Raw genomic sequence first — 57671 nt, 5'->3', positions numbered from 1 at the left:
TTATTTTTCGTTTTTTAGCAGAGCCTACTGATGTGAATTTTGGTGGTAAAGTTCATGGTGGGGCCGTCATGAAGTGGATTGACCAAGCAGGTTATGCGTGCGCTGCAGGTTGGAGTGGTCATTACTGCGTAACTGTTTCGGTTGCGGGTGTTAAATTTAGACGCCCTATTTTAGTGGGTCAAATAGTCGAAGTAGAAGCTAAAATTGCCCATACGGGTAGAAGTAGCATGCAAATATTTATTCAAGTTAGGTGTGGCGATCCAAAAACGCAAAATATGGTTGAAACAAACCATTGTGTTATCAGCTTTATTGCAATGGATGAAACGGGCTACCCAATAGAAGTGCCTTCGTTTAAAGCAGTGACCGATGAAGACATTAAATTAGAAAATTACGCTATAAAAATGAAAGAAATAGCAATTGAAACAGAAAACTTACTTCACGAAGTCTAATTAGTAATTTGAATAAAGTAAGGCTATGTAAAAAACTCATTATACTTTGTAAAACATACAACTTATTTTAGAGTACACGATTACACAAAAGTTCACTTTGATTATAAAACACGCTAAACAATGTAAAAACCAATACAAAAGAACTAATTGTGGCGTGTTTTTAATCCATTTTAATATTGGCACGCTCGCTGCAAGTAGATAATTGAAGTTTGATTAATGAAATCAAGCATTTGATTATTTTTTGTAAAGGAGCTATTCAATGATTAAAACACTTTCTCTTTCAGCTATTGCACTAGCAACACTGGGTTTTAACTCTGCAGCACACGCTGACATTTCTGATTTCGATTCTCCACGTATTTATACTGGTATCGGTTACGGTCAATATTCTTTTGAATTTGAAGACAGTGACAACGACACTGACTTTGACGACGATGCACAAATGCTTAAAGGCTATATTGGTACTCAGTTTAACGAATACCTAAGCTTAGAACTTGCTTATCAAAACTTTGATGAAGTAAGTGATATAGACAGTAAAGCTGAAATTGATGGCGTATCGCTTGCCGCACGTTTGGGCTACCCAATAACAGAGAGCTTTTCTGTATATGCAAAAGGCGGTTGGCTTGAGTGGGATGCAGATTACACACAAGATTTACCAGTAGGTGGCGTAACAGCGTCTACAGATGGTGGTGATGCATTTTACGGTGCGGGTATTGAATACGCACTTACAACAAATGTACAGTTTCGTTTAGAGTACGAACGCTACAAACTTGATGACGATATTGATCCAGACATGGATGTAGCGTCTGTATCAGTTCAATACATGTTTTAATTAATCTTTAACATGTATCAGAGGGGTAAGCTTATGAGCTTGCCCTTTTTTGTTTTAGGTCCTTTTTAAATATATTAATACAAAATATAAACCACTCAGTCTAATAAGTGATTTTAAACCGCTTGGTCTATAAGCAATAAACTTACTTACACTAATGCCATAAATACTAAATGCAGGTAGAATAGCGCTCTATTTTATTTGTACCCGAGTACTATGAGCGATTATACCATTTCGGCTATTGGCCACATTGAATCTCCTTATAAACAAAAGTTTGCAATACCTAGGCAGCCTCGTTTAGTGCCACAAGCCAAGGCAAAACTTATTTTTGCACCTGATTTTAATCGCGAAGAGTTTGTACGTGGTTTAGATGAATTTACTCATATTTGGTTGTTATTTCGTTTTCATGAAACGGCCGATAAAGGTTATTCTGCTATGGTTCGCCCACCTCGTTTAGGTGGGAATGAGCGAAAAGGTGTATTTGCTACCCGCGCTACATTTAGACCAAACGCGATTGGTATGAGCGCAGTAAAACTTGAAGGTATTGAATATAAAAACGGACAACTTAGTTTATTACTCGCTGGCATTGATTTACTTGATGGCACCCCCATTATCGATATTAAACCGTACTTACCCTATTCAGATGCAATGCTTGACGCCAGTGCTGGCTTTGCAGATACACGCCCAGAAACACAAATGACGGTTGAATTTAGCCCTCAGGCAATTGAGTTTGTTAATGCGCAAACACAATACCCAGATTTACATGATTTTATAGCTAATGTTTTAAAACAAGATCCCCGCCCTGCCTATAAAAAACAAAAAGACGGCGAGCAAAGCTATGGTATGACTTTGTACAATTATAATATTCGCTGGCAAGTCAATGGCGAGCATAACGTAGTAACAATCATAGAAAAAAACTAAATAACTCACTTAGCGCTTTAGTGTAAAAGCATCCGCTGTTAAACTTAAGCTCTATTAAAAGAACATAATTACTCTATTTCGGAAAAAACATGCGTACAAGCCAATATATACTCGCAACACTTAAAGAAACGCCATCAGATGCTGAAATCGTATCGCATCAGTTAATGCTTAGAGCCGGTATGATCCGTCGCGTCGCTTCGGGTTTATACACTTGGTTACCCTCTGGTTTACGTGTGCTACGTAAAGTAGAAAACATTGTACGTGAAGAGATGGACAAAGCAGGTGCTATTGAAATGCTAATGCCTGTTATTCAACCCGCTGATTTGTGGGAAGAGTCTGGCCGTTGGAATGAATTTGGTCCTGAGCTTATGCGCTTCACAGACCGTCATAACCGTACGTTTGCACTTGGTCCAACACACGAAGAAGTAATAACTGATTTCGTACGTAAAGAAATAAGCAGCTACAAGCAGTTACCTGTTACTTTATATCAAGTACAAACTAAAGTACGCGACGAACGTCGCCCTCGCTTTGGTGTTATGCGAGCTCGTGAATTTACAATGAAAGATGCCTACTCTTTTCACTTAAGTGAAGAGTGTTTAGATGCGACTTATCAAGCGATGCACAAAGCATACTGTAACATTTTTGAGCGTTTAGGCCTTGATTACCGCCCTGTACTTGCTGATACTGGGTCTATTGGTGGTAGCTTATCTCACGAGTTTCATGTACTTGCTGAGTCGGGCGAAGATGCAATTGCATTTAGTGATGGCAGTGATTACGCAGCTAATATTGAAAAAGCAGAAGCACTAGCGCCAAACGATCCACGCCCAGAAGCAAGTAAAGAGTTAAAAGCATTCCCTACTCCTGACGCTAAAACAATTAATGAGCTTAAAAAGCACTACGGTGTAAAACCTCATCGCGGTGTTAAAACCTTAATTGTTTACGGTGCACCTGATGAAAACGATGCACGTGGTTTAGTGGCGCTTGTACTTCGTGGCGATCATGATTTAAATGAATTAAAAGCTGAAAAGCACCCATTAGTAGACTCCCCACTTGAAATGGCAACAGAGGCAGATATTGTTGCTGCTATTGGTGCAAAACCCGGCTCATTAGGCCCTGTGGGCTTATCTATGCCTATAATTGTTGATAGAGCCGCTAATATCCTTGCTGATTTTGTTGCCGGTGCTAATAAAGACGACGAGCACTTTAGCGGTATTAACTGGGATCGTGACGTAACTGATTACGAAGTTGCTGATATTCGTAATATTGTTGAAGGCGATATGAGCCCATGTGGCCAAGGCGTTTTACAAATAAAACGCGGTATTGAAGTAGGTCATATATTCCAACTTGGCACTAAATACTCAGAAGCGATGAAAGCGGGAGTATTAAACGAAGGTGGTAAAAACCAAACCATGACCATGGGTTGTTACGGTATTGGTGTTTCACGTATTGTTGCAGCTGCTATTGAACAAAACAACGATCAATACGGGATCATTTGGCCAAAATCAATCGCGCCATTCGATTTAGCGATTGTTCCAATGAACATGCACAAATCGCATCGTATTCCTGATATTGCAAATAACCTTTACCAAGGTTTAAAAGATGCAGGTCTTGATGTGTTATTTGATGACCGTAAAGAGCGCCCTGGTGTTATGTTTAATGACATGGAGCTAATTGGTGTACCATTTACGCTGGTGATTGGTGAGCGTAACCTTGACGAGAATAAAGTTGAGCTTAAAAACCGCCGCACCGGTGAAAAGCTAATGATTGATATTGACACTGCAATTGATGCAATTAAAGCGGCTGTTAAAGCGGCTGTTAAAGGTTAATAACACGCACGCTCAAAATAGACTAAAAGGCCGCATTTAAAATGCGGCCTTTTTTATGCGTAATAATAGCTGCTCAATGACTCACCTTTCCTAGCTTTGTAGAAATCATTTAATTACTTGCCTTGGTATAAATTGTCATGGAGGCTTCGCTAAAGTGTCTCATAAGTGTCATTAGATTTATCTACAGTGTTTAATTATTACACTATGGATGACAGGCATGACAAACAATCAACTGCGTAAAAAACAACATTATCCAGCCATTTGGATATCTGATGTTCATTTAGGTTACAAAGATTGTAAAGCTGATTACTTACTTGATTTTTTAAACTCGGTAGAATCCGACACACTTTATTTAGTGGGTGATATTATTGACTTATGGTCAATGAAGCGACAGTTTTATTGGCACCCTTCTCATTATGAAGTATTAAACTGCATACAAACAAAAGCAGCTAGCGGTACACGTGTCATTTATATTCCCGGTAATCATGATGAAGCGTTTAGAAACTATATAAATCAAACATTATTTGGTGTTGAAATCCACCAGCAGTTTATTCACACCACTAAAGCTAATAAACGGTTTTTACTTATACACGGCGACGACTTTGATTCAGCAACTCGTTATAACAAACTTGTTAGTATTGCGGGGGATGCAGGATACGACTTTTTATTATTTTTAAATCGATGGACTAATCGTATACGTAAAATATTTGGCGGTAACTATTACTCGCTTGCATCATGGATAAAAGCTCGGGTACACAAAGCACGAGAAGCGATTAGTGCCTTTGAAGATGCTGCAATTCATGAAGCTAAAAAACAAAACGTAGATGGTATTATTTGTGGACACATTCACCATCCCAAAATAAAAGTAGATGACGGTATTATGTACTGTAACGATGGTGACTGGATTGAGAGCTGTACTGCGCTTGTAGAGCAGCAAGATGGAAAGATAGAATTACTACATTGGTCAGATACACAGTTTATACTCGATAGCGCAGACATAGCTATTCTTAACACGCCTTTAAATACGTCAACAAGTACCAAACCAAAAAAATCAGCTGCCTAGCAGCTGATTTTAAAAACGATTAACTTAACCAAGTAATTAGCTTATCTTTTAAAGTTTGTGGTTTAATTGGTTTTGTAATGTAGTCGTTCATTCCAGCAGCTAAACATCGCTCTCTATCACCTTCCATCGCACTCGCTGTCATAGCGATAATCGGTATGTAAGTATAATCTACCCCTGCCTTACTATTTCTAATTTCACTTGTTGTATCGTAGCCATTTAAATTGGGCATTTGGCAATCCATTAATATAACATCAAAAGCTTGCTCTTCGTTTTCTCTCAGTGCTTCTAAGGCTTCTATACCGTCTGACGCACAAGTGATTTTTACTTTAGTACGTTTTAATATTGCCTTAGCTACTTCAATGTTTATCATATTATCGTCAACTAATAATACATGATACGCAGATAGGTCAGGCTCTACTTGTTCCTCTTCCAAGCCTTTTGGTGGCGCTATAATACAGTCACTACTAGCACCAAATAAGCTGGCCAATTTATAGCTGAATTGATCTTGAGTGAGTGGTTTATTTAAAATATGGCTGCCTTCAGGTAATACCGTTTTGATTGGCTTATCTGTCACCATGTCTCGTAAAATTAAAACATACCTTTTATTAAACTGTTTACAGTAATCAATTAACGCATCAATTTGAGGATGCTCATCATCAATTAATAATAAATCAGCTTCAAACTCTTTGTGCTCACTAAAGTAGTCAAGTCGTACAATGTTTTCTGCTTTTACTTTGCAGGTTAATAACAATAAGTCGCACACGTTTTTATAAACGTTATCGCGCGCTATTAATGCAGCTACGTTAATACTTGTAGCAAGCTCTATACCTGTGTTTAATTTTTTCTCTTGTGCAACGTGTAGCTCAACCGTTGCGGTAAAGGTACTACCCGCGCCCTTTTCACTTATAACCGTAATATTACCACCCATTAACTGAGCAAGTTTTTTACATATAGATAAACCTAAGCCTGTACCACCAAAATGGCGGGTCGTGCTTGAATCTTCTTGCGTAAATACTTCAAATAGTTTGTCTATGTTTTCAGGCGCTATACCAATTCCGGTGTCTTTTATTGTAAAGCTCATTAATAACTTTGAGTCAGTAATGTACTTAGAGCCAACAGTTAAACTTACTTCACCTCTATGAGTAAATTTAAACGCATTATTAACTAGGTTAATTAAAATTTGTTTAAGTCGATGGCTGTCGCCAATAACCATTCTGTCTACTACATCTTTAGTATCTAAAAATACTTCAAGACCCTTTCGTTGCCCTTGTAACGCTAAAGAGCTAATCATATCGCTACATACTGTAACAACATCAAATGTATGATTATCAATATCAAGCTTACCAGCTTCTATTTTAGAAAAATCAAGGATATCGTTTATCAAATTCATTAGTGAATTAGCACTGCTATTTGCTAGTTTTAAATAATGGTATTGTTGTTCGGTTAAGCCATCTTCTTTGAGCATTTCAAGCATACCCAAAATGCCATTCATCGGTGTGCGTATTTCGTGAGAGATATTTGCTACAAAGTCACTTTTTGCATGGCTTGCTGCTAATGCTTGGTCAATTGCACGTTCTAGTTCAATGGTCCTTTGTGAAACCTTTAGCTCCAGAGTACTGTTTAACGCTTCGAGCTCTGATTGCGTATTTTTTAATGAGCTAATATTTCTTAAAATAGCCGCTACCTGATAACGGTTATTATATACATCAAAAATACTGCTAAGCGTAATTGAAAAGTATTGTTTGTTGCCATAACCATCTGTGTAGATAGCTTCAAACGGCATTTTTGAACCGTTTGTAATGGTCTCTTGTATACAATTAGTGTCTGCGTCGTTTAAATTAAACAGCGAGACAAAATCAGGATTAGTGCCTGATATTGAACTACCAAAAACCTCTTTAGCGGTATTATTAAAGTGAACAATTTCGCCGTTTTGCTCAATTGTAAAAATAGCATCCAAAGAATTTTCTATTACTTTATTGTTTTGCTCTTTTAGAGAATTAATTAACAACTTACGGTTTATAAAACGTTGGTATAAAAAGGCAATAACTAAAAATACGCTAAAAAATACCACTAACATTGCAATAAAGCTTTGACGCCTTTCGTTCACCTTTGCAAACAACGTTTTAGTATCAACACTTACACCAAGCTCTAAAGGTAGCATGGCTATATCACCCTCAAACGAAATTCGTTTTTTTAAAGTGTAAGCCACTGGATAATTACTTATTGGTAAAGTGCCTTGCTCTGTCATGGTGGTTGCAGTAGAGAATTCTTCAGACCATGTTTTAGTTTTATTAAATTCAAAACGGAATCGAAGTTGAGGGTTTGGATGATATAAAAATTCACCTTCATTATTCATAAGGTAAACCTGCGTCCCTTGTGGAGATTCAACTGTTAAATCTTCAAGTAATTTATCCGCAAAGTAATTAGTAACTAATATTGCAAATATTTTATTATTTTCATCAAAAACAGGCTTAGCAACACGAAAAGTGCTTATATAAGGTTCTTGTATCTGTCCATTTTCACGGTTGTAGTTAATTGGAGAAATATAAACACTTTTCTTATCAAGCATGCTTGCTTTGATTATGTAATCGCGTTGACCTTTTTTTTGTAATTGCAGACCTTGCAGTCGATTAATCTCTCCAAGTTGATTTCGGTCAACTCTAACAATCTCTTGCCCACCATCTTCGAGCATAATATAGCGAGCTTGCAAAATACTGTCATCGGTCTGCATAAAACCAGTAAAAATACTTGCTAAGCGCTCTTGCCAAACATCTATTGGCGTACCAAGAACAGGATCAATTAGTTTATTTTCATTAGCGCGGGTAATGCCTTGTATTGGTGGTGTAGCATCTAAAAAACGAATGGCGGTAACACTGTCTTTAAGATGTTTTTTTAATGAATAGCTCTTTGTTTCAAGTTCACGCTTTAATTCTATTTGAGCTGAATTATAAACATCACTTCTTACTTTTTGATCGAACAAATACAGAGATGGTAAAGCTATAAGAACAAATATTATTGTTGCAACGAGCATTAATTTATTATTTTTTGTTACATTCAACAAAATATTTCTTTTTAGCATTTACCATCACCATAAATTTTTATTGTTATTAGTATAGAGCATTAACGAAAGAATTGGACCCTCTAACTAATCAGTTATCGTTATAATTTTTATAATAAAAAGACTAAATCATTAGTTTTATTTAGAGCACAACCCTTATGTGAATTTTAAATGAATGGGTTAAAAAATATTGGCTTACAAAATTAATAAATGAGCTATTTTAACTATTAATCGCTTCAAAGTATAAAAGGTAGCAATTGCTACCTTTTATATATTCTTAAAACCCTTTATGTACATTATCTAAATAGCACATCTTCTCTGTTAAACCACTTAACACAAAATGCCAATAGTCCAGCAGCAATGATTGCAGTGGCTAAAAATATTAAGCCTACAAATGTGTAATCAACAGTCCCTTTTACTATTTCTTTAATTGCTAATGCTACGTTTGTAACAGGAATGAATGCTGTTTTAGCATTGAGTTCCATATTTGGCATGATTGAAATAATAATCGGGAAAAATACGCCCATACTAAGTGGTGCCATATAATTTTGCGCTTCTTTAAACGTGCGAGCATAGATAGATATAGCCAGAGCTAAGGCCGAAAATATAGCTGCAACAGGTAGTAATAGTACAAATATCATTAGTAAATCGGTAACTGCTAATGTACTAAATGCGGCTTTAATAAAATCAAGATCGGCAAATGCGAGCGCCAGTGCTATCCAACAGCCCATGCTTAAGACAGTTATGGTTGTGGAGGCAATGGATGTAGTTAACAAAGTTATAAATTTACCAAGCACTAGCTCTGTGCGCGTAATAGGTGTAAGTAGGAGTGTTTCTAGCGTGCCGCGTTCTTTTTCGCCAGCGCCTAAATCAATAGCGGGGTAAGTAGCCCCCATTAGTACTAATGGTATAAGTAAGTAAGGTAAAAACCCGCCAATTTTTTCGCCAAGGTTTTCACGTTTATCGGCTGTATCTACTTTAATAACTTCAATTGGATTAAGAATGGATTTTTGAACAGACTCTTCAATACCAAAACTGACTAGCTTTTGAGTTTGCAGTGCGTCACTGTATTCTTTTGCTAGCTCTTTGACGCGTTCAAATAAAAAGTTGATAGATTTTGAATCATTAAAAACAACCTGCCACTGGCTTTGTTCACCTTTATCTAGTGTTTGCTCAGCATGACTTGGTAAATAAATACCCATATCAATATCGCCAGCGATTACACCTGCTTTAAGCTCATCAATATTGTTAAAGGTTTTATCCCCTTTATAAAGCTCAAAACTTTTGTGATAAAACACTTTATCTGTAAACTCTTGTGCGTATTCACCGTTGATTATCGCGTAAGTATTTACTTTTTGCTCAGCGTCCATTGCAGCTTGCGAGCTTATAAATGCCATTACAGCAAACAATAACGGAAATATAGCAACAGGAAGCGCGACAACAAATAATAGCGTTTTTTTATCGCGTAATAACTCTCTTAATTCCTTTTTAAATACCTCAAACATCATGTTTCTCCGTTAATATATTCATAAACGCTTGATTAAGCTCATCACTATTACCTGCTTGTTTAAACTCTTCTACTGTCCCGTCAAAACAGCTAATACCTTCGTTAATTACAGCGACACGGTCACATAAAAGAGCTACTTCATCTAGATGATGGGTTGAGAAAATAACAGGCGTCCCTTGCGCCTTTAAACCTTTGATAAATTTAATAACGGTTTGTGTTGTCATTATATCAAGACCCGTTGTTGGCTCATCAAGTACCACAACTGCTGGGCGATGAACAACTGCACGCGCTATATTTGCTTTTTGCTTCATACCTGTTGAAAGGTTTTCTGCCCGTTTATCTACAAATTTGTGCATGTCTAGCAATGTAAATAGCTCATCACAACGCGATGCAATATCGCTTTTGTTCATGCCATGAAGCTTTGCAAAATACTCTATGTTTTCTTTTACAGTTAAGCGACCATACAACCCCGTAGAGCCTGATAAAAATCCAATAGACTTACGGCCCAGTAGCGGTTTTTTTACAATATCGTTTCCAGCAATCGTTATTGAGCCTTCATCGGGCTTTAACGCGGTTGAAATCATTCTCAGTGTCGTCGTTTTTCCCGCACCATTTGGGCCGAGCAATCCAAGTACCTCACCTTTAGCGCAACTAAAACTAACGTCTCGTACTGAGTGAAAGTAGTCTTTATCTTCACGAGGATCGATGTCGTCTATTTTATTTTTTTTGTGATCTTTAGTTAGCTTAAATTTCTTTTTAAGCCCAGCAACTTCTATCATGTTCGCATCCTTCGTTTCGCTCTAAAATAATCTGTATTGTTGTAAAAAGAGTCATCTTTGTTTTCGTCATGCCAGCCTGGCACACCTAATAAAGGCAGTGGTGAAAGCTTTTTGTTATCGGCTAAGCAGTTATCTGTATTAATCATCTCATAAAGGGCTTGGTCAAGGTACTGGTATTGAGTTACTAAATCTTTACAAAATATTTCATTCGGTACACAAACAAATAACGCTTTACCCGTTAAACCTATATAAGGCTTTGTTAGCATTTCATAATTAGCATGACCAAACATAAAAGGTTTTATTGTTTTACCCCACTCATGTTTGTGTTCAACGAATGCAGTTTTCCATTGGTGATCGCAAAGCCACTGCTGCCATTTACTCTCACTTATAGCTAATACAACACCACACTCATCAAAAAGCGTTAGTGCATTACGATGCTTAGTACGCTGTTGCAGTCCATGCTCAGCTATATCTTGCACATGTCTATGGTTTATTAACGCTTTGGTTTTTGGAAATAAACACCATATAAACCCACCAAATAAGTCATGCCAATTTTCACTTCGTGTAGGTACAACACCCGTTTCAAAAATTACTTGCTCGTAATACCGCTCGCCAAAGTCTACCTTTGCATCATCTTCAAAAGTAATAGGAATATTATTCTCATTAATAGCAGTTAAAAATGGAGAAAACCACTGCGGCGCCGGCCAATCTGTTAGTTCGTTAACTTTAAATAGCTCACGTAAATGCGCAAATGCACCTGTTTCTAAACTACTGATTTGCCACTGCTCGGGGGGAGTAAAACGCTTCATTTAAACCTTTAACAATTTATGCCTATAATTTACGAGAAGTTTACCGCAAAAACTGGTTCTACTTAATAGAAGTTAATATACTAATCACAACTTAAAACAAAAAAAGAGCTGACATGAAACATTATTTCTCTCTCACACTCCTCGCTACTGCTGTTTTAGCAGGTTGCGCAACAACAAGTATTACACCTACTGATGTAACAAATGGTTATAACAGTATTCAAGCTGATGAATTGGCTAAACATGTAAAAGTACTCGCATCGGATGAGTTTGGTGGCCGTGCTCCTTCATCACCTGGCGAAAAGCTAACGCTTGATTATTTAACTGCGCAGTTTAAAGCCCTAGGTTTAGAGCCAGGTAATGGCGACAGCTACTTACAAGAAGTTCCACTTGTGTCGCTTGAGGCTGATGCAAACATGGTATTAAGTATTGGTGGTAAAGACTATCAATACAAAAAAGACATGGTTATGGGTAGCAGCCGCATAAGCGCACAAGAAGGCATAGAAAATTCTGAACTTGTATTTGTGGGCTACGGCGTTAACGCACCTGAATACAATTGGAATGATTACGATGGATTAGACGTTAAAGGTAAAACGGTTGTAATGCTGGTTAACGATCCGGGCTTTGCAACAAAAGACCCTACTTTATTTACTGGCGACGCAATGACTTATTACGGTCGTTGGACATACAAATACGAAGAAGCGAGTCGACAAGGTGCCGCTGGTGCAATTATTATTCATGAAACAGCACCTGCTTCTTACCCGTGGTCGGTTGTTGAAAACTCGTGGAGCGGCGAGCAGTTTGGTTTTCAAAAAGAAAACAACAACATGGACCGCGTAGCCGTTGAAGGCTGGGTTACAACTGACGTAGCAAAAGAGCTTTTTACTAAAGCAGGTTTAGATTTTGATACCGTTAAAACAAATGCTGCTAAAAGTGCTTACCATGTTGATATGGGCGATTTAACTGCTTCTGTTAATGTTAAAAATACGATTAAAAAATCAGTGTCGTATAACTTTATTGCCACTTTACCTGGTAGTGAGAAACCAGATGAGCATGTTATTTACTCGGCTCATTGGGATCACTTAGGTACAGATAAAACACGTAAAGGCGATCAAATTTATAACGGTGCTCACGACAATGCAACGGGTACCGCTGGGCTAATTGAAGTAGCTGAAGCGTTTACTAAATTACCAAAGCACCCTAGCCGCTCAATGACATTTTTAGCAGTTACGGCTGAAGAGCAAGGCTTACTAGGTTCTAAGTACTATGCAGCTAACCCAGTGATTGCAGCTAATAAAACAGTCGCTAACATAAATATGGATAGCTTAAATTTATTAGGCAAAGTAAAAGACATGAATGTGGTCGGTATTGGTAAGTCACAAATGGATGAGTTTTTAGCAACTGCAGCTAAAGAGCAAGGCAGAACAATATCAGGCGATCCTAAACCATCATCTGGTGGTTATTACCGCTCTGATCACTTCGCATTTGCTAATATGGGCATTCCAGCCATGTACGCAGGTGGCGGCACAGTCGCAGCTGACGAAGAGACAGCTAATTACCGTAAACGCATGAGTTTAGTACTTCGCGGTTGTTATCATCAACCGTGTGATCGTTACCGTGACGAATGGGATTTATCGGGTGCTGTTCAAGACTTACAATTGTTTTATAAAGTAGGTTTTGATATTTCGGAGCAAGAGCAATGGCCAACGTGGAATGCAAACTCAGAATTTCAACGTAAGTAGCATTGGTTTAACATCGAAAAACTCAAAGAGAGTAATCGATTTAAATAGATGTAAATGATATTGATTATCATTTAATTAAAATATACAGTGTTACTAAGTTTATTTAATTGGTAACACTGTATGATTTTACTCTCTCAAATAGGATTTATTACGCCCGCTTCTAAACGCTTTGTTAGCCAAAATAAACGTTTATTATTACCACTTTTTTTACTGGTATGCTTAGCTGTGCCATCACTTCGTGAAATTACAATAACAGCACTAAGTGATGCTTTTTTTCAAGTTAGCGTATTTGTTGCTGCTACATTATTAATTTATTACTACGCCATAGAGCATTTACCTCAATTAGAGCTTAGTTATTTAAGTGCTAAATCGCCGGTATTAGAAATATTTTTTGCTGCCGTTTTAGGTGCCCTTCCTGGATGTGGTGGTGCAATAATAGTGGTTACCCAGTTTACAAAAGGCCAAGCAAGTTTTGGGGCTATTGTTGCTGTTTTAACAGCTACAATGGGAGATGCCGCATTTTTACTCCTTGCCACTCGCCCTACTGAAGGTTTAACCATAATGGCCATTGGCTTAGTAGTAGGCACGCTTTGTGGTGTTATAGTAAACGCCCTTCATGCAAAAGACTTTTTACGCCCAACAAAGCAAGAACAAAAACACCAAGTTAAAGTATTGCCAACTCGTATAATTAAAATAAGCAAACCCGTTTGGATGTTCGCTATTATTCCAAGCCTCATTATTGCTTTTTTAATTGCATTTAATGTCGACTTTGATCAATTTGGAAAATACACAGGCACAAGTATTAGTATTTTTGGTGCTGCAATGGCGTTATTTACTGTAACTATATGGGCGTATTCTTCTAAAGGTGAAAGCTATAAAGAAGTAACCTCAGAAGACGATGAATGTAATCCACCTTCTAAAATTATTAAAGTACTTCAAGACACACACTTTGTGACCGCATGGGTAGTGGCATCGTTTATGTTGTTTGAGATTTTAGTAAATATTGCAGGGCTTGATTTAAAAAACTGGTTTGCACATTATGCTTATTTAGCCCCACTTATTGCTGTGGTGATTGGTTTTTTACCAGGTTGTGGTCCGCAAATAATTGTTACTACGTTATATATTCAGGGGATCATTCCATTTAGCGCATTAACTGCTAATGCAATATCTAACGATGGTGATGCGTTATTTCCTGCAATTGCAATGGCACCCAAAGCGGCTGTAATTGCGACTGTGTATACATCTATTCCTGCTTTGGCCGTTGGCTATGGCCTTTACTTTTTAAGTTAAAATTGCCATAAACAAAAAAGCTCAGCTATTGCTGAGCTTTTAGGATGTTAACTTATTTTATTTATACGGCTGCTGGCTCTGCAGCTAGTTCTTTTGGATTTGGGCCATAATCGTTCTCACCTTCATGTGAGTCTTGTGCAAGAAAAACAATTAAAACAATCCAACCAATTACTGGCACTAACCAAAGTAACTGCCACCAGCCTGAACGACCAGTATCATGAAGGCGACGTGCACCAGCACTTAAGCCAGGAATTAATAGCGCTAAGCTATAAATAGAGCCAATGAACATTGTACCTAGTACACCATCAATCGCATTACAAACTACCGAAAAAATGAAGTTAAATAATACAAACATCCAATATGCTTTACGACGATTACGGCCTGAAAAATCCGCGTAGCTGCGAAGCGCGTTCATATAATGTTCCATGAAATTTCCTTAGTGTTATTTTTTTATATTCCCTAACGGGGTTAACTTTATTACTTTTTAGTAACACATGTATCTTAAATAAAAACAGACTCATTTAAAACAAAAAACCAGCAAATTGCTGGTTTTTTTATTAGGGCGTGTTGACCTTTGCGGATTGTAATTTGTTCAATCTAGGGGCGATTTAATCGCGGCGCGAGGTTTGTAACCTAGTGGGCTAAGTAAAAACCGAGCAACAAAGAGTTTATCGCCCCTAGGCAGAACCCGAAGGGCAGCGCATGTTTGGCTTTTATGCTGCGTTATCGCCTACTTATGGGGAGTAACCACACTTCATAGGCTCTGCCTTGCCTAAAAACCAAACATACTGCTGCAAATTCAATCATCAAAGATCAACACGCCCTAGGTTTAAACAATTATATTATTAACTCATTGCCATCATCATTGCCGATGGGTTTTCTAAGTACGATTTCCATAGGTTATTAAAGCGTGCAATAGTGCCGCCATCAATAACGCGATGATCGCCAGACCAACTCACTTGCATAATAGCTTTACTCACAACTTGGCCACTTTCATCAAAACGCGGTAAGTGCTGCAGTTTACCCAATGCAACAATAGCCACTTCTGGTTTATTAATGATGGGGGTTGCGATAGTGCCGCCAATTGCACCAATATTAGAGATGCTAATCGTCCCTCCTTTTAAATCATCCGGTGCAACACGCCCTTCTCGCGCAGAATGAGTTAAGCGGGTTAAATCATTAGCCACATCAACAACACTCTTACTCTGGCACGACTTAATATTAGGCACTAACAAGCCAATTTTTGAATCAACCGCTATACCAATATTATGATCGTTATAATAGGTAAGCTCTGAGCAATCATCATTCACTTTTGAATTCAGTACAGGGTACTCTTTCATTGCTAGCGAGAGTGCTTTTACAAAAAATGGCATCATGGTGAGCTTAACGCCTTGTGCTTTGTACTGCTCTTTTAAGGAGCTTCGCAAAGCTATAAGCTGTGTTAAGTCGATTTCATCACTAAAAGTAAAGTGCGGAATAGTTGAAACCGAAGCCACCATTTGCTTGGCCATGGCCGCTTTAATGCCTTTAATTTGCTCTACTCGTACGCCACCGCTTTGATTCTGTGTTTGGTTTTGTACTGCACTTTGAGAAGCATCGCTATTAAGCGGTGAAGTATCAATAGTATTTGGCACTTCGCCTTTTACAAACTCTTCAATATCTTGCTTGTAAATACGTCCATTTTTTCCACTACCTGGTACGCACGTTAAATCAACATCTAGCTCACGTGCTTTACGACGAACTGCAGGCGACGCCACCGCTTTTTGATTGATAACCTTTGCAGCTTGCTGCGTTTTAACAGAGACAACTTTTTCAGCGACGGCATTAGTTTGAGCCTTTACGACCGCTTGGTTTATATCAACATTTGGCTTTACTGCACTGCCTGCAATTGTCATTTGAAACAACGAGCTATGTACTTTTGCTATTTCACCTTTTTGGTAATATAGTTTTTTTACTGTGCCTGTATATTTTGCCGGAATTTGTACTAATGCTTTGTCGGTCATTACGTCACAAACCGCTTGGTCTTCTTCTATTTCATCGCCTTCTGCGACTAACCAATCAACAATCTCACACTCAACAATACCTTCACCAATATCTGGTAGTATAAAGTCTTCAACTACATCAGATGCATTGTTATTAGTTTGATTTTCAGCTTGAACAGGCTCTTCTACTACTTCATTACTCGTACTATCACCAGTTACATCCATAGCAAATAAAGGAGCATGTACTTTAGCAATTTCACCTTTTTGATAATATAGCTTTGAAATAATGCCATCATGCACTGCTGGAATTTGTACTAATGCTTTGTCTGTCATCACATCACAAATTGGCTGGTCCTCAGATACGGTATCGCCTTCTTGAACTAGCCACTCAACAACTTCGCATTCAACAATGCCTTCACCAATATCGGGTAATATAAAATCTTTCGCCATGGTAACCCCTAAAAATCCATTGATTGTTTAATTGCAGCCAACACTTTTAGTGCGTCCGGTACGTATTCTTTTTCAAGTGCCAACGGGTATGGTGTATCTAGACCACATACACGTAAAATTGGCGACTCTAAATGCAAGAAACACTCTTGTTGTATTGTTGCTGCTATCTCGGCACCAAAGCCATTAGTTATAGGCGCTTCATGGCTCACGATTAAACGGCCGGTTTTAATAACCGATTTAGCAATCGTTTCAACATCCCATGGTAAAATACTACGAAGATCTATTACTTCACAGCTTATACCTTGCTCGCTTGCTTGCTGTGCTGCCTCTTCAATAATCTCCATTTGAGCACCCCACGCTAAAAGCGTAATATCGGTACCCTCTTGTACTACTTCAGCCGTGCCTAATTCAATACTATAATCTTCTTCTGGCACTTCGCCTGTTGATGCACGATATAAACGCTTAGGCTCAAAAAATATGACAGGGTTATCATCTTTAATAGAGGCACGTAATAAACCCTTAGCTTGATAAGGGTTACGCGGTACAACCACTTTTAAGCCCGGTGTATGTGCAAAATAAGCTTCGGGTGATTGCGAGTGATATAAGCCACCAGCAATACCACCGCCATAAGGCGTACGAATAGTTAAGTTACCTACATTAAATTCATTACCACTGCGATAACGAAATTTAGCGGCTTCATTTACTATTTGATCAAACGCTGGGAAAATATAATCAGCAAATTGAATTTCTGCCAATGCAGGCGCACCAAATGCCGCTAAACCATTAGCAAAGCCTAAAATACCTTGTTCGGTTAAAGGCGTATTAAAAACGCGATGCTTACCGTACTTTTCTTGCAAACCTGATGTTGCTCTAAATACACCACCGAAGTAACCAACATCTTCGCCAAAAATACAGGCTTGAGGGTGTTCGTTCATCGTAATATCGAGGGCAGAGTTAATTGCGTGGAGCATGTTCATTTTAGCCATTACTTAATTCTCCCTGCAGTTACTGGGTAAGCATCTGGATGCTGTTTTATATGTTCTTTTAATTGCTCGTACTGACGTTGCAATAATGGAATTGGTGTATCGTAAACGTCAGATACCAATTCTTCTAAAGCGGGCTTGTCAACAACTTCAGCACGCTTAAGCGCTGCTAAAATTTCTTCACGAATCGACTCTTTTGCTTTTATATCGTCTTCTTCGTTTAACCAATCTTGCTTGACCAACCATTTTCTAAATTTATCAATAGGACAGATTTGATTATTTGCCTCTTCATCTTTAGAGCGATAACCACTGGGATCGTCTGATGTAGAATGCGCGCCTAATCGATAAGCAATCGATTCAATAAGCACAGGCTCACCTTGTGTTGAGGCTATTTCGCGTGCTTTTTTGGTCGCTGCATACACAGCAAGTGCATCTGTGCCATCAACACGAATTGTTTTAATACCATAACCTACACCACGCGACGCAATACCATCGCCTTTAAACTGTTCATCAGCAGGGGTAGATATGGCATAGCCGTTATTACGTGCAAAAAATATAACCGGCGCTTTGTGAACAGCCGCCATATTTAAGCCCGCATGAAAGTCACCTTCTGATGCAGCACCTTCACCAAAGTAACAAATAGTCACGTTATCAATTGTGCTTGCAAGCTCACCCGTTTTAGCGTCGATATGCTTTATTTTTTGACCATATGCATAACCTGTTGCCTGTGGTATTTGCGTACCCAGTGGCGATGAAATCGTCATGTAGTTTAGCGCTTTAGAGCCATAATGGATTGGCATTTGGCGACCTTTACCTAAATCCAATTCATTTGAGAACATTTGGTTCATAAATTGATCGAGTGTAAAACCACGATAATGTAGTGCTGCTTGTTCACGATATTGAGCCATGATCATATCATCTTGATCAAGTGCAGCAGCAGAGGCTGTAACTGCGGCTTCTTCGCCTAGGCATTGCATATAAAAACTAACACGACCTTGGCGCTGCGCGCCTTGCATACGTTCATCTAACAAACGTATAAAACGCATTGTTTCATATAACTTAATAGCGGTATGTTTTGAAATATCAGGTGCGGTTGCACTAGGATGAATGTCGCCGTCCTCAGTTAAAATACTAAGGGTTGGAATATTAAGTGCTTGGCCATCAATAAATTCAAGCTCGTGGTTAATATTCAGCGATACGTTATTTGGATTACTCATAACCTACCTTCTTTTGTTGTCGGTAAAACAGTGCCCCTTTAAATTATTATTGTGGGTGATTGTTGCTGGTTAAACTTTGCAACATCTGCACTATCTTTAATTAAAGCTGCCAACACTTTACGTTAACGTAAAGTGTTATTCAACACATCTGGGACGAAACAAAAGCAAATACAGGTTAAATAAGTGGCAAGTTAACGATACGGTTACTTTAATTAATAGTAATCATATAGTTAACTTGAAGCTACCAGTGGTCTGATGAGTTTAATTAGACGAAATTGCTATCAATATCCATTGGAATAACAGTAAGCAGTGCTCTTTGGCCTAATGCTACGCTCGCATTTGGAAATATAATAGCCTCACCTTCAACGTCAGCGTAAATCGCTGTATCACCGTCGGTTGCAAGTAGTTCACCTTTCGCAAAGCCAGTAAAGTTCTCAGCATCATCAGAAAAAGGGAAACTAAAATCATCCTTTGTTCTATTAATTGTGCGGTGCACTGCAAATAACTCAAACTCACTTGCATTAAAATCAGGGCATTTAACTTCATTTTGGCTAATTAATGCAGTTAATGTTTGCTTTGTTTTTTCAAAGCGGGCCATATCATTTTGGCCAAATGGCTTAACCTGACCCAGCTCTACCGTAAACGAGTCTGCACCATGAACAAACGACGAATAATAGCTAAACGTTGTTGCAGGAGATTTCATCATAAGTACGGTATTTACACCACAGCTCAATAAAAATTGTAACTGTGGCTTTTTCCATGGCTTACCATGTAAAAATGGATACACAGCAAATTTTTCGTTTTTAGAGCCTCTAATTGCAGTGTGTAAGTCGTAATGACATCGGCTACTGCCTTGCTGGCCACGGGCATAAAAGTCACTTACGTATTGCTCAAGCTTTGCAGCGCGGTTTCGCTCATTATTCATTGGTACACCTTCAACTGTATGGTGACCATTAAATAATCTATTTAAGTTTTCTTCTACAAAACGCAGGCCAATATTAATTGATTGTGGATTACCATAAATAAATAAAACACGCTGCTTAAGGACTAGCTCACCTTTTATAATTTGTTTAATGAGCGTATCACAAATTTCAATTGGCGCAGTTTCGTTACCGTGTACGGCGCTTGAATAAATTACATCTTTGCTTGTTTTAACAGCAGGTTGAAACTCAATTACACCGGTATCGTGTATATTTACACAAGTTCCATTATCTAAAACAAATTCACCTGCATCTAAATGCCATTCGTTGTCACGACTAAGCGTTAAAAAATCGCCCGTTTGTTTTAATTCATTTAAGTAAGATGGATTGGCTGACATGTAATAAGCCCTTTAAAAATAATGTGAGAGTAAACTCTTATGCATATATTTTTATAAATACACAAGGTATAGAAACGAAAACGGCTGAATAAATCAGCCGTTTTAAAATTATTAGATTAAGTTAGCTTATAACTGAATCTACAAGCTTTTTAGCTTCTTTTTCAAGTAACGCTAAATGCTCTTCACCTTTAAATGATTCAAGGTATATTTTATAAATATCTTCAGTACCTGATGGACGCGCTGCAAACCAGCCATTTTCAGTGACCACTTTTAAACCACCAATTGCCGCATCGTTACCTGGTGCATGAGTCAGTTTTTGCAAAATAGGTTCGCCAGCAAGTGTATCTGCTTTAACATCAGAAGCACTTAATGCTTTTAAACGTGACTTTTGGCCGCTTGAGGCCGGTGCATCAAGGCGTTTATAAATTGGAGAACCAAACTCTTGTTCTAGTTCTTTATAAAGCGCTGATGGAGTTTTACCTGTTACTGCAAGTATTTCTGCAGCAAGTAGTCCCATAATAAAGCCGTCTTTATCTGTACACCATACAGAGCCATCAAAACGTAAGAATGCAGCACCTGCGCTTTCTTCGCCACCAAGTGCAAGCTTGCCTTTGCTTAAGCCTTCAACAAACCATTTAAAGCCTACGGGTACTTCTTTTACTTTTCGATTATTGCGCGCTGCTACTTTATCGATCATAGAGCTAGAAACCAGTGTTTTACCAATCTCTACTGTTTCATTCCAATCACGGTGTTTAAGTAAGTAATCAATTGCCACTGCTAAAAAGTGGTTTGGATTCATTAAACCATCTGGCGTTACAATACCGTGGCGATCGTAGTCAGGGTCGTTACCAATAGACACATCAAAGTCATCTTTTAATGCAATAAGGTTTGCCATTGAATAAGGTGATGAACAATCCATACGAATTTTGCCATCTTTATCAAGTGGCATAAAAGCAAAACGTGGGTCAACAACATCATTAACGACGGTTAAATCTAAATTATATTTTTTAGCAATAACAGGCCAAAAATTAATACCTGAACCACCTAGTGGATCAATACCAATTTTGATACCTGCATCGCTAATGGCTTTTAAATTAACGATATTTGCTAAATCATCAATATAAGGAGTCATTAAATCTTCGTAGCGAATAAAGCCTGAACGTGAAGCTTTAGCGAATGGGAATAACTCAACTTCAACCAAGTCTTCTAATAAAAGTTGATTTGCTCTGTCTTCAATCCATTTAGTAACGTCGGTATCAGCAGGTCCGCCATTAGGTGGGTTGTATTTAAAGCCACCATCTTCAGGAGGGTTATGCGAAGGCGTAACAACAATACCGTCTGCAAGCTCATTTGGGTGTAGCTTGTTATGGCTAACTATGGCGTGGCTGATAACTGGCGTTGGTGTAAAGTCACCGTTTACTTGCGTTATCACTTGCACTTCGTTAGCAACTAAAACTTCAATAGCTGAATTAAATGCAGCCTCACTCAGTGCGTGTGTGTCTTTACCTAAAAATAACGGACCAAAAATATCATTTTGTTTTCTATAATCACAAATAGCCTGAGTAATTGCTAAAATGTGTGACTCATTAAATTTAACATCGTAAGAACAACCACGGTGGCCTGATGTACCAAAAGCAACACAATGCTCTGGATTTTGTTCAAGATCAGGTTCGTTTAAGTAATACGCAGATACTAATTTAGGTACGTTAACCAGTGCTGATTGTGGAGCAGTTTTGCCTGCGCCTGAGTGAATAGCCATTATATTTCCTTACAGGTAATCGCGAATTTTTTCAGCTTGCTCTGCACTATATCCAAGGCAAAGAGCAACTTCATGAAGCATCATTTTTTTACGCGTTGTATTAGAATTTGTCATAACCCAATATTCACTATCAGTTATGTTTTTAGGGTTCATACTACTACCGCTATTTACTAAGGCTTCTTTACTAGTAGCAAAGTAAACACGGTCACGCCCTTTAATATCTAGTACAGCCGAAAAATCAGTTTTATGTGTGCGGTAAAATGCACTTAAAATAAACAAAAAGCGCCCAACAACACCCTTTTGCATTGCCAGCTCTTCTTTATTTAATACATTAAAAACATTATCGCTTTTTTGCTTCACGGGTGCGTGAGCTACAGGCGTTTGTTTTTTTGAAGTCTCAGCAGCAGGTAGCTCTGAGCTTTTTAATGTGGCGGTAGACGTAGTCGCAGTTTGATTATTTTGAGTTAGTTCTACGTTTGCGGTTTGAATTTTTTCGCCGCTCAGATTTAATAAACGACGTAAAATAGTGGATGCACTTTCACCAATACTTTGCGTATTGCTTGCAATATACTGATATAACTCGTCGTCTATGTCGATTTGTTTCATGTTCTTCCTGTCATTACGGGTCACATTTTTTTCTCCCGTGTGATTATACCCAAACCAATCAGAAATGCGAGTTACAACAAGCACTCCCGTAAACATATTAATATTTACTAGATTGTTGTTGATTTAACAAACAAAAGCCCAATTTATTAAATAGTCGCTGTATTTTTTGCTTTTTAGAGCAATGCTCGGCAAACTATGGCGAAATTTTCAGGAGGCGTGTATGCAGTTAAATTACAAGCAACAAGGGCAAGGCCCTAATGTTATTTTGATCCACGGACTTTTTGGATCATTAGAAAACCTAAATGTAATCGCAAAACCATTAAGTGAACACTTTAATGTTATTAACGTTGATTTACGCAACCACGGGCTTTCTCCTCATAGTGATGAAATGAACTACCCTGCAATGGCTCAAGATATTGTCGAGTTATTAGCACATTTAAACATAGATAAAGCTCATTTAGTTGGTCACTCTATGGGTGGGAAAGTCGCAATGGAATTAGCACTAACACACCCTGAACTGGTAAATAAATTGGTTGTACTTGATATCGCACCTGTTAGTTACCCTGCTCGCCACACAAAAATATTACAAGCATTAAAAGCAGTTTCAACGCAGTCAATAGACGATAGAAAGCAAGCTGATGCAATTATGCAGCCTTATATTGAAGAGCTGGGGGTTCGACAGTTTTTACTTAAAAGCCTCGCTAAAAATGAAGAAGGTCATTTTGCATGGCGATTTAACCTAAATGTGCTTGACGAAAAATATTCGACAATCACGTCCAATGTTAATGAAAACAATTCTTGTTTATGCGATACTCTTTTCATCAAAGGTAATGATTCTGACTATATATTGCCCGAGCATCGTACTGCAATTACAGCACGCTTTAAAAACACCAAGGCTAAAATTATTCATGGCGCAGGTCATTGGCTTCATGCTCAAAAGCCTCTTGCTGTTAATAAAGCGATAAATGACTTTTTAACTGCGGTTTAAAGCAATTTTAATCGCGTGTTTTTAATTCAGCGCACTAAATATATGAATATTTATATGCTATAGTACGCGCCGTTTAATTTAAAGGTTATACGTTGATGGTCAGTCAGTTAATTAACGAATTTGATACCCTAGGGTTGTATTTTGGCTTAGCCGGTATTTTCATATTCATCGGCATGGCAATTAAAGACGTACTAAAAAGTGGCAATGTACCAAAGTTCGGACAATACATTGTTTGGGGCGTGCTCTTTTTAGGTTGTTCAGGCTTTATTGCTAAAGGGCTTATTCAAGTATTTTGGCAAGGCGCAGGTGTAGGTTAAGCATGGCGAAGTCAGAAACAGATAGAACTACACTCGATTTATTTGAATACGAAAAACGCCCAGGCAGACCTAAAACCAATCCCCTTTCTCGGGATATGCAGTTAAAGGTAAATAAACGTAATCAAATAAAAAGAGATAAAGCACGTGGTTTAAAGCGTGTTGAATTTAAAGTTTCATCGCAGTTATATCAAGCATTGAGTGATATGGCAGATGCACAAAATATTAGCCGTAGTGCGCTGATTGAAACGATTTTACAAGAAAGATTGGCTATTGATACATAAAAGGTTTTAAATCCATGGCAAGTGTAGGCATTTTTTTCGGAAGTGACACAGGTAACACAGAACACGTAGCAAAAATGATCCAAAAAGAATTGGGTAAAAAGCTAGTGGCTGTTCATGATATTGCAAAAAGCTCTAAAGAAGAGATTGCTGAATTTGATTTAATCTTATTCGGTATCCCTACTTGGTACTACGGTGAAGCTCAATGTGACTGGGATGACTTTTTTCCAGAACTTGAGGAAGTAGACTTTGAAGGTAAACTTGTTGCTATTTTTGGTTGTGGTGACCAAGAAGATTACGCTGAGTACTTTTTAGATGCAATGGGCATGATCAACGATATTGTTACTGAACGTGGCGCTATTGTTGTGGGCCATTGGCCAAGTGAAAGCTATGACTTTGAAGCGTCTAAAGGTATGGCTGATGATAAGCACTTTGTAGGTTTGGGTATCGACGAAGACCGTCAACCAGAGCTTACAGAACAACGTGTTAAAGCATGGTCTGCTCAAGTATATGAAGAAATGTGTTTAAGTGAATTAGCTGACTAATTTACTGCATATATCGCTAGCTGTTTAAATAATTATCAAACAGTTAGCGTTTTAAGCTTTAGTGGCAATATATATCAATTGTTCTTTGCACTTAACGCTTAGGCACGTTATCCTGTTTGTTGCTAATGTGTCGTGTACATCTTTGCAAGATGTCTAGTATAACCAAATAAAATTGAGACAGATTTAATGACTGATCATAACTTGGAACTTAAAAAAGCCGGTTTAAAAGTAACTTTACCGCGTATTAAAATATTAGAGATTTTACAATCTCCAGATAACCAACACATCAGTGCTGAAGATGTTTACAAAATTCTTTTGGATCTAGGTGAAGAAATTGGTCTTGCAACTGTATACCGCGTACTTAACCAATTTGATGATGCGGGTATTGTAAGCCGTCATCACTTTGAAGGCGGAAAATCAGTATTTGAACTTTCTGGAAGCACTCACCACGATCATTTAGTATGTTTGAAATGTGGCAAAGTGGTAGAGTTTGAAGATGACATGATTGAGCGTCGTCAACTAGAAATTGCTGAAGAAAATGGTATTACTCTTACAAACCATTCTTTGTATTTATACGGTGAGTGTAATGATAAAGCAGCGTGTAAAGAATTTAGCGACGCTAACAGCTAATATCGCTTTTAAACGCAATAAAAAAACCTGCTAAGTGCAGGTTTTTTTGTGCCTAAAAGACGATAATATTGAATATACCCAGTAAATCCTGGGTATATTTTAAGTATTACTTATTGAGTTTTAGACCATGAATCGCGAAGACCCACTGTTTGATTAAATACAACGTTCTCTGATTTAGAATCACGAGAGAAATAACCTGTACGCTCAAACTGAAAGCCCTGCTCTGCTTGTGAATTAGCAAGCGATGGTTCTAATTTAGCATTAGGTAAAACAACCAGTGACTCTGGGTTTAGCGTAGTTTCAAATTCCTCTGCAGCTGCTGGATTTGGTACGCTAAACAAACGGTCGTATAAACGAACTTCTGCAGTAATAGACTCTGGTGCTGAAACCCAATGAATAACACCTTTTACTTTACGACCATCACTTGGGTTTTTACCAAGTGTTTCGCTGTCGTAAGTACAGAAGATAGTTGTGATTTCGCCATTTTCGTCTTTTTCAACACGCTGCGCTTTAATAACATAAGCACCACGTAAGCGTACTTCTTTATCAAGTACTAAACGTTTGAATTTGTTATTCGCTTCTTCTTTAAAGTCCTCTCGTTCAATATAGATTTCACGAGTAAATGGAACATCACGACGCCCCATTTCTTCTTTATTTGGGTGATTAGCCACTGATAAAGTTTCAACTTTATCTGCATCGTAGTTTTCAATAACGATTTTAACAGGATCGAGTACAGCCATTGCACGTGGTGCATTTTCGTTTAAGTCTTCACGGATGCAGGCTTCAAGCATGCCCATTTCAACCATATTCTCTTGTTTTGTTACACCAATACGCAAACAAAATTCACGAATTGAACCTGGTGTATACCCACGACGACGTAAACCTGCAATAGTAGGCATACGAGGGTCATCCCACCCTTCTACATAGTTATTTACTACTAAATCATTTAGCTTACGCTTTGACATAATAGTGTATTCAAGATTTAAGCGCGAAAACTCAATTTGTTGCGGGTGACACTCTAAACTAATGTTATCAAGTACCCAGTCGTATAAACGACGGTTATCTTGGAACTCTAATGTACATAATGAATGTGTAATACCTTCAAGCGCATCAGAAATACAGTGAGTGAAGTCATACATTGGGTAAATGCACCACTTGTCAGCTGTTTGGTGATGATGAGCAAATCGAACACGGTAAATAATTGGATCGCGAAGCACCATAAATGAGCTTGCCATATCAATTTTAGCCCGCAGTACACATTCACCTTCTTTGAATTCGCCAGCGCGCATTTTTTCAAATAACGCTAGGTTTTCTTCAACTGAAGTATCTCTATAAGGACTGTTTTTACCTGGCTCTTTTAATGTACCACGGTACTGTCGTGCTTCGTCTGCAGTTAAAAAACAAACGTACGCTAAGCCTTTTTCAATAAGCTCTACTGCGTAACCATATAAAGTATCAAAATAGTTAGAAGAATACTTTATGTCGCCATCCCAATTAAAGCCTAACCACTGTACATCCTCTTTAATAGAGTTAACGTAGTTAATGTCTTCTTTTTCAGGGTTTGTATCGTCAAAACGTAGGTTACATAAACCGTTGTAGTCTTTTGCGATACCAAAATTCAAACAAATTGATTTGGCATGGCCAATATGTAAAAAGCCATTTGGTTCAGGTGGAAAACGTGTATGCGTTGTCGCATGTTTGCCACTTGCTAAGTCTTCATCAATTCGGGTTCTAATAAAGTTACTTGGGCGATTCTCAATTTCCGCCATAGGAGTGTGATCCTCTAAATATTACGTAATAACAAAACTAATGCATTATTACAAAAACATACACTAACATACAGCAATAGATTAAGGTTTATTTTAGATATTGATTAACTTTAATCCACTTGTTCAATTGTTTATGAATAAAATTTGTTTTAACGCAACATTTAGGTCATCAAAGCCAATTATAGTAGCTAAATAACCTACTTTATAAGGATTCTAAGATGGCGACACTTAATCAACACCGTGTATATATTCCAACTAATGCACGCGCTAACCACTATTTATTGGCTGAAATAATACCTAATGAAGCATTTTATAATAGCTTTAGCACTATAAACTGTTGCTACGAGCGTATTGCGCGTCAATTATTTGCATGTTGTGATGAGTATGAACTGCATAATGTACATTTATTAGCAAACGATAAACTACCGGTTGTACGCTTTCATGATGAGTCATATCAGCTAGAAACCGACAAGCAGATGTTGTTTTTTTATAACCCTCGTTATCACGAGGCACATAAAATTTATTACTCACCAGATATAAAAAGTAAGAAAATACGTTTCTTGTTTTTAGCCACGGGTGAAGACTTGCGTGCAAACTCAGCTTTGTTTCACAATAGAGTGCAAAAAGTATTAAACTTACTCCAAGAACAGTTATTTATAAATCAGCCCCAATTTAAACTTCGCGATCACCAACATCTAACTTACGATTTATTTGCTAAAGATAAGGGAAATAAAGAGAGTTATGGATATAAACTCAGAAGCCTCTACCCTCGTTATCAATCAAGGCAATGTAATATTCCTAGTGACTATGCTGAAATGACTTACGCGACATTTACCATTGCGGTTTCTCGGGCCATCAAAACACAGTTTCAAACAATGGTGAACAATAACGATGTGGAAAAGTTTTATGATTACTTTGCAGATAGTTTTAAACGCGCATGTGAACAAAACAAACTAACACACGGTGCAATGGTAGCTAATGGCGCAATACCCATTGTCCGAAACAGTAAAATAGATAAAAATGAAGGTAATACAGAGTTACAAAAGTTGAGTTTTGATGTTGAATCAAATGAAAATCAAATTAAGTATTTTTATGAAGCAACAAAATTAGTAGAAACACTACATTTTGTTATTGTCGCAACGCAGCAGGATAAACATGAAATTGGTTATGGCCGCTTTATGAACCAAGTAGAGAAAACAATTCATGCATTATGTAACGAGCTGGCCATAAATAAGCAACGACAAGATTTGTCTGTACGCTTTTTTCAGCATATTAGTTATCCGTTCTAAATTTACCTCAATAACAAAAAGGCCCGCATAAGCGGGCCTTTTCAGAGGAAACAAGCAATTACCAGCCTGTTTTCTCTTTAAGTGCTTTACCGATTTCAGCAAGTGAACGTACAGTTTTTACGCCCGCAGCTTCTAATGCAGCAAATTTCTCATCAGCAGTACCTTTACCGCCTGCGATGATTGCGCCAGCGTGACCCATACGCTTACCTTCTGGTGCAGTAACACCAGCAATGTAAGATACTACAGGTTTAGTTACGTTAGCTTTGATGTACTCTGCAGCTTCTTCTTCTGCAGTACCACCAATTTCACCAATCATTACGATTGCTTCAGTTTGTGGATCTTTTTCGAACATTTCTAGAACGTCGATAAAGTTAGTACCTGGGATTGGATCACCACCAATACCAACACACGTAGACTGACCAAAACCAGCATCAGTAGTTTGCTTAACCGCTTCGTACGTTAAAGTACCAGAGCGAGAAACAATACCTACTTTACCAGGTTTGTGGATGTGACCAGGCATGATACCAATCTTAGTCTCACCAGGAGTAATAACACCTGGACAGTTAGGACCGATCATCCGAGTACCTGTTTGATCTAGTTTAACTTTAACGTCAACCATATCAAGCGTAGGGATACCTTCAGTGATACAAACAATCAGCTCGATGCCAGCATCGATAGCTTCTAAGATTGCATCTTTACAGAAAGGAGCTGGTACGTAGATAACTGAAGCAGTTGCGCCAGTTTCTTGAACAGCATCACGAACTGTGTTGAATACAGGAAGACCAAGGTGCGTTTGACCGCCTTTACCTGGGCTTACACCACCAACCATTTGTGTACCGTACTCAAGCGCTTGCTCTGAGTGGAAAGTACCTTGGCCACCAGTGAAACCTTGACAGATAACTTTTGTATCTTTATTGATTAATACAGACATTATTTGCCCTCCGCAGCAGCAACAACTTTCTCAGCAGCGTCTGTTAGTGATTCAGCAGCAATGATATCTAGACCTGAGTTCTTAAGAACTTCACGACCTAATTCAGCATTAGTACCTTCTAAACGTACAACTACAGGTACATTTACGCCAACTTCTTTAACTGCGCCAATGATACCTTCAGCAATCATGTCACAACGTACAATACCGCCAAAGATGTTTACTAAAACAGCTTTAACATTATCGTCAGAAAGGATGATTTTGAATGCTTCAGAAACACGTTCTTTAGTCGCGCCGCCGCCAACATCTAGGAAGTTAGCCGGTTTGCCGCCGTGTAGGTTTACGATGTCCATAGTACCCATTGCTAGGCCTGCACCGTTAACCATACAACCAACATTGCCATCTAGAGCAACGTAGTTAAGCTCGAAGCTTGCTGCGTGTGCTTCACGTGCATCTTCTTGAGATGGATCGTGGAACTCACGGATTTTAGGTTGACGGTAAAGTGCATTACCATCAATACCGATTTTTCCGTCAAGACAGTGAAGGTTACCTTCGTCTGTAATTACTAACGGGTTGATCTCAAGTAGTGCGAAATCAAAATCAGTAAACATGTTACCAAGACCCATAAAGATCTTAACAAACTGCTTCATTTGTACTGGGTTAAGACCCAATTTAAAGCCTAGTTCACGTGCTTGGTAAGCTTGAGGACCCACTAATGGATCAATTTCAGCTTTGTGGATAAGCTCTGGTGTTTCTTCTGCAACAGTTTCAATTTCAACGCCGCCTTCAGTAGACGCCATGAAAACTACTTTGCGAGATGCACGGTCAACTACTGCACCTAGGTACAATTCGTTAGCAATGTCAGTACAGCTTTCAACTAAAATTTTAGCTACTGGCTGACCTTTCTCGTCTGTTTGGTAAGTAACTAGGTTTTTACCCAACCAGTTAGCTGCAAACGCTTTTACTTCGTCGATAGTTTTTACTAGCTTTACACCGCCAGCTTTACCACGTCCACCTGCGTGAACCTGAGTTTTAACAACCCACATATCACCGCCGATTTTTTCAGCAGCTGCTGCAGCTTCTTCAGGTGTATCGCAAGCGAAACCCTGAGAAACTGGTAAACCATATTCGGCAAAAAGTTGTTTTGCCTGATACTCATGCAAATTCATGATGCTTTATCCAATTTTTTATACTAAAAGAGCTGAATATTTTTTCAAATAAACAACTATCCCAAATTGCGCACCTAGTATAGATCCCAAGGCTTAACATGAAAACCCCAGTAAGACCAAAGGCGCAAAAAAAAAGCTGTGAATGTTCATTCACAGCTTACATTTCATACAACTAGATTAAACATCTAGCAATAAGCGAGTTGGATCTTCAAGTAACTCTTTAATAGTCACTAAGAAACCAACTGATTCTTTACCATCAATGATACGGTGGTCATAAGAAAGAGCTAAATACATCATAGGAAGTATTTCTACTTTACCATTTACAGCCATCGGACGGTCTTGGATTTTATGCATACCCAAAATTGAAGACTGTGGCAAGTTAATGATAGGTGTAGATAGTAATGAACCAAATACGCCGCCATTAGTAATAGTGAAATTACCACCGGTCATATCTGCAAGCGTTAGCTTACCATCACGACCTTTAAGTGCTAATTCACGAATACCCTTTTCGATTTCAGCAACAGATAGTTTGTCACAATCTTTAAGTACTGGAGTAACTAGACCACGTGGAGTAGATACTGCGATGCTGATATCAAAATAGTTATGGTAAACAATATCGTCACCATCAATTGATGCATTAACATCTGGGAAGCGTTTAAGTGCTTCAGTTACCGCTTTCACGTAGAAAGACATGAAACCTAAACGAATGCCATGACGCTTTTCAAATACTTCTTGGTACTGCTTACGAAGGCTCATGATTGGTTCCATGTTCACTTCGTTGAATGTTGTTAACATTGCAGTTGAATTTTTAGCTTCAAGAAGACGTGTAGCAATCGTTTTACGCAGGCGAGTCATAGGAACACGTTTTTGAGTACGATCGCCCATCGGTGCTGCAGGAGCAGAAGCTTCTGCTTTTTTAGCCGCTGGCGCTGGTGCTTTTAAGAACGTATCAACGTCTTCTTTAGTTACGCGGCCATTTTTACCCGTGCCGTTAATTTTAGAAGCGTCTAAGCCTTTCTCAGCAATTAAACGACGAACTGATGGTGTTAACACATCTGAACTTTCGCTAGAATCTGCTGCTGGCGTTTCGTCTGCTTTTGCAGCTGGAGCCGCTGGTGCACCGCCTGCTTTAACCGAACCAATTACTTGCTCGCCTAGTACAGTATCGCCTTCGTTGTGAATGATATCACCCATGATGCCATCTTCTTGAGCTACTACTTCAAGAACAACTTTATCTGTTTCAATATCTACCAAGTTTTGGTCGCGTGTTACTGCGTCACCTGGTTGTACATGCCATGTAGCAATTGTTGCGTCTGCAACTGATTCTGGAAGTACAGGTACTTTAATGTCCACTTCTTTACCTTCTGATGCTGGTGCTGATTGCGCCGCTGGCGCGTCTTCTGATTTAGCTGGTGCTGATTCTTCTTTAGATGAACCTTCACTTGCTGGCGCTGCATCAGCATCACCAAGTAAACCCATAACTTGATCGCCAAGTACGGTTGCACCTTCTTCTTGTGATATTTCTGTAATTACACCGTCATGCTGTGCAACAACTTCTAAAACCACTTTATCTGTTTCAATGTCTACTAAGTTTTGATCGCGAGTTACTTTGTCGCCAACACTTACATGCCATGTAGCAACGGTAGCATCTGCAACCGACTCAGGAAGAACAGGAACTTTAATTTCTGTGCTCATTGCTTATCCTTTATTTTCTATAGTAAGCGCGTCGGCAACGAGCGCTTGTTGTTCTTTAGTATGTACTGACATGTAACCACACGCTGGTGATGCAGACGCTTTACGTCCTGCATATTTTAATTTAGCACCTTGTGGGATTGCATCAATAAAGTGATGTTGTGAACAATACCATGCACCTTGGTTTTGTGGCTCTTCTTGACACCATACAAAATCAGTTACGTGTTGGTAACGCTCCATAATTGTTTGCATTTCGTCATGTGGGAACGGATATAACTGCTCAACACGAACAATAGCAATATTATCTTGCTCTAGCTTACGACGCTCTTGTAATAGTTCGTAATAAACTTTACCACTACAAAATACAACGCGTTCAACTTTCTCAGGGTTAATATCATCAACTTCGTCGATCATATTATGGAAAACACCATGCGATAGCTCTTCAAGCGATGAAGTTGCAAGAGGATGACGAAGCAACGACTTAGGCGTCATAACAATCAACGGACGACGTAGTGGTCGAACTGATTGACGACGAAGCATAGCGTAAACTTGTGCAGGAGTAGATGGAACACATACTTGCATGTTGTGATCAGCACATAGTTGTAGGAAACGCTCTAAACGAGCTGAACTATGTTCTGGACCTTGTCCTTCGTAGCCATGTGGTAACAAAATTGTAAGACCACATAAACGGCCCCATTTTTGCTCACCAGAACTTAGGAATTGGTCAAATACAACTTGTGCACCGTTGGCGAAATCACCAAACTGTGCTTCCCAAAGTACTAATGAAGTAGGCTCTGCAGTTGCATAACCGTATTCAAAAGCAACAACAGCTTCTTCAGATAAAACAGAGTCAAATACTTCAAAAGTACCTTGATCTTCGCTTAAGTGCTGTAGAGGTGTATAAGTAGCGCCGTCTGATTGACTGTGAACAACAGCATGACGATGGAAGAATGTACCACGCCCTGAATCCTGACCAGTTAAACGAATGTCAGTGCCTTCAGTTGCAATTGTTGCATAAGCAAGTGTTTCTGCCATACCCCAATCTAGAGGTTTCTCACCAGAAGCCATTAATTTACGATCATCGTAAATCTTTTTAACGCGTGACTGTGCTTTATATTGCTCTGGGTAAGAAGCGATTTTCTCACCGAGTGCTTTGAGCTCTTCAACAGGTACGCTGGCATCGTAATCAACATCCCATTCATGGCCAACATACTTTGCCCAATCTGAAGAATGCGATGTCTCTGGTTGTATTTCTGAAACAACACAATTGCCTTCGTCTAATGCATTACGGTACTCATCAGCAAGTGCTTTTATTTCTTGTTCAGAAAAAGAGCCTTCAGCTATAAGTTGATCTGCGTAAATTAAACGTGGAACTGGGTGCTTTTTAATTTTTTGGTACATAACAGGCTGAGTTGCATTAGGCTCATCAGCTTCATTGTGGCCATGGCGACGGTAACATACTAAATCGATTACTACGTCACGTTTAAACTGGTTTCTGAAATCAAGTGCAATTTGAGTAACAAATGCAACTGCTTCAGGGTCATCAGAGTTAACATGGAAGATAGGTGACTGAACCATTTTAGCAATGTCAGTACAGTAATCTGTAGAGCGTACATCGTCTTGTTTTGATGTAGTAAAACCAACTTGGTTATTTACAACAATACGAATACTACCACCACAACTAAACGCGTTAGTTTGTGATAAGTTAAACGTTTCTTGTACAACACCTTGGCCTGTAACCGCAGAATCACCATGAATTGTAATTGGTAAAGCTTTAATACCAGAACTGTCACCTAAGCGATCAAGACGAGCACGTACTGAGCCCATAACAACTGGATTTACAATTTCAAGATGAGACGGGTTAAACGCAAGCGCCATATGAACATTGCCACCTTTAGTAGCAAAGTCAGATGAATAACCCATGTGGTATTTAACATCGCCAGAACTTAATGTTTCTTTATGTTTACCAGCAAACTCATCAAATAATTCTGATGGATTTTTACCAAGTACATTTACAAGAACATTTAAACGACCACGGTGAGCCATACCAATAACAGCTTCTTGTTGGCCGCTTTCACCTGCGCGGTGAATAAGCTCTTTTAACATTGGAACCAGCGCATCGCCACCTTCAAGTGAGAAACGCTTAGCACCTGGGAACTTAGCCCCTAAATATTTTTCAAGTCCGTCAGCAGCAGTTAATCCTTTTAGGATACGCAGCTTTTCGTCTTTTTCGAATTTTGGCCTAGACTGGACAGATTCTAAACGCTGTTGTAACCAACGCTTTTCCTCTGTTGATGTGATGTGCATATACTCAGCGCCAATTGAACCACAATATGTAGTTTTTAGTGCTTGGTATAGTTCACCTAAAGGCATAGTATCGCGGCCTACGGCAAACGATCCTACGTTAAACTCGCGGTCAAAATCACTTGAAGATAAGTCGTGGTACTCTAGCTCTAAATCTCGTACACGCTCTCGTTGCCAAATACCTAATGGATCTAGGTTTGCATTTTGGTGTCCACGAAAACGGAAAGCATTAATAAGTTGTAGAACTTTAACCTGTTTAAGGTCACCGCCACTACCCTCTGCTACCACTACTTCTCTATGCTTGTTTTTTGCAAGCTGTGCAAACTGCGTTCGAACTTCTGAATGTTTTACTTCAACATCCACACCATCAACTTTAGGTAATTGTTCGAACACTTCTCGCCATTCATCTGGCACAGAAGTCGCATCGTCTAAATACGCTTCATAAAGCTCTTCTACATAAGCAACGTTGCCGCCGTTTAAATGTGAAGATTCTAGCCATGCCTTCATCACACCTTCGTGCATTTATAAGCCCTTTTCTTTAGCGCAGAAATTAATAGTTATCATAACAAGATGGCTAATAATCTGTATTAGCCATCTTACGTTTACTAAGTAATCAAACCGCTCGGTTTAATAACATAGATTTGATTTGCCCAATTGCTTTAGTCGGGTTAAGACCCTTAGGACAAACGCTAACACAGTTCATGATACTGTGGCAACGGAACACACTGAACGCATCGTCTAAATCCGCTAAACGTTCTTCAGTTGCTGTATCTCGGCTATCAGCTAAGAAACGGTAAGCGTGAAGAAGGCCTGCTGGACCAATGAACTTGTCTGGATTCCACCAGAACGAAGGACACGATGTCGAACAACATGCACACAAAATACACTCATATAGCCCATCTAATTTATCACGTTCTTCAATAGATTGAAGACGCTCGCCTGCTGCAGGCTGATCATTAATTAAATAAGGTTTAACTTTTTCGTACTGAGTGTAGAACTGACTCATGTCAATAACAAGGTCACGAACCACAGGTAAGCCTGGTAATGGACGTACTACAATTTTACCTTTGCCATTTTTTTGTAGCGTAGATAAAGGAGTAATACATGCTAAACCATTTTTACCATTCATGTTAACACCATCAGATCCACACACACCTTCACGGCATGAACGACGAAAAGATAGTGTAGGATCTTGTTCTTTTAAAAGAATAAGTGCATCTAACACCATCATGTCGTGACCTTCCTCTGTTTGCAAGGTGTATTCTTGCATACGAGGGGCGTTGTCAACATCTGGATTATAACGATAAACTGAAAATTGTACTTGTGCCATCGTCTATCTCCTAGTAAACACGTGCTTTAGGTGGGAAAGCTTCACGCGTTTTAGGCGCATAGTTTACATCACGCTTACTCATTTCATCCGTTACAGGATTGAATACTGAGTGACATAACCAGTTTTCGTCATCACGATCTGGGTAGTCAAAGCGAGAATGTGCACCACGGCTTTCTGTACGGAAGTTTGCAGCTACTGCAGTTGAGTAAGCTGTTTCCATTAAGTTATCTAGTTCAAGACATTCGATACGCTGCGTATTGAAGTCTGATGATTTATCATCAAGACGAGCATGTTGCAGACGTTCACGAATTTCTTTAAGTTCTTGAAGACCTGAAGCCATTGAATCGCCTTCACGGAATACCGAGAAGTTAAGCTGCATACATTGCTGTAGGTCTTTTTTGATTTGAACTGGATCTTCACCTTGGCCAGCCGTTGAATTTTCCCAACGGTTGTAACGTGCAAGAGACGCTTCTAAATCTGACTCTGAAGCCGCTTTTGATACTTCAACATCTTTAAGGTATTTACCTAAGAAGTTACCAGCAGCGCGGCCAAATACAACTAAATCTAGTAATGAGTTACCACCTAGGCGGTTTGCACCGTGTACAGATACACATGCAATCTCACCAACAGCAAATAAACCTTCAACTACTTTTTCGTTGCCTTGAGCATCGATTTGTAGTGCTTGTCCATTTACGTTAGTAGGAACACCACCCATCATATAATGACAAGTAGGAATTACTGGAATTGGCTCTTTAGCTGGATCAACGTGAGCGAAAGTTTTAGCTAGGTCACATACGCCAGGAAGACGTAGGTTAAGCGTTTCTTCACCTAAATGGTCAAGTTTCAGCTTGATATGAGGACCCCAAGGACCATCACAACCACGACCTTCACGGATTTCAGTCATCATTGAACGCGCAACAACATCACGAGACGCTAAGTCTTTTGCATTTGGTGCGTAACGTTCCATGAAGCGCTCGCCATCTTTATTTAAAAGATAACCGCCTTCACCACGACAACCTTCTGTTACTAGCGTACCAGCACCTGCAATACCCGTTGGGTGGAACTGCCACATTTCCATGTCTTGCATAGAAATACCAGCGCGGGTTGCCATACCAACACCGTCACCGGTGTTAATGTGAGCATTTGTTGTTGATGCGAATATACGACCAGCACCACCAGTGGCTAATACAACTGCTTTAGATTTGAAGAAAGTGATTTCACCTGTTTCAATCTCAATTGCTGTACACCCTACTACATCGCCATTGTCGTTTTTAACTAAGTCAAGTGCATACCACTCAGAGAATACATTTGTTTTGTTTTTAACGTTTTGTTGATATAGAAGATGAAGTAAAGCATGACCAGTACGGTCAGCAGCAGCGGCAGTACGTGCGGCTTGTTCACCACCAAAGTTTTTCGATTGACCACCGAAAGGACGTTGGTAAACACGGCCATTTTCAAAACGAGAAAATGGTAGTCCCATGTTTTCTAATTCAGTAATAGCTTCTGGGCCAGTTTGACACATGTATTCAATAGCGTCTTGGTCGCCGATAAAATCGGAACCCTTAACGGTATCGTACATATGCCATTCCCAGTTGTCTTCGTGTGAATTACCAAGCGCTACTGTAATACCACCTTGAGCAGATACAGTGTGTGAGCGCGTTGGAAATACTTTAGATATTAATGCACACGTTTTGCCAGATTCTGTAATTGCTAAAGCAGCGCGCATACCAGCACCACCTGCACCAATTACTACGGCGTCAAATTCACGAACAGAATATTTCACTTAAACACCCCATAATACGATTAGACCAATAGCTACGTAAGCAACGGCCATTAGGTTTAAAACAAAACCTAAAACAGCACGCAACTTCGAACACTTAACATAGTCTGTAAGAACTTGCCAAAGGCCAATGCGGGTATGAACCATAATGCAAATAAGGGTAATTAAAGTAAACCCTTTCATTGCTAGGTTAGAGAAGAGGCCTGTCCAGGCTTCGAAAGTGACTTCTGGCGTCGCTAAAAAATAGCCGATAATAAAAATCGCGTACGCGCTGATTATTAATGCCGTGGTACGTAAAGATACGAAATCTTGTACACCATCACGTTTTAGAGTTGCTTGATTTAAAACCATATCCACACCCCTGCCAATACGGCAAACACAACACCAAGAGCCATTGATACTTTAGCGCTGAGGTTACCTGATTCAAGTTCTTCCCAATGTCCCATATCCATAATCATATGACGGATGCCACCAATAAGGTGATAACCTAATACAGAAACAGTGCCCCAAGCTATAAATTTGGCAATGAATCCGTTAAACAGACCCTTGACGAATTCAAAACCTTCAGCTGAAGAGAGAGACTCAGACCAAGCCCAAATGACAAACGTTAAAGCAAAAAACAATGCAACACCGGTGACGCGGTGAAAAATTGAAGCTTTAGCCGTTGCCGGCATAGATATAGTTGTTAGATCTAGATTTACAGGTCTTTGCTTTTTCACAGTTACTTGCCCATCTTTGCTCACAGTGGAGCTCATCTACTTGTTTTTCTAAAAACCCACCAAATATTACTGATGGAACTATCAGAATAAACGTATCAAAATAGTTAAAGTTCACAAAACAGTAAATTTTAAGCTGTTAAGAATATGTTTACCCAAATACAATACGGTTTAAAACCACCGTTAGTATATATACCCACAGGACTTTTTACAATTCTTGTTTATTTAGAGATGTTTGCGAATTAGCCAATAGTATTATATTTAATTAATACCGAATATTTATTATACATATATGCATAATGTTTATAAAAATTGACTTTAACCCCCTCTTTCACGTTAAAATGCGAAGATGTGCTTAAAACAGATTTCAGAACTTTAAAATCTAAAAATCAGAATAGATATCTTAATAGGAGATACATAGCGATGGCAGATAAAAAAGCCACAGTCCATATTGATGGACTAGATCCAATCGAACTTCCAATTTATCAAGGCACTGCTGGCCAAGATGTAATCGACGTACGTACGTTAGGTTCACATGGTCACTTTACTTATGACCCAGGTTTCATGTCGACTGGTTCTTGTGAATCTGCAATCACCTATATTGATGGTGGTAAAGGTGTACTACTTCACCGTGGTTACCCAATTGAGCAATTAGCTGAAGATTCTAACTATATTGAGCTTTGCTACTTACTTTTAAATGGTGAGTTACCTTCTAAAGAACAATATGAAGTTTTTAAGAATGAAATCACTACAAGCACTATGCTTGACGAGAAGATTGCTAACTTTTTCCAAGGTTTCCGCTTTGACGCTCACCCAATGGCAATGCTTTGTGGCGTAGTGGGTGCATTATCATCTTTTTATCATGAAGACCTTGATATTACTGATGCAGAACAACGTAAAACAAGTGCAGTTAAGCTAGTTGCTAAGTTACCAACTATTGCTGCAATGGCCTATAAAACAAACATCGGCCAACCGTTTGTATACCCACGTAACGATTTAAGCTACGCAGAAAACTTCTTACACATGATGTTCTCTGTGCCTGCTGAAGAATATAAAGTTAACCCTGTAACTGCTAAAGCTATGGATAAAATCTTTATGCTTCATGCAGATCATGAGCAAAATGCATCGACTTCAACAGTTCGTCTTGCTGGTTCATCAGGTGCTAACCCGTATGCATGTATTGCAGCTGGTATTGCTTCTTTATGGGGACCTGCTCACGGCGGCGCTAACGAAGCATGTTTAAACATGTTAGAAGAGATTGGCTCTGTGGATCGTATTGATGAATACGTTGCTAAAGCTAAAGACAAAGCTGACCCATTCCGCCTTATGGGCTTTGGTCACCGCGTTTACAAAAACTTCGACCCACGTGCTACAGTAATGCGTCAAACGTGTCATGAAGTTTTAGCTGAGCTTAATATCCAAGATCCACTTCTTGATATTGCTATGAAGCTTGAGCAAATTGCCCTTGAAGACCCGTACTTTGTAGAGAAGAAACTATACCCTAACGTAGATTTCTACTCTGGTATTATCTTAAAAGCGATTGGTATTCCAACAAGCATGTTCACTGTAATTTTTGCAATGGCACGTACTGTTGGTTGGATCACTCACTGGGATGAGATGCTATCTCAACCTGGTCATAAGATCAGCCGTCCTCGCCAAATGTATACTGGTTACACTCAACGTGACTACGTATCAACTGACAAGCGTTAATTAGCGCTGGTTAGTTTAAAAGGCCGCATTTTGCGGCCTTTTTTTATTAACAGCACTTGAGAATTATCATAAACCGATTACAATCCCTGCCTTAAAAACACTATGTAGATGAGCTATGCCTACTTTAAAGTTTGATATAAATAAAATTAGAAACGATTTCCCGACATTAAATCAAACAATAAACGGCTGCCCGCTTGTTTATTTAGACTCAGCAGCAACCTCACAAAAGCCTCAATCAGTTATAGATACAATTACTGAGTTTTATACGTCTCAAAATGCAAATGTACACCGTGGACGCCATACACTTAGCGAACAGGCCACTTATTCTTATGAACAAGTCCGGGATAAAGCTGCAAGGTTTTTTAATGTCTTAAGTAAAGAGATTGTATGGACTAAAGGTGCTACAGAAGCCATAAATTTGGTCGCTAACGGCTTAAAAAAGCGTTTAGATGAAAGTCATACCATAATAATATCTCCGCTTGAGCATCACGCAAACATAGTGCCTTGGCAACTAGTAAGCCAACAGACGGGAGCTAAATTAGTCTCTCTGCCGCTAAATAATAATGGCACGCTAAACACCCAACAATGCTGTGAATTTATAAAAGAAACAAAACCTGCCTTATTAGCTATTACACAAGCATCGAACACACTGGGTAATATCACTGATTTAAAGCCACTAATTGTAGCTGCAAAAGAGGTGAATTCGCTTATTTTAGTGGACGGAGCCCAAGGTGCACTGCATTTAAAACCCGATTTACGTGAATTAAACTGTGACTTTTATGTTTGCTCAAGCCATAAAATGCTCGGTCCAACAGGCTTAGGTGTACTTTATGGCCAATATGAAGAGCTAAATACGCTAGATATTTACCAATCCGGCGGTGAAATGATCGATAAAGTTTACTTAACTCATAGCACTTATCGCCCTGCGCCTGCAAAATTTGAAACTGGCACACCAAATATTTCTGGAGTTTTAGGCTTTGGTGCCGCATTAGACTATTTAAATGAATTAGATCACGTGCAAATACAGCAATATGAACAAGAATTGTTTAGTTACGCGGCACAAAAATTGGTAAAGGTGGATGGCATTACCATATTCAGCAACCTAACTGACAATATTGGTACACTCTGTTTTAATTTTAAAGATGAACATCCTTATGATTTGGCAACTTTACTTGACGGATATGGGGTTGCAGTCAGAAGTGGACACCATTGTACGCAACCATTAATGACACATTTAGGGCTTAATGGAACGTTAAGAGCGAGTTTTTCTTTTTATAATACCTACAAAGATGTAGATATATTCATTGATTCACTTAAAAAATGTATCGCTTTATTAGATTGAACGCCAGTTTGATAGAATTAATTAGGATAACTCATGACAAATACGTTTAAAAAAGTCACAGAATCTATAAAAAATGCGACCGCTTGGCAGCAAAAATATCGTGAGATAATGCTTTTAGGAAAAACGTTACCGGCTTTAGCTGATGTTTTGAAAACTGATGATGCACTTGTACCAGGCTGTGAAAGCAAAGTATGGATGTTCGTTGAATTTGACTTAACCGAAAATACACTTGTTGTAATAGGTGACTCTGATACTCGTATAGTAAAAGGATTATTAGCCATTATTTTAGCGCTTTACAACGGGCTTACACCAGAACAGGTAGTGAATAAAAATGCGTATGAAGAATTTGAAAAGCTCGGCCTTATAAGCCACTTAAGCGCATCACGTGGTAATGGTATTAAAGCCATGGTTGATAAGATACAAACCATGGCACAACACAAGCTTAGTTAACGAAAACTAAGCTTGTGAGCGTTGTTTTTTATCTAGATATTTACGCACCGCTTTTGCAGCAACAAAAAAACCAAAGCTTCCTGTGATCATAGTCACAGAGCCAAAACCATTATTACAGTCCATATTCATCGTGCCATCAGCACTTTGCTTAGCATGACATACGCTGCCATCGCTTCCTGGGTAAACCAATTGCTCTGTTGAGTAAACACAATCAATATTAAACTTACGTTTAGGATTATTACTAAAATTATATTGCTTGCGCAAAATATAGCGCACCTTTGCAAGTAATGGGTCTTGCGTAGTTTTAGCTACATCACCAAAAGTTATTTGGCTAGGATCTGTTTGCCCGCCAGCACCACCAGTTGTAATTATAGGTAGTTTATTACGTTTACAGTGAGCAATTAATGCTGCTTTTTCTTTAACTGCATCAATACAATCAATTACATAATCAAAACCTTGAATATGCTCTTGAATATTATCAAGCGTAATAAAGTCATCTATTACATTAACTTGGCACTGTGGATTAATGAGCTCGCAGCGCGCTTTCATTGCATCGACTTTAGCTTGACCAATAGTGCCCGTTAACGCGTGAATTTGTCTATTGACGTTAGTCGCGCAAATATCATCCAAATCTATAAGTGTTATTTTACCAACACCAGTACGTGCAAGTGCTTCTGCTGTCCAGCTTCCTACACCACCAATCCCTACTACACAAAAATGTGCTTCTTGAAGCCAATCAAACTGTTGATGACCATATAAACGTTTAATACCACCAAAACGTATATCTGTAACTTTTTCGCTCATTTACCAATCCAGTTGCCATGGCGATTGCCATGCTTGAAAATCTTGATGTTTAATTAACGCCAAATACTCATCACCACTATCGGGTAATAAAGTTAGCTGTATTTGTTCACCTTGCCATAAAAAGCTTAACGCATATGCATGTAAATAGGTACGATTAGAAGGCGCGCCTGAATACATTGCATCGCCTAAAATAGCTGCGCCCACACTTTTTAGTGCCACTCTTAGTTGATGTGTTTTGCCAGAGTAAGGTTTTAAAATATACCCTCTAAATCCTGGCTTATAACTCAGAGAATAGAATCGGGTGATTGCAGGGTTAAGTGTACTCGTTAGTAACTTAAACGAGCCACGGCGAGACTTAGCCATATCGCCTTTTATCCACCCCTGCTTCTTTTTTGGTTTAGCATCACTAATCGCTAAATAAAATTTAGCAATCGCATGCTCAGTAAACATAACAGTAAAGGCGGCTGCAGCGGCTTTGTTTCTTGCTAAAATAATAAGCCCTGATGTCACTTTATCTAAACGATGAACGGCATAAAGCTTTTGCGATAATTGTTTTTCGGCTAAAACAACAAAGCCGGGTCCCTCTTCAGAATGAAAATTAAGACCCGCTGGCTTTTCTAAAATATAAAAGTCGTTATGTGTATAAACAACTTTTATTATCTTACTTAATTGCTCACTCACACGTTTTTACTTTTAATATGCGCTATCACTTTAGCTAAGTCATCAGGCGTATCTACACCTGCATGAGGGGCTATTTGAGCTTGTTCTATTTTAATTTTATAACCGTGATACAAAACACGTAACTGCTCAAGTGATTCAAGTAATTCTAGTGGTGATACACTCAGCTCTATGTATTGTTTAATAAAACCCGCTCTGTACGCATAAATACCTACATGGCGTTGAAACGGGGCTAAATTAAGGGCAGTGCTATCACCCATCATCGTATTTCTATCAAACGGTATACTTGCACGAGAGAAATACAGGGCATTTTTATTTATATCGCTAACCACTTTAACGGCATTAGGATTAAATACTTCATCACGTTCTTCAATAGCAACACTTAACGTTGCCATTGGTGCTGTTGAATCACTTAATAGTGCAGCAACTTGAGATACGTTTTCTGGTGCAAGTAATGGCTCATCGCCTTGTACATTAACCACAATTGTATTGCTATCAAGTTTAAGCAAATCAACCACTTCAGCTAATCGTTCAGTACCCGACTGGTGATCTTCACGCGTCATTACTACATCATTAGTAAACATACTTACTGCATCAAATACTTTTTGATGATCGGTTGCTATAACTACTTTACTAGCACCTGATAAACATGCTTTTTCGTAAACGTGTTGAACCATTGGCTTGCCACAAATATCAGCAAGCGGTTTACCTGGTAGTCGGGTCGATGCAAAACGAGCAGGAATTACAACTACGAATTCCACTTTTCAACCTCTTCTAAAGATAACTCACGTGCTTCATTTTCAAGTAATACTGGAATATCGTCTTGAACAGGATAAGCAAGCTTAGCTGCTGTGCTAATTAGTTCGTTGTTGTCTCTATCAAAGCGTAATTTTCCCTTACAAACAGGGCACGCAATTATCTCGAGTAATTTTGTATCAAAGGCCATTGAGTATTCCTTTTTCTTTTAATATTGAATTTAATGTGTTTATTACGCTATCGGTAGGTTGTGCATCTACTGGTAAATAATACCAATTAGGCTTTGCAAAGGACTTACATTTAACGGCATCTTTTTCGGTCATTATAATGCAATCATCACCAAATTGGGCAAAATCATCTACTGTATAAGCATAATGATCTCTAAAATGATGAGTCGATAATAACGTAATATCTTGTGCTTCTAATGAGTTTTCAAACCGTTTAGGGTTCCCAATTGCACTTATTGCATGTGCTTCACTTACGTTACTTTTTGCATAATCGCTTGAGTTAACTAAGCGAAGATTACTTACTTGTAATGTGTAGCTATTATTAGCCTCACCACCATTTTCAATTACTATATCGACACTTTGCAAACGTTTAGTTGTTTCACGAAGTGGCCCTGCTGGCATAACAAAGCCATTACCAAAACGACGCTCATTATCAACAATACAACACTCAATGCTACGAGGCATTTTATAATGCTGCATTCCATCATCAGAAATAATAACATCGAGTGTATAATTATTTTCTAATAAATCGATATTGTGTTGTCTATTAGGCCCAACCGCTATTGGGCACTTTAAACGATGGTATAAAAGTACGGGCTCATCTCCAGCCTGCTGAGCATCTACAAGCTCAGTAACTAACAGCGGGTAATTTTTTGATTGCCCACCATATCCTCTACTAATAATTCCCACTGATAAACCTTGCTGTGTTAAATGACCATACAGCCACAAAACAAAAGGCGTTTTACCATTACCGCCAACACTTATATTGCCAACTACAATTACAGGCGTTTTGCACTCAAAAGGTTTAAGTATTTTAGCGCTGTATAAGTATTTTCGAAATGACGATACAACCCAAAACAAAGCACTTAATGGTAATAACAGTAAAGTAATTAGACCAAATGATTTATACCAGCTTTGTTCTATTTTACTCACGCCTGATCACCAAACTGCATTTTGCAAAGGGCTGAATAAGTACCGTCATTTGCTAATAAACTATTGTGATCGCCACTTTCTATTACACGACCATTATCAATAACATAGATTCGGTCACTGTTTTCGATAGTAGATAAGCGATGCGCAATAACAATTGAGGTTTTATCTTTCATTAGCGTTTCTAATGCTTGCTGAATAAGCTTTTCAGATTCGGTATCAAGTGCTGATGTAGCCTCGTCTAAAATCAAAATAGGTGCGTCTTTTAATATTGCACGTGCTATCGCTATACGCTGGCGTTGACCGCCGGAGAGCATTACACCATTTTCACCTACCATGGTGTTTAATTGCTCTGGCAGGTCTTTAACAAACTCCCAAACATGCGCTTGTTTAGCAACTTGCTCTAATTCTTCCTCAGACACATCATGCTTTATGCCATAACAAATATTGTTAGCAATCGTATCGTTAAATAACACGACCTGCTGAGACACTAAAGCAAATTGACGACGCAAATCTGTTAATTTATAATCCTGCAGGGCTATACCATCAAGTAATATTTCACTCGGTAACTCTAAGTCATAGTAGCGTGGTAATAAATTAGAAATTGTTGATTTACCCGAGCCTGAGCGCCCAACTAAGGCAATACTTTCACCCGCTTTAATCGTTAGCGACAAATCGTTTAATACGGCTTCATCTTTTGTTGGGTACTTAAAGGTTACATTTTTAACTTCAATTACCCCTTTAACTTTATCGACTGAAACGGTGCCAGTATCTTTTTCCATTTCTTCATCTAAAACTAAAAATATACTTTGAGCTGCAGAGATACCACGCTGCATATCGCTATTAACATTGGCGAGTTGTTTTAGCGGTCGCAATAACATCATCATTGAGGCAATTAATGCCATGAAGTCACCTGAGGTAATCGTATCAATCATTGATGGAAGAGATACAGCCCATAAAATAACAGCCATGGCACTGGCAGCTAATATTTGAATAATTGATACACTTAAAGCTTTTGTCGCATCCATTTTAATGCGCTGCTGGCGGTTATGATTATTAATTCTCGAGAAGTGATTGATCTCTTGATCTTGTCCGCCAAATCCATGAATAACTTTATGTCCGCTAAGCATTTGTTCAGAGCTGCGTGTAACCTGCCCCATAGCTGATTGGATACTTTTAGAAATATGGCGAAAACGTTTCGATACAACCGCTACAATAATGGCAACGAGAGGGATGATGACTAAAAATATAAGTGAGAGCTTCCAACTGGTATAAAACATTACACCAAGTAAAAAGACAACAAAGGCCCCTTCACGTACAACAATAAGTAACGCTTTAGTAATTGCTTGTTGAACTTGCTCTGTGTCAAAAGTGATTTTTGAAATTAAATCGCCTGTTGAGTTTTTGTCATGAAAAGAAACGGGTAAATGCAATATGTGCTCAAATAACTCTTGGCGTAAAGAGCGTACAACTTGAGAGCCCACATAACTTAAACAGTACGAAGACATAAAGTTAAAAACACCACGCCCTAGTACTAACGCGATAACTACAAAAGGAGCGTACTTTAAAACTTCTGTATTTCGCTGGTTTAAACCTTGATCAATAAACGGCTTCATTAATTGAATGAATAAAGCATCCATTGCTGAATAGCCTATCATCCCAACAATTGCGATAAAAGCGACGCTTTTGTATGCGCCAACATACGAGACAAGACGTTTATAAATTTGTGCAGTACTTTGATCCATAACACTCTCTAAATACAGTAACTCCCTGTATTGTATCCTTCGATGAGATAAAACTAAACGTCAATCTTTGATAAACCAATAACTTTCCTGCCCTCTTGCTGTTTCTATGACCAAATTGTTTGAGTAGAATTTAATACTAATTTGTCCTTCAACGCCTGTTGTAAATTGCTCGGCGCTTATTGCTTTGTAACGCTCGACAACAACGGGCTTGGGAAATTCCCACTGTCCTTTATAAGCACTTGAATGAATCACAACTTTAGGGGCTACATCACTAATAAAATTAACACTTGAGGATGTATCACTGCCATGATGCGGGCTTAACATGACTGTACTTTTCAACGGTGTATTATTCGCTAATAAAGAGGCTTCACGGGATTTTGATATATCACCTGTAAATAACACACTATGAGTATTACTCGATACTCTAACAACGCATGAATCGTCGTTTTCATTCCCATACCCTCTAGTGCTAAAGCTTTCTACTCTTAAACCGACAAAATCAACACTTTGGACTTCACACACATTAAGTGTATTTTCAGGGTGAAATTGCTTTAATGTTTCCCCAAATCCAGCTTCAATAAAATGCTGTATTCCTCCAGCGTGATCGCTGTCTTCATGACTTAGAATCGCTGTTTTTACTGTGAAATTATTTGCTTTTATATAAGGCAATAAGATACTTCGCGTACGACTAAAACGATTAAAATAACTTGGACCAAAATCATAGATAAGCACTTGGTTATCTTTTTCAATTAATGCCATGAGACCATGCCCAACATCAAACACATGAAGTTGCCAGTTAGGCTTTTCTTTTAGAAGATTATTCAATAAAAGTACTGTTAAAGGAATGAAACAGAGCAATTTATAGGGGAGGAAGTAAATCATCAACATAGTAATATAGGTAAAAATGACGAATATTAACTCGATTCTTCCTGTTGTCAGCCATCTTAACGACTCGGGTATTTCATAAAGTAATTTAAATAACGCATATAACCCTGTATCAAACAAATGTATTAAATTACCTATATCTATAAAAGTACTCAGTAATGTAAAAACAATCAAAAATGGTAAAATAATGATGGAAAGAAACGGTATCGCAATTAAGTTAATCACTAGTCCCGCAATACTTACGCCATTAAAAAAATAAAGTGAAAGTGGTAATAAACCGATAAACAATGCTACTTGAATAACAAATAACGCAATAATTTTGTTTTTTATTCGTGTATTTAATATTGGTAATTTATTAATAACAGTAAAAATTATAGCGACCGCTAAAAATGAAAAATACAGACCTGGATTAAGTAAATTAAATGGGTTAACCGCAAGCACTATTACCAAGGCAAATAAAATACTACGCCAACGCAGCGGCTGTTTAGCAAGAAAATAAAGTAACAAATAACAACCCAGCATAATTAGCGCTCGCGTTGCTGATACTAAAAAGTCACTTAAATATACGTAAACTAATGCAGCTATAAAACCGAACGAACTGTAGTAAAGTGTAAGGTTAAATGATTGACCAATTGAAAAGTTTATTTTCGTACAGATAAATCGAATGAATAAATAACCAAAGCTAAAAATCAAACCAATATGTAAACCCGATATAGCCAGTAAATGACTTAACCCAAGTGATTGCATTAATTGTTTATCTGTATAGCTCATTAACGATTTATCACCACTGAGTAATGCATAATAGAGCCACTGCAATCTTGTATTTGTATAGGTATTTTTAATGAAGTTTTGATAATCTAGTACGATGCTTTGTTTATCGCTGTGTATTATATTAAGCTCTTTATTGAGAACTTTGCCTTTAAATAATATTCTATTTATAAATGCATAACGTTCAGTATCAAACACATTAAAATTTTTATTACTGCGAAAATATTTTAAATGGATTAATGCAGAGAATTCATCCCCGACTGTAAAAGGCTGTGCAGAATTAACACTGAGCATTGCTTTGGGTGCTCTAAAATTCGAAAAGCTACTCCCATCTAATGCCACTATTTTGGCTTTGATATACTGAGGTTTTTTATCAGAAATAATCTCTTCAACAACTAATGTAGAATCAAGTGCATACTTTTCGTTCGGTTTTGGTATTTCAAAACTATAAAAAAGGTAAAAATGCATACCAACAAAGCAAATTGCACAAATAAAGCCTAACAATACGTTTAAAAACGGCTTAAAATAAGCGCTCACTATTACAATGAAAATTGTGAAGACTGTAAATTCGAGAGTTTGATAATAAAACACGGTTGCTACACAGCCAATTACAAACCCAAGACTTATCCACACTGATGTAAATGGTTGCTTTAAATGGCTAAAAAAACGATCCAAAGATTTTTACCTGATCCAAATAAAATTAGACATCATAAATCACTAAAAATATTTGGACGACTTTTGCAAGACGCAAATCTTTGGCATTTAAATAGACGTTCAGCTCGAGGGGCCTTCGCGGTCGGGTTATTTTTTGCTTTCATCCCTGTTCCTTTTCAAATGGTTTTAGCCGCAGCAGGTGCTATATTATTTAGGGTTAATTTACCCATATCAGTTGCTTTAGTATGGCTTACGAATCCATTAACCATGCCACCTATCTTTTATGGCTCATACTTAGTGGGTACGTTAATACTTAATCAGCCAGAACAACACTTTGTATTTGAAGCAAGTTGGTCTTGGTTTTTAGAAAGTATAGAAACAATTGGTCCTGCATTTTTATTAGGTTCATTAGTATGTGCTTCTATTGCATCAATTATAGGATATTTTGGTATTGATATAATTTGGCGCCGCTCTGTGAAAAAAGCATGGTTATCACGAAATAATTAGTGGCGTTAAAGCTAAATAATCGCTGCAATTCTAATCTAATAAAATATTATAGACGAAAAAAAACCAACTTTATCAAGTTGGTTTTTTTATAATCAATAAACTTTAAAAGCGAAATACACGCCTTAAGCCAACCAGTGGTAATAACAATAATGTATACCAAGGGAAGCTAGCAGAGTTACGCTCATAAACTTCAGCTTCTACTGGAGCACAGCTTTCTACTTCACCATTTGCAATTGGCGTTAGTTTAACTGCTATTGCAATACTCTCATATTCAATTTCACCATTAATATCAGTTACTACACCGCCTAATGAATCTAGCTTTTCAACTGTTTTAGTCGCAGTACCAAATATTTCATTATTTTCGTTGATAGCAGTCGCTTCAACCATAGTATAAGCGTAATCAGTTTCACCGTCGGTGTCATAGCAAGGCAGTAAATCGTTTAGATTAGTGATTTTGTCTTCACCAATTTTGTAAATAAAGGCCTCTTTGAGTCGCGAGCTATCAGAAACACCCACTTCCCCTTCACCTACAATATAACCTTGGTTGTTTATATCGTTACCGTAAGAACTTGAGCTTGAAAAGTAATCAGTAGGGAAAACCGTACTACCCGTTGCTATATCATGGTAAAAGAATTTATTACGAAGAGTACCTTCAATACGTTTAGTTGCATAACCTGTAATTACATCGTTATCATTAATAGCAATTGATTTACCAGACTGCCAGTCATCTTCTTGATTAATAAAATCAACAACCGCACCGTCTTTAAAATAAACTGGCATTGTAAGAATTGTATCGTCATTTTTGTAATAACGTGTATTCGATGAACCTACAATTGTCCCGTTGCTGTTCACTGCTAAAGCAGTACTTGTAAATGCATCATCTTCCGCTTCACCTTCATCAGGTGTCAGTGCCATACCAAGCTCTTCAACAGACGTGATATTAAGTGATTCATCAAGTTCCCATTTAACAGCGCGCTTATTAAATAAGCCTCGTGTAATATTTGAATTTAACAAGTTGATACATACTGACGTAGGTTCGTCTTCATTATCACAGTTATCATCAATATTATCTTGTCTGTCATCTGGAATGCTTGTAGACATATTACCTACAACGGTATAACCACTGTTAGTTTTAACAATATCGTTAGCGCGGCTTGTGCCACCGTATTCATTAAACTCAGGCTCTAACTCAACACTTACACTGCCATCAGCGCTTATTACAATCCCACGTTCTATAAATTCATGAGTAAACCACGTTTCTGCATCATCTTCGCCATCAGGTGTAAAAGATACTTTATCGTATGGGGCGCTACCCCAACCGACTGTAACGCCATCTTCACTTACTGCATTTAAAAGATTGACAGTAGAACGAGTTAATCCATCATAATCAACAGAAGCTATATCAAAAATCGGTTGTTCAGTAATCTCTGATTCGTTAAATTTAATCCCAACTAAAGAACTCATTTTTTGATATTCAAAGTTAGACGGAATTCCTAAATTCGAATTTGCCAAAAAACTAACCATAAAAGCATGAGCATCAGGATTAGTGCTTACGGCATCATTATTTTCAATGTCATCAAGTGTGAAAGTAATTTCTTTATCACTTAATTCATATGCTGCTTCTGTGCTGTCGTAAGCACTTTCAATAACATTTTCAGTAAAATCTATATAGCTTGTATCAATAGGTAAATTGTATAAACCATTTGCGAAACCAATAATATGCCCGCTTTCGCTTACATCTGTTACATAAGAATATTTAGCGTCTTCAAGAGTCCCTAATTCACTTAACTGGTACGTCGCACTTGTTGCTGAAGTGCTTAATGTCGCTAAAATACTGGCAGCGAGTAATTTATATTTCATTTTAGTCCTTACTACTGATTCTGTAATTCTTCAAGTTCTTCCCAGCGCTCAAGGGCAGCTTCAAGGTCAGACTCAAGTTGTGCTAAATGGTTCAATGCTTTAGTTGTTACATCACTCTCTTGTTTAAAAAAGTTTGCGTCACTCACTACAGCTTGTTGAGCTTCAATTTCAGCTTCTAGTTTTTCCATTTTATTCGGTAGTTGCTCTAATTCAAGTTTTAATTTGTAAGAGAGTTTATTTGTCTTAGCTGCTGGTTTTGCAGCTGGAGCGGCTACTTTTTCAACTTTTTTTACTGGTTGTTGCTGAATTTTTTTTTCTTGTTCAGCTAAGTAACCTACATAAGCTTCATAGTCGCTATAACCACCGACGATATCTGTTACTTTACCATTGCCTTCAAATGCCCATACACTAGAACATGTATTATCAATAAATTCTCGGTCATGGCTTACAATCAGCACTGTACCTTGATATTGATTAATAATGTCCTCTAGTAACTCTAACGTTTCAATGTCCAAGTCATTCGTTGGCTCATCGAGAACAAGTATATTAGATGGTTTTAAAAACAGTTTAGCTAATAGCAGTCTATTTTTTTCACCACCAGAGAGTGCTTTAACCGGGGTTCGAGCGCGTGCTGGAGGGAATAAAAAGTCTTGCAGGTAACCTAAAACATGGCGTGAACGACCGCCCATCATCACTTCTTGTTTACCTTCGGCAACGTTATCTTGAACAGTTGCTTCTTCGTCAAGTTTTTCACGGTATTGGTCAAAGTAAGCAAACTCTAAATTAACACCTTGCTTAGTAATACCACTATCAGGTTTTAAATCACCAAACATTAGTTTTAATAGTGTTGTTTTACCAATACCATTTGGGCCTACTAAGCCAATTCTGTCGCCACGCATTACAAGTGTCGAAAAATCATCAGCAATAACTTTGTCTTTAAATGCATGGCAAAGGTTCTTAGCTTCAAATACCAACTTACCTGAGCGATCAGCTGTTTCAATATTAAAGTCAGTTTTTCCAACTTGATCAACACGTTGCTTGCGCTCATTACGTAGCTGTTTTAGCTCTCGAACACGCCCTTCGTTACGCGTTCTTCGCGCTTTAACACCCTGGCGAATCCACGTTTCTTCTTCAGCTAAACGCTTATCAAACAATGCATTTTGCGCTTCTTCGACTTTTAAATCATGCGCTTTTTGCTCTAGATAAGTCGCGTAATCACCTGGGTACGAAATAAGTTTACCGCGATCTAAATCTAAAATACGCGTAGCGACAGCGCGAATAAACGCACGGTCATGCGATATAAATACAATGCCGCCTTTAAATTCTTTTAAAAACTGTTCAAGCCACATTACACTTGCCATATCTAAATGGTTTGTTGGCTCATCTAGTAATAATAAGTCAGGCTCACTTACAAGTGCACGCGCAAGTGCTACTTTACGTAACCAGCCACCAGAAAGGGACTCAAGTTTAGCCTCTGGTGTTAATTCTAATTGTGTCAAAACTAATTGAATTCGGCTATCAAAACGCCAACCATCAGCGGCTTCAAGTTGGTTTGATAAACGTTCAAGTTTATTTAATAACTTATCAGTACATTGTGTTTGCAGTTCGTTGCTAACATGATGAAAATCAATGAGTAGGTTAGCGATTTCTGGCATACCCTGTGCAACGTAATCAAATACAGTTCCGCTTGCACCTTTTGGTGGATCTTGCTCTAAACGAGAAATTCGAATACCACCAAGCTGATTTATTTCACCATCATCTAAAACAACTTGTCCATCGAGTACTTTTAATAACGTTGACTTACCCGCGCCATTTCGACCAACTACACACACTCTTTCGCCACTTTCTATAACAGCGTCTGCTTTGTTAAGCAAAGCATGTGTACCAAAAGCAAGTTGTGCTTTTAAAATTCTTATTAAATCCATAGTTCTTATTTGCTCTTATTCTGCTTGTGCTAAAAATTCGCGCACAGAGTGTAAAGTAAAAGGCCAATATAATTTCTCGCCTTTTTCACTTTTTAATACAGGAATAGTAATTTGATACTCAGCAATAAGCTGCTCATCAGTCATAATATCGATTAGTAATAACTCACTGTTGTCATTTAGTACATCAGTGATAAGTTGCTCAGCCTGTTCGCACAAGTGGCAACCATCAGTATGATATAAAATCCATTTAGCCATGCGTAATTAGCCAGCTATTATGGATTTTTTTATTACGTTTGAAGTCTGGTGATAGCGTTTTATCTGAGATATTAACGGCTTTTAAACCTAAACCAATCAGGCCAACTTCATCCATTACAAAACCACGTTTGTTATTAGAGAAAATCAAAGTACCTGATGGACTTAAGATCTTTTTAACCCACGTTAATAATTTAATGTGATCACTTTGCACATCAAACGCGTCTTTCATACGTTTTGAGTTTGAGAACGTTGGAGGGTCTAAAAATATCAAATCATATTGTGCTGTCGCATGCTCTAACCATTTTAAACAATCTGCTTGTTCAAAACGGTAACGTGTATTACTGATATTGTTTAAATCGAAGTTATCTTGGCCCCATTTTAAATAGGTTTTAGATAAATCAACTGTTGTAATTGCTTTAGCGCCACCAAGTGCAGCATGCACAGAGGCAGTACCTGTGTATGCAAACAAGTTTAAAAAGCGCTTATCTTTCGCATTTTCTTGAATATAACGACGCATTAAACGGTGATCTAAAAACAAACCTGTGTCTAAGTAGTCAAATAAATTAACTTTAAACTTAGCACCAAACTCTTCAACTACCATAGTGCGGTTTTGTTTAGACATGGCCGTATACTGCTCTTCGCCCTTTTGCTTTTTACGCACTTTTACAGCAATATTTTCAGGTGAGATATCAAGTTGTTGCGAAGTCAATGTTATTACGTCTTGCAGGCGTTTTTCTGATGTTTTTTCATCAATTTCTTTAGGCGCTGCATATTCAAAAATAACCGCAGAATCACCGTAAATATCTACAGCAACATTGTACTCAGGGATATCCGCTTCATAAACACGATAAGCGTCTACTTTATTTTGTTTAAGCCAGTTTTTTAAGCCTTGCTTATTCTTTTTCAATCTATTTGCGAATGACGTAGAGCCCTCAAAATTAAGCGCTTTTTTATCATCGGTAGTCAAACTTACTTGCTTATCATCTAATTGATATAAGTTAAGTTCAACATCAAGTGGGCCATTTTTAAACTTATAACGCTTAAGGCGCACAAGTTTTAAAAGTTTAAATAAGCTCTCGTCCATACCTAGTAAGGCAAGTTTCCAATGATTAAAGTGCTTTTTAAAGCCAACACCTAAATTACGGTGTAAATCAACAAGCTCAGCCATAGAACCAATACGTTCACCATAAGGTAAGTTTGAAATTACAACACCCGGTAATTTTGCAACAGCAGTAAGTTTAGTTGCGTCGCTTTGCTTAAACTTAATAACATCATCAAGCTCAGCACGTTTGGCATTATCAATCGCTTTATTTAAAACTTGTTCATCGTAATCGTGGCCAATTAACCACAATTTAGGATCGGTAATGTTAGCAAGTAACTCTTCTTTAAGTTCTTTAAACTTAGCGGCTCTAAAACTAGGTAAACGCTCAAAAGCAAAGCCTTCACGAAATAATCCCGGTGCTTCGTTTCGTGCCATCCCAGCCGCTTCGATTAAAATAGTACCCGCACCACAACATGGATCGAATAAAGGTTGTTTTACATTATCAAGCCAACCACTTCGTTTAATTAATGCAGCAGCTAAATGTTCTTTAATTGGTGCTTTACCTTGACCTTGACGGTAACCACGTTCAGACAAACGAGGGCCCGAATAATCAATATACATAGAAACGCCGTAACGATTTAATCGTGCAACAACACGCACATTTGCATCTTGCTTATCAACGTTAGGACGCTGCTCGTATAAATCATTAAAGTAGTCAACAATCGCATCTTTTATTACAAGACCCGAAAATTGTGTGTTTTTTAATGAGTCATTGGTACCGTTGAAGTCGACAGCGAATGTTTGAGTTGGTCCAAACCACTCTTGCCAAGGTTGCGAGCGAGCAAAATTATACAGGCTATTCTTGTCATCTACGCCTTCTTTTTCTTCAATAAGCATAAGCACACGCGTTGCAAAACGACTTGATAAACAAACCTTTTGCGCCAGTAATGAGTCAGCCTCAAAACGAACAGAACCAACAGTTTGCTTAGACACAGTTGCGCCAAGTTCTGTTAGTTCATCAACCAATAAATTTTCGATTCCGATAGAAGTAAGTGCGATAAATTGCAAAGTAATAACCCTTAATAGCTAATTGCGCAGGATTATAACATAGGTTGGGCGACAAACACGCCATAAAGACACGCTTAAGACTTAAATTTGGTTAGGCGGTTTGACTTTGATATTGCTGATTTAGGATGGGGTGTACTCGATTATTCAAAATACGGATTACTTCAAATTGCGCTAAAGATAAATTTTCGTCTAATTTAAAGGTTTCGCTTAAATTTAAGCAAATAGATGCATCAGGGCAATGCTCTACAATTAAAAAATCGCCAGTCTGCGCTTTAGATATTAATTTAACTATTGCTTCTACACTTGGCTCTGTTCCAGTGTATTCTTCAAAAAACCAGCTTTTTGATAAAACGGGTTTTAAGTGATACTTAACAGCGGTTGCATTTAGCGATATTTGACAAATTTGAGCAGCAGACCACAATTCAAACCCATCTAAATAGTTATAAACTTGTTCATAAAATGCAGCATCTTCTAAACTAAAACGTGGATTTTTAAAAACAGAATCGGTGAGTTGTCTTAACTTATAGGGCGTACATAATTGCATGTCGTCATTTAAATCAAGTAATAAACGATTTTTATTAGGACAAGTAATCCACTGCCATTGCTTTGATGCTTGTAACATTTACTCCTCCTTGGGTATGTTGAATAATTCTTGCTCACAGTATAACCGCTTTTGACCACTTTTAAAATGCTTGCTTAGAACATTTATCGAACGATCAAAAGCTTAGATAACTGATCCTTATAAGCCGTTAACGATCGACTTTACCAATTGTGGACCTTTGTATATGAACCCAGTATAAACCTGGACTAAATTTGCGCCTGCATCGAACTTTTCTTTTGCAGATTGCGCATCATCTATTCCGCCAACTCCGATGATTGGTAATTTACCTTGTGTTAAGCGTTTCAATTCACTCACTACCTCTGTAGAGCGCATTCTAACAGGGTGACCTGATAAACCGCCGGCTTCTTCTGCATATTGCTGGCCCATAACTGCAGCTCGCTCAAGCGTGGTGTTGGTGGCAATTACACCATCGATTTTATTATTTAAAAGTGATTCACTTACTTGTTGAATTTGAATTTGATCTAGATCCGGTGCAATTTTTACAAGCATAGGCACTTGTTTATTGTGCTTTGCAACTAAATCTAACTGTTCGTTTTTAAGACTTTGCAGTAAATCATCAAGTGCAGCGCCATATTGCAAATCACGCAAGCCAGGTGTATTTGGTGATGAAATATTTACCGTAATGTATGAGGCATGCTCAAACACTTTACGCATACAATGAATATAGTCATCTTTTCCTTGTTCATTTGGCGTATCTTTATTTTTACCAATATTAATACCGAGTATGCCGCTGTATTTTGCTGCTTTTACATTTGAAACTAAGTTATCAACGCCTTTATTATTAAAACCCATACGGTTAATAATAGCGTTTGATTCTGGCAACCTAAAAATACGAGGTTTATCATTACCCGCTTGAGCACGCGGCGTAATAGTGCCAACTTCAATAAAACCAAAGCCCATTTGGCTGAATGCATCAATACATTCCGCATTTTTATCAAGGCCAGCTGCTAGCCCTACAGGGTTTTTAAATTTCAGACCCAAAAAATCGACTGGCTTATCAGAAATATTTTGCGACCAAGCTAAATTTAAAGGGGTATTGGTAAAACGACGAAGATTATTAAGTGCAAACTCATGCGCCCACTCCGCATCACGGGTAAACATAAAACGGCGAGCTAAATCATAAAAC

50 protein-coding genes (2 of these 50 cut by a window edge) are annotated in these 57671 nt (G+C 38.3%); 17 read left to right on the top strand and 33 right to left on the bottom strand.

What is annotated here, in order from left to right:
• The 5 genes from H5157_RS07240 to H5157_RS07220 all read left to right on the top strand — a co-directional run.
• Window positions 1-449, top strand: partial view of an acyl-CoA thioesterase gene (locus H5157_RS07240; RefSeq protein ID WP_002961226.1) — the 3' portion only. The gene continues 16 nt to the left of window position 1, outside the view; only the last 449 of its 465 coding nucleotides appear in the window; the start codon falls outside the window, past its left edge; it ends in the stop codon at window positions 447-449.
• A gap of 259 nt (window positions 450-708) precedes the next feature.
• Window positions 709-1278: an outer membrane beta-barrel protein gene (locus H5157_RS07235; RefSeq protein ID WP_002961225.1), complete on the top strand. Its 570-nt coding sequence runs from the start codon at window positions 709-711 to the stop codon at window positions 1276-1278.
• A gap of 213 nt (window positions 1279-1491) precedes the next feature.
• Window positions 1492-2196: a tRNA (N6-threonylcarbamoyladenosine(37)-N6)-methyltransferase TrmO gene (gene tsaA, locus H5157_RS07230; RefSeq protein WP_024596821.1), complete on the top strand. Its 705-nt coding sequence runs from the start codon at window positions 1492-1494 to the stop codon at window positions 2194-2196.
• Window positions 2197-2285: 89 nt separating this feature from the next.
• Window positions 2286-4022 carry a proline--tRNA ligase gene (locus H5157_RS07225; RefSeq protein WP_182724435.1) on the top strand — a complete coding sequence of 579 codons (1737 nt, stop codon included), beginning with the start codon at window positions 2286-2288 and terminating at the stop codon, window positions 4020-4022.
• A gap of 217 nt (window positions 4023-4239) precedes the next feature.
• Entirely contained in the window at window positions 4240-5085 is an 846-nt protein-coding gene (locus H5157_RS07220; RefSeq protein ID WP_182724434.1) for a UDP-2,3-diacylglucosamine diphosphatase, read from the top strand.
• A 19-nt stretch (window positions 5086-5104) separates the two neighbouring features.
• Here the strand turns inward: H5157_RS07220 and H5157_RS07215 are convergent, their stop codons facing one another.
• From H5157_RS07215 to H5157_RS07200, 4 genes are all read right to left on the bottom strand, one after another.
• Window positions 5105-8164 carry an ATP-binding protein gene (locus tag H5157_RS07215; protein WP_182724433.1) on the bottom strand — a complete coding sequence of 1020 codons (3060 nt, stop codon included), beginning with the start codon at window positions 8162-8164 and terminating at the stop codon, window positions 5105-5107.
• Between the two features lie 275 nt (window positions 8165-8439).
• Window positions 8440-9648, bottom strand: coding sequence for an ABC transporter permease (locus H5157_RS07210; RefSeq protein WP_182724501.1), 1209 nt, complete (start codon window positions 9646-9648; stop codon window positions 8440-8442).
• A complete protein-coding gene (locus H5157_RS07205; RefSeq protein WP_024596859.1) occupies window positions 9641-10429 on the bottom strand; it encodes an ABC transporter ATP-binding protein in 789 nt (262 codons plus the stop codon). Before H5157_RS07205 ends, H5157_RS07210 begins: the two co-directional genes overlap by 8 nt.
• Window positions 10426-11238, bottom strand: a complete 813-nt coding sequence (locus H5157_RS07200) for a DUF3025 domain-containing protein (RefSeq protein ID WP_096793172.1) — start codon at window positions 11236-11238, stop codon at window positions 10426-10428. Before H5157_RS07200 ends, H5157_RS07205 begins: the two co-directional genes overlap by 4 nt.
• A gap of 113 nt (window positions 11239-11351) precedes the next feature.
• Between H5157_RS07200 and H5157_RS07195 the strand changes: the two genes are divergently transcribed.
• The gene (locus H5157_RS07195; protein WP_182724432.1) at window positions 11352-12977 is read left to right on the top strand and encodes a M28 family metallopeptidase; all 1626 of its coding nucleotides are present in this window, start codon (window positions 11352-11354) and stop codon (window positions 12975-12977) included.
• A gap of 120 nt (window positions 12978-13097) precedes the next feature.
• Entirely contained in the window at window positions 13098-14267 is a 1170-nt protein-coding gene (locus H5157_RS07190) for a putative manganese transporter (protein ID WP_138489105.1), read from the top strand.
• 61 nt (window positions 14268-14328) lie between these two features.
• Here the strand turns inward: H5157_RS07190 and H5157_RS07185 are convergent, their stop codons facing one another.
• The 7 genes from H5157_RS07185 to seqA all read right to left on the bottom strand — a co-directional run bounded on the left by H5157_RS07185 (window position 14329) and on the right by seqA (window position 22582).
• Window positions 14329-14694: a DUF805 domain-containing protein gene (locus H5157_RS07185; protein WP_182719826.1), complete on the bottom strand. Its 366-nt coding sequence runs from the start codon at window positions 14692-14694 to the stop codon at window positions 14329-14331.
• Between the two features lie 418 nt (window positions 14695-15112).
• Complete coding sequence (locus H5157_RS07180) at window positions 15113-16699, bottom strand: dihydrolipoyllysine-residue acetyltransferase (protein ID WP_182724431.1); 1587 nt, start codon at window positions 16697-16699, stop codon at window positions 15113-15115.
• 8 nt (window positions 16700-16707) lie between these two features.
• The gene (locus tag H5157_RS07175) at window positions 16708-17685 is read right to left on the bottom strand and encodes an alpha-ketoacid dehydrogenase subunit beta (protein ID WP_165723475.1); all 978 of its coding nucleotides are present in this window, start codon (window positions 17683-17685) and stop codon (window positions 16708-16710) included.
• A complete protein-coding gene (locus tag H5157_RS07170) occupies window positions 17685-18899 on the bottom strand; it encodes a thiamine pyrophosphate-dependent dehydrogenase E1 component subunit alpha (protein ID WP_182671603.1) in 1215 nt (404 codons plus the stop codon). The genes H5157_RS07175 and H5157_RS07170 overlap by 1 nt, the downstream gene beginning before the upstream one ends.
• Window positions 18900-19164: 265 nt before the next feature.
• Complete coding sequence (astE, locus tag H5157_RS07165; protein ID WP_182724430.1) at window positions 19165-20217, bottom strand: succinylglutamate desuccinylase; 1053 nt, start codon at window positions 20215-20217, stop codon at window positions 19165-19167.
• Between the two features lie 121 nt (window positions 20218-20338).
• Window positions 20339-21976: a phosphoglucomutase (alpha-D-glucose-1,6-bisphosphate-dependent) gene (gene pgm / locus H5157_RS07160; RefSeq protein WP_182724429.1), complete on the bottom strand. Its 1638-nt coding sequence runs from the start codon at window positions 21974-21976 to the stop codon at window positions 20339-20341.
• 9 nt (window positions 21977-21985) lie between these two features.
• Window positions 21986-22582: a replication initiation negative regulator SeqA gene (seqA, locus tag H5157_RS07155; protein ID WP_002962932.1), complete on the bottom strand. Its 597-nt coding sequence runs from the start codon at window positions 22580-22582 to the stop codon at window positions 21986-21988.
• A 220-nt stretch (window positions 22583-22802) separates the two neighbouring features.
• Here seqA and H5157_RS07150 point away from each other — a divergent pair, with 220 nt between their 5' ends.
• The 5 genes from H5157_RS07150 (at window position 22803) to fur (ending at window position 25340) form a co-directional block, all read left to right on the top strand.
• Complete coding sequence (locus tag H5157_RS07150) at window positions 22803-23570, top strand: alpha/beta fold hydrolase (RefSeq protein ID WP_002962931.1); 768 nt, start codon at window positions 22803-22805, stop codon at window positions 23568-23570.
• Window positions 23571-23665: 95 nt separating this feature from the next.
• On the top strand, window positions 23666-23887 hold the full coding sequence (locus H5157_RS07145; RefSeq protein ID WP_002962930.1) for a DUF2788 domain-containing protein: 222 nt from the start codon (window positions 23666-23668) through the stop codon (window positions 23885-23887).
• A gap of 2 nt (window positions 23888-23889) precedes the next feature.
• The gene (gene ybfE, locus H5157_RS07140) at window positions 23890-24168 is read left to right on the top strand and encodes a LexA regulated protein (RefSeq protein ID WP_002962928.1); all 279 of its coding nucleotides are present in this window, start codon (window positions 23890-23892) and stop codon (window positions 24166-24168) included.
• Between the two features lie 14 nt (window positions 24169-24182).
• Complete coding sequence (gene fldA, locus H5157_RS07135) at window positions 24183-24710, top strand: flavodoxin FldA (RefSeq protein WP_007586856.1); 528 nt, start codon at window positions 24183-24185, stop codon at window positions 24708-24710.
• A gap of 186 nt (window positions 24711-24896) precedes the next feature.
• Window positions 24897-25340: a ferric iron uptake transcriptional regulator gene (gene fur, locus H5157_RS07130; protein ID WP_002962922.1), complete on the top strand. Its 444-nt coding sequence runs from the start codon at window positions 24897-24899 to the stop codon at window positions 25338-25340.
• Between the two features lie 110 nt (window positions 25341-25450).
• Here fur and glnS read toward each other — a convergent pair whose 3' ends face one another.
• Entirely contained in the window at window positions 25451-27109 is a 1659-nt protein-coding gene (gene glnS, locus H5157_RS07125) for a glutamine--tRNA ligase (RefSeq protein ID WP_182711204.1), read from the bottom strand.
• Between the two features lie 218 nt (window positions 27110-27327).
• On the opposite strand from glnS, the gene H5157_RS07120 reads away from it, so the two are divergent.
• The gene (locus H5157_RS07120) at window positions 27328-28398 is read left to right on the top strand and encodes a DUF3083 family protein (protein WP_182724428.1); all 1071 of its coding nucleotides are present in this window, start codon (window positions 27328-27330) and stop codon (window positions 28396-28398) included.
• 58 nt (window positions 28399-28456) lie between these two features.
• Here the strand turns inward: H5157_RS07120 and sucD are convergent, their stop codons facing one another.
• The 8 genes from sucD to sdhC all read right to left on the bottom strand — a co-directional run bounded on the left by sucD (window position 28457) and on the right by sdhC (window position 38320).
• On the bottom strand, window positions 28457-29329 hold the full coding sequence (sucD, locus tag H5157_RS07115; RefSeq protein WP_002961811.1) for a succinate--CoA ligase subunit alpha: 873 nt from the start codon (window positions 29327-29329) through the stop codon (window positions 28457-28459).
• A complete protein-coding gene (gene sucC / locus H5157_RS07110) occupies window positions 29329-30495 on the bottom strand; it encodes an ADP-forming succinate--CoA ligase subunit beta (protein WP_002961809.1) in 1167 nt (388 codons plus the stop codon). Before sucC ends, sucD begins: the two co-directional genes overlap by 1 nt.
• 177 nt (window positions 30496-30672) lie before the next feature.
• The gene (gene odhB / locus H5157_RS07105) at window positions 30673-32190 is read right to left on the bottom strand and encodes a 2-oxoglutarate dehydrogenase complex dihydrolipoyllysine-residue succinyltransferase (RefSeq protein WP_039487977.1); all 1518 of its coding nucleotides are present in this window, start codon (window positions 32188-32190) and stop codon (window positions 30673-30675) included.
• A 3-nt stretch (window positions 32191-32193) separates the two neighbouring features.
• Window positions 32194-35013 carry a 2-oxoglutarate dehydrogenase E1 component gene (gene sucA, locus H5157_RS07100; RefSeq protein WP_033021680.1) on the bottom strand — a complete coding sequence of 940 codons (2820 nt, stop codon included), beginning with the start codon at window positions 35011-35013 and terminating at the stop codon, window positions 32194-32196.
• Window positions 35014-35104: 91 nt separating this feature from the next.
• The gene (locus H5157_RS07095) at window positions 35105-35821 is read right to left on the bottom strand and encodes a succinate dehydrogenase iron-sulfur subunit (protein ID WP_002961804.1); all 717 of its coding nucleotides are present in this window, start codon (window positions 35819-35821) and stop codon (window positions 35105-35107) included.
• A gap of 10 nt (window positions 35822-35831) precedes the next feature.
• Window positions 35832-37604: a succinate dehydrogenase flavoprotein subunit gene (gene sdhA, locus H5157_RS07090; protein WP_002961801.1), complete on the bottom strand. Its 1773-nt coding sequence runs from the start codon at window positions 37602-37604 to the stop codon at window positions 35832-35834.
• The gene (sdhD, locus tag H5157_RS07085; protein ID WP_002961798.1) at window positions 37605-37952 is read right to left on the bottom strand and encodes a succinate dehydrogenase, hydrophobic membrane anchor protein; all 348 of its coding nucleotides are present in this window, start codon (window positions 37950-37952) and stop codon (window positions 37605-37607) included. It abuts the gene before it with no gap.
• A complete protein-coding gene (gene sdhC, locus H5157_RS07080) occupies window positions 37943-38320 on the bottom strand; it encodes a succinate dehydrogenase, cytochrome b556 subunit (RefSeq protein WP_122975019.1) in 378 nt (125 codons plus the stop codon). Before sdhC ends, sdhD begins: the two co-directional genes overlap by 10 nt.
• Before the next feature lie 420 nt (window positions 38321-38740).
• Here sdhC and H5157_RS07075 point away from each other — a divergent pair, with 420 nt between their 5' ends.
• From H5157_RS07075 to H5157_RS07065, 3 genes are all read left to right on the top strand, one after another.
• Entirely contained in the window at window positions 38741-40027 is a 1287-nt protein-coding gene (locus H5157_RS07075; protein ID WP_002961796.1) for a citrate synthase, read from the top strand.
• 115 nt (window positions 40028-40142) lie between these two features.
• Window positions 40143-41369, top strand: coding sequence for a SufS family cysteine desulfurase (locus tag H5157_RS07070; RefSeq protein ID WP_182724427.1), 1227 nt, complete (start codon window positions 40143-40145; stop codon window positions 41367-41369).
• A gap of 33 nt (window positions 41370-41402) precedes the next feature.
• Window positions 41403-41819 (top strand): SufE family protein, encoded by a 417-nt coding sequence (locus tag H5157_RS07065; RefSeq protein WP_165723481.1) that lies wholly within the window; start codon window positions 41403-41405, stop codon window positions 41817-41819.
• A gap of 6 nt (window positions 41820-41825) precedes the next feature.
• Here H5157_RS07065 and tcdA read toward each other — a convergent pair whose 3' ends face one another.
• Genes tcdA through H5157_RS07030 form a run of 7 tightly spaced genes read right to left on the bottom strand, consistent with a single transcriptional unit; the run spans window position 41826 to window position 49287 of the window.
• A complete protein-coding gene (gene tcdA / locus H5157_RS07060; protein WP_182724426.1) occupies window positions 41826-42623 on the bottom strand; it encodes a tRNA cyclic N6-threonylcarbamoyladenosine(37) synthase TcdA in 798 nt (265 codons plus the stop codon).
• Window positions 42624-43304: a TIGR01621 family pseudouridine synthase gene (locus H5157_RS07055; protein ID WP_182724425.1), complete on the bottom strand. Its 681-nt coding sequence runs from the start codon at window positions 43302-43304 to the stop codon at window positions 42624-42626.
• The gene (kdsB, locus tag H5157_RS07050) at window positions 43301-44062 is read right to left on the bottom strand and encodes a 3-deoxy-manno-octulosonate cytidylyltransferase (protein ID WP_002961791.1); all 762 of its coding nucleotides are present in this window, start codon (window positions 44060-44062) and stop codon (window positions 43301-43303) included. The genes H5157_RS07055 and kdsB overlap by 4 nt, the downstream gene beginning before the upstream one ends.
• On the bottom strand, window positions 44050-44247 hold the full coding sequence (locus H5157_RS07045; protein WP_182681254.1) for a Trm112 family protein: 198 nt from the start codon (window positions 44245-44247) through the stop codon (window positions 44050-44052). Before H5157_RS07045 ends, kdsB begins: the two co-directional genes overlap by 13 nt.
• Complete coding sequence (gene lpxK, locus H5157_RS07040; RefSeq protein WP_165723485.1) at window positions 44237-45217, bottom strand: tetraacyldisaccharide 4'-kinase; 981 nt, start codon at window positions 45215-45217, stop codon at window positions 44237-44239. Before lpxK ends, H5157_RS07045 begins: the two co-directional genes overlap by 11 nt.
• Window positions 45214-46959 (bottom strand): lipid A export permease/ATP-binding protein MsbA, encoded by a 1746-nt coding sequence (msbA, locus tag H5157_RS07035; protein WP_182724424.1) that lies wholly within the window; start codon window positions 46957-46959, stop codon window positions 45214-45216. Before msbA ends, lpxK begins: the two co-directional genes overlap by 4 nt.
• A gap of 60 nt (window positions 46960-47019) precedes the next feature.
• Entirely contained in the window at window positions 47020-49287 is a 2268-nt protein-coding gene (locus H5157_RS07030) for a DNA internalization-related competence protein ComEC/Rec2 (RefSeq protein WP_182724423.1), read from the bottom strand.
• On the opposite strand from H5157_RS07030, the gene H5157_RS07025 reads away from it, so the two are divergent.
• Window positions 49267-49773 (top strand): DUF2062 domain-containing protein, encoded by a 507-nt coding sequence (locus H5157_RS07025; protein WP_024595571.1) that lies wholly within the window; start codon window positions 49267-49269, stop codon window positions 49771-49773. The genes H5157_RS07030 and H5157_RS07025 overlap by 21 nt on opposite strands.
• A gap of 102 nt (window positions 49774-49875) precedes the next feature.
• On the opposite strand, the gene H5157_RS07020 is transcribed toward H5157_RS07025, so the two are convergent.
• The 6 genes from H5157_RS07020 to pyrD all read right to left on the bottom strand — a co-directional run.
• A complete protein-coding gene (locus H5157_RS07020; RefSeq protein ID WP_182695654.1) occupies window positions 49876-51633 on the bottom strand; it encodes a DUF3466 family protein in 1758 nt (585 codons plus the stop codon).
• Window positions 51634-51644: 11 nt separating this feature from the next.
• Entirely contained in the window at window positions 51645-53558 is a 1914-nt protein-coding gene (locus H5157_RS07015) for an ABC transporter ATP-binding protein (protein ID WP_024595573.1), read from the bottom strand.
• A gap of 15 nt (window positions 53559-53573) precedes the next feature.
• Window positions 53574-53813 (bottom strand): glutaredoxin family protein, encoded by a 240-nt coding sequence (locus tag H5157_RS07010; protein ID WP_002961779.1) that lies wholly within the window; start codon window positions 53811-53813, stop codon window positions 53574-53576.
• Window positions 53806-55923, bottom strand: coding sequence for a bifunctional 23S rRNA (guanine(2069)-N(7))-methyltransferase RlmK/23S rRNA (guanine(2445)-N(2))-methyltransferase RlmL (gene rlmKL / locus H5157_RS07005; protein WP_138489126.1), 2118 nt, complete (start codon window positions 55921-55923; stop codon window positions 53806-53808). Before rlmKL ends, H5157_RS07010 begins: the two co-directional genes overlap by 8 nt.
• A gap of 91 nt (window positions 55924-56014) precedes the next feature.
• On the bottom strand, window positions 56015-56545 hold the full coding sequence (locus H5157_RS07000; RefSeq protein WP_002961896.1) for a cell division protein ZapC: 531 nt from the start codon (window positions 56543-56545) through the stop codon (window positions 56015-56017).
• Between the two features lie 117 nt (window positions 56546-56662).
• Window positions 56663-57671 carry the 3' portion of a quinone-dependent dihydroorotate dehydrogenase gene (pyrD, locus tag H5157_RS06995; RefSeq protein WP_024595575.1) on the bottom strand. Its footprint extends 2 nt past the window's final position, so the window shows 1009 of its 1011 coding nt (coding positions 3-1011); its start codon straddles the right edge of the window (only 1 of its three bases is visible, at window position 57671); it ends in the stop codon at window positions 56663-56665.

This window comes from Pseudoalteromonas sp. SG43-3 (assembly GCF_014164385.1).
GTDB lineage: Bacteria > Pseudomonadota > Gammaproteobacteria > Enterobacterales > Alteromonadaceae > Pseudoalteromonas > Pseudoalteromonas distincta.
This window is presented reverse-complemented; position numbering and strand designations above follow the sequence as displayed.

Coding starts and splice junctions, on each gene's coding strand:
- astE (WP_182724430.1), bottom strand. CDS start 20,217: ATGTCAGCCAATCCATCTTACTTAAATGAATTAAAACAAACGGGCGAT.
- H5157_RS07145 (WP_002962930.1), top strand. CDS start 23,666: ATGGTCAGTCAGTTAATTAACGAATTTGATACCCTAGGGTTGTATTTT.
- seqA (WP_002962932.1), bottom strand. CDS start 22,582: ATGAAACAAATCGACATAGACGACGAGTTATATCAGTATATTGCAAGC.
- H5157_RS07045 (WP_182681254.1), bottom strand. CDS start 44,247: ATGGCCTTTGATACAAAATTACTCGAGATAATTGCGTGCCCTGTTTGT.
- msbA (WP_182724424.1), bottom strand. CDS start 46,959: ATGGATCAAAGTACTGCACAAATTTATAAACGTCTTGTCTCGTATGTT.
- sucA (WP_033021680.1), bottom strand. CDS start 35,013: ATGCACGAAGGTGTGATGAAGGCATGGCTAGAATCTTCACATTTAAAC.
- H5157_RS07175 (WP_165723475.1), bottom strand. CDS start 17,685: ATGGCTAAAATGAACATGCTCCACGCAATTAACTCTGCCCTCGATATT.
- fur (WP_002962922.1), top strand. CDS start 24,897: ATGACTGATCATAACTTGGAACTTAAAAAAGCCGGTTTAAAAGTAACT.
- H5157_RS07095 (WP_002961804.1), bottom strand. CDS start 35,821: ATGGCACAAGTACAATTTTCAGTTTATCGTTATAATCCAGATGTTGAC.
- H5157_RS07190 (WP_138489105.1), top strand. CDS start 13,098: ATGATTTTACTCTCTCAAATAGGATTTATTACGCCCGCTTCTAAACGC.
- H5157_RS07225 (WP_182724435.1), top strand. CDS start 2,286: ATGCGTACAAGCCAATATATACTCGCAACACTTAAAGAAACGCCATCA.
- H5157_RS07235 (WP_002961225.1), top strand. CDS start 709: ATGATTAAAACACTTTCTCTTTCAGCTATTGCACTAGCAACACTGGGT.
- glnS (WP_182711204.1), bottom strand. CDS start 27,109: ATGGCGGAAATTGAGAATCGCCCAAGTAACTTTATTAGAACCCGAATT.
- H5157_RS07185 (WP_182719826.1), bottom strand. CDS start 14,694: ATGGAACATTATATGAACGCGCTTCGCAGCTACGCGGATTTTTCAGGC.
- H5157_RS07220 (WP_182724434.1), top strand. CDS start 4,240: ATGACAAACAATCAACTGCGTAAAAAACAACATTATCCAGCCATTTGG.
- fldA (WP_007586856.1), top strand. CDS start 24,183: ATGGCAAGTGTAGGCATTTTTTTCGGAAGTGACACAGGTAACACAGAA.
- H5157_RS07210 (WP_182724501.1), bottom strand. CDS start 9,648: ATGTTTGAGGTATTTAAAAAGGAATTAAGAGAGTTATTACGCGATAAA.
- tsaA (WP_024596821.1), top strand. CDS start 1,492: ATGAGCGATTATACCATTTCGGCTATTGGCCACATTGAATCTCCTTAT.
- H5157_RS07215 (WP_182724433.1), bottom strand. CDS start 8,164: ATGCTAAAAAGAAATATTTTGTTGAATGTAACAAAAAATAATAAATTA.
- H5157_RS07000 (WP_002961896.1), bottom strand. CDS start 56,545: ATGTTACAAGCATCAAAGCAATGGCAGTGGATTACTTGTCCTAATAAA.
- H5157_RS07180 (WP_182724431.1), bottom strand. CDS start 16,699: ATGGCGAAAGATTTTATATTACCCGATATTGGTGAAGGCATTGTTGAA.
- H5157_RS07065 (WP_165723481.1), top strand. CDS start 41,403: ATGACAAATACGTTTAAAAAAGTCACAGAATCTATAAAAAATGCGACC.
- H5157_RS07150 (WP_002962931.1), top strand. CDS start 22,803: ATGCAGTTAAATTACAAGCAACAAGGGCAAGGCCCTAATGTTATTTTG.
- ybfE (WP_002962928.1), top strand. CDS start 23,890: ATGGCGAAGTCAGAAACAGATAGAACTACACTCGATTTATTTGAATAC.
- H5157_RS07200 (WP_096793172.1), bottom strand. CDS start 11,238: ATGAAGCGTTTTACTCCCCCCGAGCAGTGGCAAATCAGTAGTTTAGAA.
- H5157_RS07170 (WP_182671603.1), bottom strand. CDS start 18,899: ATGAGTAATCCAAATAACGTATCGCTGAATATTAACCACGAGCTTGAA.
- pgm (WP_182724429.1), bottom strand. CDS start 21,976: ATGGCTATTCACTCAGGCGCAGGCAAAACTGCTCCACAATCAGCACTG.
- H5157_RS07120 (WP_182724428.1), top strand. CDS start 27,328: ATGGCGACACTTAATCAACACCGTGTATATATTCCAACTAATGCACGC.
- H5157_RS07015 (WP_024595573.1), bottom strand. CDS start 53,558: ATGGATTTAATAAGAATTTTAAAAGCACAACTTGCTTTTGGTACACAT.
- sdhD (WP_002961798.1), bottom strand. CDS start 37,952: ATGGTTTTAAATCAAGCAACTCTAAAACGTGATGGTGTACAAGATTTC.
- H5157_RS07195 (WP_182724432.1), top strand. CDS start 11,352: ATGAAACATTATTTCTCTCTCACACTCCTCGCTACTGCTGTTTTAGCA.
- H5157_RS07205 (WP_024596859.1), bottom strand. CDS start 10,429: ATGATAGAAGTTGCTGGGCTTAAAAAGAAATTTAAGCTAACTAAAGAT.
- H5157_RS07070 (WP_182724427.1), top strand. CDS start 40,143: ATGCCTACTTTAAAGTTTGATATAAATAAAATTAGAAACGATTTCCCG.
- tcdA (WP_182724426.1), bottom strand. CDS start 42,623: ATGAGCGAAAAAGTTACAGATATACGTTTTGGTGGTATTAAACGTTTA.
- H5157_RS07075 (WP_002961796.1), top strand. CDS start 38,741: ATGGCAGATAAAAAAGCCACAGTCCATATTGATGGACTAGATCCAATC.
- sucC (WP_002961809.1), bottom strand. CDS start 30,495: ATGAATTTGCATGAGTATCAGGCAAAACAACTTTTTGCCGAATATGGT.
- H5157_RS07020 (WP_182695654.1), bottom strand. CDS start 51,633: ATGAAATATAAATTACTCGCTGCCAGTATTTTAGCGACATTAAGCACT.
- H5157_RS07025 (WP_024595571.1), top strand. CDS start 49,267: ATGGCTAAAAAAACGATCCAAAGATTTTTACCTGATCCAAATAAAATT.
- odhB (WP_039487977.1), bottom strand. CDS start 32,190: ATGAGCACAGAAATTAAAGTTCCTGTTCTTCCTGAGTCGGTTGCAGAT.
- H5157_RS07010 (WP_002961779.1), bottom strand. CDS start 53,813: ATGGCTAAATGGATTTTATATCATACTGATGGTTGCCACTTGTGCGAA.
- sucD (WP_002961811.1), bottom strand. CDS start 29,329: ATGTCTGTATTAATCAATAAAGATACAAAAGTTATCTGTCAAGGTTTC.